The sequence below is a fragment of the Pseudomonas sp. PARCl1 genome, assembly GCF_947311875.1.
GTDB lineage: Bacteria > Pseudomonadota > Gammaproteobacteria > Pseudomonadales > Pseudomonadaceae > Aquipseudomonas > Aquipseudomonas juntendi.
Genome location: NZ_CAMZMX010000027.1, coordinates 1 through 55,949 on the forward strand (window position 1 = coordinate 1; position 55,949 = coordinate 55,949).

The 55,949-nt window shown below is 62.5% G+C and carries 54 protein-coding genes and 1 pseudogene (1 of these 55 running past the window's edge); 33 read left to right on the top strand and 22 right to left on the bottom strand.

Features of this window, described 5'->3' with window-relative positions:
* Positions 1-172: 172 nt before the first annotated feature.
* On the bottom strand, positions 173-628 hold the full coding sequence (locus tag QME24_RS15270) for a MaoC family dehydratase (protein WP_009685814.1): 456 nt from the start codon (positions 626-628) through the stop codon (positions 173-175).
* A 142-nt stretch (positions 629-770) separates the two neighbouring features.
* Between QME24_RS15270 and QME24_RS15275 the strand changes: the two genes are divergently transcribed.
* From QME24_RS15275 to QME24_RS15285, 3 genes are read left to right on the top strand one after another with little or no spacing between them, the layout of a single operon-like run.
* Positions 771-1,133 carry a CidA/LrgA family protein gene (locus QME24_RS15275; protein ID WP_280091802.1) on the top strand — a complete coding sequence of 121 codons (363 nt, stop codon included), beginning with the start codon at positions 771-773 and terminating at the stop codon, positions 1,131-1,133.
* The gene (locus QME24_RS15280) at positions 1,130-1,846 is read left to right on the top strand and encodes an LrgB family protein (protein WP_280091801.1); all 717 of its coding nucleotides are present in this window, start codon (positions 1,130-1,132) and stop codon (positions 1,844-1,846) included. The genes QME24_RS15275 and QME24_RS15280 overlap by 4 nt, the downstream gene beginning before the upstream one ends.
* A gap of 9 nt (positions 1,847-1,855) precedes the next feature.
* Complete coding sequence (locus QME24_RS15285; protein WP_009685818.1) at positions 1,856-2,446, top strand: LON peptidase substrate-binding domain-containing protein; 591 nt, start codon at positions 1,856-1,858, stop codon at positions 2,444-2,446.
* A 78-nt stretch (positions 2,447-2,524) separates the two neighbouring features.
* Here QME24_RS15285 and QME24_RS15290 read toward each other — a convergent pair whose 3' ends face one another.
* Together QME24_RS15290 and QME24_RS15295 are read right to left on the bottom strand one after the other, a co-directional pair.
* Positions 2,525-3,841: a bifunctional DedA family/phosphatase PAP2 family protein gene (locus QME24_RS15290; RefSeq protein WP_280091800.1), complete on the bottom strand. Its 1,317-nt coding sequence runs from the start codon at positions 3,839-3,841 to the stop codon at positions 2,525-2,527.
* 2 nt (positions 3,842-3,843) lie between these two features.
* Positions 3,844-4,512 carry a DNA-3-methyladenine glycosylase gene (locus QME24_RS15295; RefSeq protein ID WP_029885808.1) on the bottom strand — a complete coding sequence of 223 codons (669 nt, stop codon included), beginning with the start codon at positions 4,510-4,512 and terminating at the stop codon, positions 3,844-3,846.
* A 326-nt stretch (positions 4,513-4,838) separates the two neighbouring features.
* On the opposite strand from QME24_RS15295, the gene QME24_RS15300 reads away from it, so the two are divergent.
* From QME24_RS15300 to QME24_RS15360, 13 genes are all read left to right on the top strand, one after another.
* Positions 4,839-6,110, top strand: a complete 1,272-nt coding sequence (locus QME24_RS15300) for a glutamate-5-semialdehyde dehydrogenase (protein ID WP_192441089.1) — start codon at positions 4,839-4,841, stop codon at positions 6,108-6,110.
* A complete protein-coding gene (nadD, locus tag QME24_RS15305; protein ID WP_280091799.1) occupies positions 6,079-6,771 on the top strand; it encodes a nicotinate-nucleotide adenylyltransferase in 693 nt (230 codons plus the stop codon). Before QME24_RS15300 ends, nadD begins: the two co-directional genes overlap by 32 nt.
* A gap of 43 nt (positions 6,772-6,814) precedes the next feature.
* Complete coding sequence (rsfS, locus tag QME24_RS15310) at positions 6,815-7,234, top strand: ribosome silencing factor (RefSeq protein ID WP_009685825.1); 420 nt, start codon at positions 6,815-6,817, stop codon at positions 7,232-7,234.
* Between the two features lie 10 nt (positions 7,235-7,244).
* A complete protein-coding gene (gene rlmH / locus QME24_RS15315; RefSeq protein ID WP_054906038.1) occupies positions 7,245-7,712 on the top strand; it encodes a 23S rRNA (pseudouridine(1915)-N(3))-methyltransferase RlmH in 468 nt (155 codons plus the stop codon).
* Positions 7,713-7,728: 16 nt separating this feature from the next.
* Positions 7,729-9,618 carry a penicillin-binding protein 2 gene (gene mrdA / locus QME24_RS15320; RefSeq protein ID WP_009685827.1) on the top strand — a complete coding sequence of 630 codons (1,890 nt, stop codon included), beginning with the start codon at positions 7,729-7,731 and terminating at the stop codon, positions 9,616-9,618.
* A gap of 38 nt (positions 9,619-9,656) precedes the next feature.
* Positions 9,657-10,760 (top strand): rod shape-determining protein RodA, encoded by a 1,104-nt coding sequence (gene rodA / locus QME24_RS15325; RefSeq protein WP_009685828.1) that lies wholly within the window; start codon positions 9,657-9,659, stop codon positions 10,758-10,760.
* A 17-nt stretch (positions 10,761-10,777) separates the two neighbouring features.
* Positions 10,778-11,788: a lytic murein transglycosylase B gene (gene mltB, locus QME24_RS15330; RefSeq protein WP_009685829.1), complete on the top strand. Its 1,011-nt coding sequence runs from the start codon at positions 10,778-10,780 to the stop codon at positions 11,786-11,788.
* Positions 11,788-12,789, top strand: coding sequence for a septal ring lytic transglycosylase RlpA family protein (locus QME24_RS15335; RefSeq protein ID WP_009685830.1), 1,002 nt, complete (start codon positions 11,788-11,790; stop codon positions 12,787-12,789). Before mltB ends, QME24_RS15335 begins: the two co-directional genes overlap by 1 nt.
* 271 nt (positions 12,790-13,060) lie before the next feature.
* Positions 13,061-14,221 (top strand): D-alanyl-D-alanine carboxypeptidase family protein, encoded by a 1,161-nt coding sequence (locus QME24_RS15340; protein WP_009685831.1) that lies wholly within the window; start codon positions 13,061-13,063, stop codon positions 14,219-14,221.
* A gap of 70 nt (positions 14,222-14,291) precedes the next feature.
* Entirely contained in the window at positions 14,292-14,567 is a 276-nt protein-coding gene (locus QME24_RS15345) for a DUF493 domain-containing protein (RefSeq protein ID WP_009685832.1), read from the top strand.
* Positions 14,567-15,214, top strand: a complete 648-nt coding sequence (gene lipB / locus QME24_RS15350; RefSeq protein ID WP_009685833.1) for a lipoyl(octanoyl) transferase LipB — start codon at positions 14,567-14,569, stop codon at positions 15,212-15,214. The genes QME24_RS15345 and lipB overlap by 1 nt, the downstream gene beginning before the upstream one ends.
* A 2-nt stretch (positions 15,215-15,216) precedes the next feature.
* Positions 15,217-16,233, top strand: coding sequence for a lipoyl synthase (gene lipA / locus QME24_RS15355; RefSeq protein WP_280091798.1), 1,017 nt, complete (start codon positions 15,217-15,219; stop codon positions 16,231-16,233).
* Positions 16,234-16,341: 108 nt separating this feature from the next.
* Positions 16,342-17,280 (top strand): LD-carboxypeptidase, encoded by a 939-nt coding sequence (locus QME24_RS15360; protein WP_232892750.1) that lies wholly within the window; start codon positions 16,342-16,344, stop codon positions 17,278-17,280.
* A gap of 92 nt (positions 17,281-17,372) precedes the next feature.
* Here the strand turns inward: QME24_RS15360 and QME24_RS15365 are convergent, their stop codons facing one another.
* The 5 genes from QME24_RS15365 to leuS all read right to left on the bottom strand — a co-directional run bounded on the left by QME24_RS15365 (position 17,373) and on the right by leuS (position 23,743).
* A complete protein-coding gene (locus QME24_RS15365) occupies positions 17,373-18,689 on the bottom strand; it encodes a lytic murein transglycosylase (RefSeq protein ID WP_009685837.1) in 1,317 nt (438 codons plus the stop codon).
* A gap of 60 nt (positions 18,690-18,749) precedes the next feature.
* The gene (gene arfA, locus QME24_RS15370) at positions 18,750-18,914 is read right to left on the bottom strand and encodes an alternative ribosome rescue factor ArfA (protein WP_009685838.1); all 165 of its coding nucleotides are present in this window, start codon (positions 18,912-18,914) and stop codon (positions 18,750-18,752) included.
* A gap of 478 nt (positions 18,915-19,392) precedes the next feature.
* The gene (holA, locus tag QME24_RS15375) at positions 19,393-20,430 is read right to left on the bottom strand and encodes a DNA polymerase III subunit delta (protein ID WP_054905912.1); all 1,038 of its coding nucleotides are present in this window, start codon (positions 20,428-20,430) and stop codon (positions 19,393-19,395) included.
* A 39-nt stretch (positions 20,431-20,469) separates the two neighbouring features.
* Positions 20,470-21,075 carry an LPS assembly lipoprotein LptE gene (lptE, locus tag QME24_RS15380; RefSeq protein WP_009685391.1) on the bottom strand — a complete coding sequence of 202 codons (606 nt, stop codon included), beginning with the start codon at positions 21,073-21,075 and terminating at the stop codon, positions 20,470-20,472.
* Between the two features lie 61 nt (positions 21,076-21,136).
* Complete coding sequence (gene leuS / locus QME24_RS15385; RefSeq protein WP_280091906.1) at positions 21,137-23,743, bottom strand: leucine--tRNA ligase; 2,607 nt, start codon at positions 23,741-23,743, stop codon at positions 21,137-21,139.
* A gap of 227 nt (positions 23,744-23,970) precedes the next feature.
* Between leuS and QME24_RS15390 the strand changes: the two genes are divergently transcribed.
* Positions 23,971-24,285 (top strand): hypothetical protein, encoded by a 315-nt coding sequence (locus QME24_RS15390; protein WP_009685393.1) that lies wholly within the window; start codon positions 23,971-23,973, stop codon positions 24,283-24,285.
* Positions 24,286-24,420: 135 nt separating this feature from the next.
* Positions 24,421-25,182 (top strand): YdcF family protein, encoded by a 762-nt coding sequence (locus QME24_RS15395; protein WP_280091907.1) that lies wholly within the window; start codon positions 24,421-24,423, stop codon positions 25,180-25,182.
* A gap of 152 nt (positions 25,183-25,334) precedes the next feature.
* Here QME24_RS15395 and lnt read toward each other — a convergent pair whose 3' ends face one another.
* The 8 genes from lnt to QME24_RS15435 all read right to left on the bottom strand — a co-directional run bounded on the left by lnt (position 25,335) and on the right by QME24_RS15435 (position 32,801).
* Positions 25,335-26,852, bottom strand: coding sequence for an apolipoprotein N-acyltransferase (gene lnt / locus QME24_RS15400; protein WP_009685395.1), 1,518 nt, complete (start codon positions 26,850-26,852; stop codon positions 25,335-25,337).
* An 8-nt stretch (positions 26,853-26,860) separates the two neighbouring features.
* Positions 26,861-27,700 carry an HlyC/CorC family transporter gene (locus tag QME24_RS15405; protein ID WP_009685396.1) on the bottom strand — a complete coding sequence of 280 codons (840 nt, stop codon included), beginning with the start codon at positions 27,698-27,700 and terminating at the stop codon, positions 26,861-26,863.
* A gap of 25 nt (positions 27,701-27,725) precedes the next feature.
* The gene (gene ybeY / locus QME24_RS15410) at positions 27,726-28,199 is read right to left on the bottom strand and encodes an rRNA maturation RNase YbeY (RefSeq protein WP_054911688.1); all 474 of its coding nucleotides are present in this window, start codon (positions 28,197-28,199) and stop codon (positions 27,726-27,728) included.
* On the bottom strand, positions 28,192-29,190 hold the full coding sequence (locus QME24_RS15415; RefSeq protein WP_009685398.1) for a PhoH family protein: 999 nt from the start codon (positions 29,188-29,190) through the stop codon (positions 28,192-28,194). Before QME24_RS15415 ends, ybeY begins: the two co-directional genes overlap by 8 nt.
* 137 nt (positions 29,191-29,327) lie before the next feature.
* The gene (locus QME24_RS15420) at positions 29,328-29,873 is read right to left on the bottom strand and encodes a tetratricopeptide repeat protein (RefSeq protein WP_029884758.1); all 546 of its coding nucleotides are present in this window, start codon (positions 29,871-29,873) and stop codon (positions 29,328-29,330) included.
* A gap of 195 nt (positions 29,874-30,068) precedes the next feature.
* Positions 30,069-31,352, bottom strand: coding sequence for a glutamate-1-semialdehyde 2,1-aminomutase (gene hemL, locus QME24_RS15425; RefSeq protein WP_009685400.1), 1,284 nt, complete (start codon positions 31,350-31,352; stop codon positions 30,069-30,071).
* A 14-nt stretch (positions 31,353-31,366) separates the two neighbouring features.
* On the bottom strand, positions 31,367-31,990 hold the full coding sequence (gene thiE, locus QME24_RS15430; protein WP_047150150.1) for a thiamine phosphate synthase: 624 nt from the start codon (positions 31,988-31,990) through the stop codon (positions 31,367-31,369).
* Between the two features lie 13 nt (positions 31,991-32,003).
* Entirely contained in the window at positions 32,004-32,801 is a 798-nt protein-coding gene (locus tag QME24_RS15435) for a hydroxymethylpyrimidine/phosphomethylpyrimidine kinase (RefSeq protein ID WP_029884760.1), read from the bottom strand.
* 265 nt (positions 32,802-33,066) lie between these two features.
* On the opposite strand from QME24_RS15435, the gene QME24_RS15440 reads away from it, so the two are divergent.
* From QME24_RS15440 to QME24_RS15455, 4 genes are all read left to right on the top strand, one after another.
* Complete coding sequence (locus QME24_RS15440) at positions 33,067-35,055, top strand: hybrid sensor histidine kinase/response regulator (RefSeq protein ID WP_192441077.1); 1,989 nt, start codon at positions 33,067-33,069, stop codon at positions 35,053-35,055.
* A gap of 145 nt (positions 35,056-35,200) precedes the next feature.
* Positions 35,201-36,853 (top strand): acyl-CoA dehydrogenase family protein, encoded by a 1,653-nt coding sequence (locus tag QME24_RS15445; RefSeq protein WP_281690879.1) that lies wholly within the window; start codon positions 35,201-35,203, stop codon positions 36,851-36,853.
* Between the two features lie 174 nt (positions 36,854-37,027).
* Positions 37,028-38,491 carry an AMP nucleosidase gene (gene amn / locus QME24_RS15450; RefSeq protein ID WP_009685408.1) on the top strand — a complete coding sequence of 488 codons (1,464 nt, stop codon included), beginning with the start codon at positions 37,028-37,030 and terminating at the stop codon, positions 38,489-38,491.
* Positions 38,492-38,497: 6 nt separating this feature from the next.
* Positions 38,498-39,136 carry a pseudouridine synthase gene (locus QME24_RS15455; RefSeq protein WP_054905922.1) on the top strand — a complete coding sequence of 213 codons (639 nt, stop codon included), beginning with the start codon at positions 38,498-38,500 and terminating at the stop codon, positions 39,134-39,136.
* A gap of 153 nt (positions 39,137-39,289) precedes the next feature.
* Here the strand turns inward: QME24_RS15455 and QME24_RS15460 are convergent, their stop codons facing one another.
* On the bottom strand, positions 39,290-39,493 hold the full coding sequence (locus QME24_RS15460; RefSeq protein WP_003249787.1) for a DUF2788 domain-containing protein: 204 nt from the start codon (positions 39,491-39,493) through the stop codon (positions 39,290-39,292).
* Between the two features lie 54 nt (positions 39,494-39,547).
* Entirely contained in the window at positions 39,548-40,024 is a 477-nt protein-coding gene (locus tag QME24_RS15465; protein ID WP_280091748.1) for an Lrp/AsnC family transcriptional regulator, read from the bottom strand.
* 395 nt (positions 40,025-40,419) lie between these two features.
* Between QME24_RS15465 and QME24_RS15470 the strand changes: the two genes are divergently transcribed.
* A complete protein-coding gene (locus QME24_RS15470; protein WP_280091747.1) occupies positions 40,420-41,220 on the top strand; it encodes a DUF6515 family protein in 801 nt (266 codons plus the stop codon).
* 13 nt (positions 41,221-41,233) lie between these two features.
* Here QME24_RS15470 and QME24_RS15475 read toward each other — a convergent pair whose 3' ends face one another.
* Positions 41,234-42,106 carry a cation diffusion facilitator family transporter gene (locus tag QME24_RS15475; protein WP_054905925.1) on the bottom strand — a complete coding sequence of 291 codons (873 nt, stop codon included), beginning with the start codon at positions 42,104-42,106 and terminating at the stop codon, positions 41,234-41,236.
* 21 nt (positions 42,107-42,127) lie between these two features.
* Entirely contained in the window at positions 42,128-42,547 is a 420-nt protein-coding gene (locus tag QME24_RS15480) for a hypothetical protein (RefSeq protein WP_009685412.1), read from the bottom strand.
* A gap of 116 nt (positions 42,548-42,663) precedes the next feature.
* Here QME24_RS15480 and QME24_RS15485 point away from each other — a divergent pair.
* Positions 42,664-43,044, top strand: a pseudogene (locus QME24_RS15485) (DEAD/DEAH box helicase); the annotation flags it as partial.
* A 263-nt stretch (positions 43,045-43,307) separates the two neighbouring features.
* On the opposite strand, the gene QME24_RS15490 reads toward QME24_RS15485, so the two are convergent.
* Positions 43,308-43,919, bottom strand: a complete 612-nt coding sequence (locus tag QME24_RS15490; RefSeq protein ID WP_235768116.1) for a TetR/AcrR family transcriptional regulator — start codon at positions 43,917-43,919, stop codon at positions 43,308-43,310.
* A 145-nt stretch (positions 43,920-44,064) separates the two neighbouring features.
* Here QME24_RS15490 and QME24_RS15495 point away from each other — a divergent pair, with 145 nt between their 5' ends.
* From QME24_RS15495 to hrpB, 6 genes are all read left to right on the top strand, one after another.
* Positions 44,065-45,327, top strand: a complete 1,263-nt coding sequence (locus tag QME24_RS15495; RefSeq protein ID WP_054906083.1) for a serine hydrolase — start codon at positions 44,065-44,067, stop codon at positions 45,325-45,327.
* A 107-nt stretch (positions 45,328-45,434) separates the two neighbouring features.
* Positions 45,435-46,769, top strand: coding sequence for a hypothetical protein (locus QME24_RS15500; protein ID WP_280091746.1), 1,335 nt, complete (start codon positions 45,435-45,437; stop codon positions 46,767-46,769).
* A gap of 36 nt (positions 46,770-46,805) precedes the next feature.
* Positions 46,806-47,903 (top strand): polyamine ABC transporter substrate-binding protein, encoded by a 1,098-nt coding sequence (locus tag QME24_RS15505; RefSeq protein ID WP_280091745.1) that lies wholly within the window; start codon positions 46,806-46,808, stop codon positions 47,901-47,903.
* A 23-nt stretch (positions 47,904-47,926) separates the two neighbouring features.
* Entirely contained in the window at positions 47,927-48,415 is a 489-nt protein-coding gene (locus QME24_RS15510) for a DUF3237 domain-containing protein (RefSeq protein WP_238783908.1), read from the top strand.
* An 87-nt stretch (positions 48,416-48,502) separates the two neighbouring features.
* On the top strand, positions 48,503-49,669 hold the full coding sequence (locus tag QME24_RS15515) for an MFS transporter (RefSeq protein ID WP_009685420.1): 1,167 nt from the start codon (positions 48,503-48,505) through the stop codon (positions 49,667-49,669).
* 527 nt (positions 49,670-50,196) lie between these two features.
* Positions 50,197-52,731: an ATP-dependent helicase HrpB gene (hrpB, locus tag QME24_RS15520; RefSeq protein WP_054906079.1), complete on the top strand. Its 2,535-nt coding sequence runs from the start codon at positions 50,197-50,199 to the stop codon at positions 52,729-52,731.
* Positions 52,732-53,286: 555 nt separating this feature from the next.
* On the opposite strand, the gene QME24_RS15525 is transcribed toward hrpB, so the two are convergent.
* Complete coding sequence (locus tag QME24_RS15525) at positions 53,287-53,943, bottom strand: YciC family protein (protein WP_280091744.1); 657 nt, start codon at positions 53,941-53,943, stop codon at positions 53,287-53,289.
* 166 nt (positions 53,944-54,109) lie between these two features.
* On the opposite strand from QME24_RS15525, the gene QME24_RS15530 reads away from it, so the two are divergent.
* The 3 genes from QME24_RS15530 to QME24_RS15540 all read left to right on the top strand — a co-directional run.
* The gene (locus QME24_RS15530) at positions 54,110-54,859 is read left to right on the top strand and encodes a DUF2076 domain-containing protein (RefSeq protein WP_280091743.1); all 750 of its coding nucleotides are present in this window, start codon (positions 54,110-54,112) and stop codon (positions 54,857-54,859) included.
* Positions 54,860-54,935: 76 nt separating this feature from the next.
* Entirely contained in the window at positions 54,936-55,415 is a 480-nt protein-coding gene (locus tag QME24_RS15535; RefSeq protein ID WP_009681780.1) for an NYN domain-containing protein, read from the top strand.
* Positions 55,416-55,423: 8 nt separating this feature from the next.
* On the top strand, positions 55,424-55,949 hold the 5' portion of the coding sequence (locus QME24_RS15540; RefSeq protein ID WP_178126166.1) for a 3'-5' exonuclease. Its footprint extends 80 nt past the window's final position; only the first 526 of its 606 coding nucleotides appear in the window; its start codon is at positions 55,424-55,426; its stop codon lies off the right edge, out of view.

A 55,949-nucleotide genomic window follows, 5' to 3' on the forward strand; every position in this document is an offset into this window, starting at 1 on the left:
CAAACAAGGCGGCCGCGCGCGCCTGTCACAGGCGTTACTGGCCCGAAACAAACGTAGGAGCGAGCGCAGCTCGCGATTGCGTCGCGCGGGCGGCGCTCGATCTCACAGGCGCTGAAGATGCTCCGGCTACCCTTGCCAGGAACCATAGAATCTCCCACAGGGGCGTGGTGCATCAGACAAAGCAGAGCGAAAGCGACTCAGCAATATAAGCAGGCTTCTCTTCACCCTCGATTTCCAGCGTGGCAATCGCCTTGAGCAGCCACTGCCCCGGTCTTTTTTCGGTCACCTCGGCCAGGTCCACTTTCAGCCGCACCTGGCTGTTCACCTTGACCGGCTGGATGAAACGCACGCTGTCCAGCCCGTAGTTCACTACCATCTTCATGCCTTGCGGCAGCACCAGGATGTCTTCGATCAGCTTGGGGATCAGTGAAAGGGTCAGAAAGCCATGGGCAATCGTGCTGCCAAACGGGGTTTGCGCGGCCTTTTCCGGGTCGACATGGATGAACTGGAAATCGCCGGTGGCTTCGGCGAACAGGTTGATGCGCTGCTGGTCGATCTTCAGCCAGGCCGAGCGGCCCAGTTCCTTACCAACGTATTGCGAAAGCTCTGTAACCGGTACATAGGGCATCGCGGACTCTCCAGGTTGTCAGTTGGTACGAAAGTGCAAGATCAGCACGCTCGGCCATTGCAGTCAAGTTGTCCGCTTTTCGGCGAATATCGATCTATAGCACGGCGTGCTTATAATGGCGCCATGCCCAAGGGAGATGCTTATGCTGTTGCGTGGTCTGACCTGGCTGGTGCTGTTCCAGCTGTTGGGAACGGCGATCAACCATCTGTTGCTGCCGGTTTTGCCGGGCCCGATCATTGGCCTGTTGCTGCTGCTGGGCTTCCTCATGGCCCGCGGCGAGGTTGGCATGCCGCTGAATGAAGCGGCCAGCAGCCTGCTGCGCTACCTGCCGCTGTTGCTGGTGCCGCCGGCGGTGGGGGTGATGGTCTATGCCCGGGATATCGCTGCCGACTTCTGGGCGATTGTCGGCGCCCTGCTGATTTCCTGCCTGCTGACCCTGGTTTTCGTCGGGGTGCTGATGCAGAGGCTGATCCAGCGCCAGAGCAAGCGCGAGGAGCAGCCATGATGCTTGACTGGCAAGGCACCCTGGATGCGGTCGTGCACCACCCTTTGTTTGGCATCGGTCTCACCCTGGCGGCCTACCAACTGGTGCTCGCCGCCTACGACAAGACGCGCTGGATCTTCCTGCAGCCGGTGTTGGTGTCGATGCTGCTGGTGATCGGCGTGCTGCTGGCGTGCGGCATCGACTACAGCGAATACCGCAACAGCACGCAAATCATGAATACCCTGCTGGGCCCGGCCACCGTGGCCCTGGCGGTGCCTTTGTACCTCAACCTGCGGCGCATCCGGCAGTTGTTCTGGCCCATCTTTACTACGCTGGTAGTCGGGGGGCTGTTTGCCACCCTGTGTTGCCTGCTGCTGGGCTGGTGGTTCGGTGCCGAGCACATGATCCTGATGACCATGGCGCCCAAGTCGGTCACCTCGCCGATTGCCATGCTGGTGGCCGAACAGATTGGCGGGGTCGCTGCCCTGGCAGCGGTGTTCGTGCTGATTACCGGGGTAATCGGCGCCATCTTCGGCCCGGCGCTGCTCAGCCGTGTTGGCGTGCACAGCCCGGAAGCCCGCGGCATGTCGCTGGGGGTGACGGCGCACGCGGTGGGCACTTCGGTGGCCCTGCAGGAAAGTGACGAATGCGGCGCCTTTGCCGCGCTTGCAATGAGCCTGATGGGCGTAGCCACGGCGGTGTTCCTGCCGTTGGCGGTGAGCCTGGTGGCCTGAGGACTGGTGATGACGCTACCGCTGTTTCCGCTCAATACCGTGCTGTTTCCTGGCTGCTTTCTCGACTTGCAGATTTTTGAGGCGCGCTACCTCGACATGATCGGGCGCTGCATGAAGCAGGGCGAAGGGTTTGGCGTGGTGTGCATCCTGGAGGGCGAGCAGGTGGGCAAGGCGCCGCCGACGGTCGCCTCGATCGGCTGCGAGGCGCTGATCCGCGATTTCGTACAGCAGGACAACGGCTTGCTGGGCATTCGCGTCGAAGGCGTGCGGCGCTTCAACCTGGACAGCACCGAGGTGCAAAAGGACCAGTTGCTGGTAGGGCAGGTGCAGTGGCTGGCCGAGCAGGCCGACAGCCCGTTGCTGGAAGCGGACGATGACCTGGTGGCGCTGCTGGTGGCCTTGGGTGAGCACCCGATGGTCGAGGCGCTGGACATGCCGCGCCCGCTGGACGGGCGCCAGGCGCTGGCCAACCAGCTGGCTTACCTGCTGCCGTTCATGGAAGAAGACAAGCTGGACCTGCTGAGCCTCGACTCGCCGCAGCAGCGGCTGGGCGAGATCCAGAAATTGCTGGAGCGGATTCAGGGCGAGCTGTTTGCCTGAGGTGAGAGTTGCCTGCGCCGGCCTGTTGGTAGCGGAGCCTGTGTAGTAGCGGCTTGCCCCATCGACAGGCCGGCAACATCAATAGTGATACCTGGCCAACGCCTGCGGCAGTGCGTGCATGGCAAAAAAGGCCAGCAGCGCCACGCAAGCCGGCAACACCAGCCACCATACCCGCTGCGGCAAGGCCGGCAGCGGCTGGCGGTACTGCACCAGGGTCAGGCTCAAGGCGCACACGCAGCAGGCCAGCAGGGCCCCGGCGAGGATATCTGTGGGCCAGTGAGCACCCAGGTAGACCCGCGACAGGGCAATCGCCAGCGCCGGAATGCAGCCCAGCATCACCCAGGTCAGGCGCATCCGCGGCGGCTGACCGCGCCCGGCCAGCACCGCCATCACCAGGAAGAAGGCAAACGATGCCGAGCTGTGCCCGCTGGGCATGCTGTAGCTGGTCAGCGGGTCGCTCAGTACCTCGGGCCGGGCACGGGCAAACAGCCATTTGAGGGTGCCATTGGCGATTGCCGTGCCCATCAGCGCGCCACCGGCGAACACAGCGTGACGCCATTGCCGGGCCAGCAGCAACAGGCCGGTCAGCAAGGCGCCCAGGAACAGCTGGGTTCTGAAGTCGCCCAGGCGGGTGACCAGGACCACGGTGCCATCGATGGCCTGGCTGCGGTGCTCCTGCACCAGGGTCATCACGCCTTGGTCGAATTCATGCAGGTACGGCCAGCCCAGAAAAATGCCGGCCAGGGCGAGCAGATTCAAGCCGGCAACCAGCCGGGTGCCGTGGCGTTGATCGCGAATGCTGCTGTTCAGGCTCAGGCCGATCAGCACGGCCAGGCCGCCGGCGAGGATGCCGGCGTCCAGCCAGAAGCCCTCTGGCAAGGGCAGGCGCATGGCAGCCCCCGTGGCCCAGCCAGGCAGCAGGTAGGCCACTGACCAACCCGCGCCGGCCACCAGGCTGACGGCGATGAAGCGTGGCAGCGGCATGTCGAACATGCCGGCGACCATCGGCAGCATGGGGCGCAGCGGGCCGATGAAGCGGCCGACCAGCAGACTGGCGATGCCGTAGCGCTGGAAGTAGGTTTCGGCGCTGCCGATCCATTCCGGGTGATGGCGCAGCAATGGCAGCCGGCGGATGTTCTGGTGAAAGTACTTGCCCACCGTGTATGACAGGGCGTCGCCCAGCAGCCCGCCGAGAAAACCCAGCAGCAAGGTCTCGCCCAGGCTGAAGGTGCCGCTACCGGCCAGTACCGCCACGGCGAACAGCAGCACCGTACCCGGCACGATGATGCCGGCGATGGCCAGGCATTCGACGCAGGCCACCAGGAAAATCGCCACGCCAAGCCACTGGGGGTTGGCGCTGAGCCAGCCGGTCAGGCTGTCGAGCCATTGGCCCATGGTCAGCTTCCTTGTTCGAGAATGAAGAAATCGCGACCTTCGACTTGGCCGCGGCGCAAGGGGTTCCGCGTGCAGAAACGCGCGTACTCGGCATCGACGAAGCGGTACGGCAGGTGCTCGTCGCGCCCGTGCGGGATACCCAGGCGGGTGGCCTGGATCACCTTCGGCACGGGGCTGCCACAATCCTCCACATACAGGCGCTCGGCGTCGAAGCGCCGGGCGTCCCACTGTGGCACTTTCAAGCCCAGGGCGCGGCACAGCAGCGTTTGCCCGGCGCACAGGCGCTCCGGCGGGCGCAGCTTGCCACTGGCATCGGGGTTGTTCAGTTGCATCTGGGCCAGGCTGTTGGGGCCCGAGCGGGCGTCCTGCCAAGGATAGGCGGACTTGATGAGCACTGCGTTGCCAGGGCCGTGGGCGCTGAAGTTCAGCGAGTCGCCGCCGCGCGCGTAGTACATGTAGATATGCCCGCCATCGAGGAACAGCGCCTTGCGCTTCTCGGTGTAGCCGAGTGAGGCATGGCTGCCTTTGTCGGTGAGGTAGTAGGCCTCGGTTTCGATGATGCGCGCCGCCAGCCACAGGTCGCCCTGGCGATGGCGGATGACCTTGCCAAGCAGGGCTTTGGCCAGGGTTTGGGCGTCGCGGTCGAAAAAGCTGTCGGGCAGGGCTGGCATGCGGGCTGTTCGCGATCTGGGGACGCCGGATAATAGCAATGAATGGCTTAATCGAGGCTGAATCGAGTGTGGTGTTGGCGGGGCCGGCCCTTTCGCGGGCATGCCCGCTCCCACAGGTACTGCATGGCCCAAGGCCTTGTGAAATCCCTGTGGGAGCGGGCGCGCCCGCTAATGGGCCACAGCAGGAGAGTGATTTCGATAAGAGCGGTTACATCTTTCCTGCATATTGCCCAGGCCATTTTCGACCATCCGCCACCCACCGCTGGGCGTATACCTGCGCGGCAGTTATAATCAGCCGATTTCCCCTTCGCCAAGACACCGAACCCATGACCGAGTCCGTTCTTGACTATATGACCCGCCTGGGTCGCGCTGCCCGCGAGGCGTCCCGGGTCATCGGCCGTGCCAGCACTGCGCAGAAGAACCGCGCCCTGTTGGCCGCCGCCGATGCGCTGGATGCTGCCCGCGCCGAGCTCACCGCTGCCAACGAACTGGACCTGGCCGCCGGCCGTGCCAATGGCCTGGAGCCTGCGCTGCTGGATCGCCTGGCGCTGACCCCGGCGCGTATCGACGGCATGATCACCGGCCTGCGCCAGGTGGCCAGCCTGCCGGACCCGGTGGGCGCCATCCGGGACATGAGCTACCGCCCATCGGGCATCCAGGTCGGCAAGATGCGTACGCCACTGGGGGTGATCGGGATCATCTACGAGTCGCGCCCCAACGTGACCATCGATGCCGCCAGCCTGTGCCTGAAGTCGGGTAACGCCACCATCCTGCGTGGGGGCTCCGAAGCCATTCATTCCAACCGCGCCATCGCCACCTGCATCCAGCGTGGCCTGGCTGCCGCCGACTTGCCGGCCGCGGTGGTCCAGGTGGTCGAAACCACCGACCGCGAGGCCGTGGGCGCGCTGATCAGCATGCCTGCGTTCGTCGATGTCATCGTCCCACGGGGTGGCCGTGGCCTCATCGAGCGCATCAGCCGCGATGCCCGCGTGCCGGTGATCAAGCACCTGGACGGTATCTGCCACATCTATGTCAGCCAGCATGCCGACCTGGACAAGGCCTGGAATGTGGCATTCAACGCCAAGACATACCGCTACGGCATTTGCGGGGCCATGGAAACGCTGCTGGTCGACCAGCAGGTGGCCGAGCGCTTCCTGCCGGAAATGGCCCGCCGCTTCCGGGACAAAGGCGTGGAACTGCGGGGTTGCGAGCGCACCCAGGCACTCATCGACGCCAAACCGGCTACCGAAGACGACTGGCACACCGAGTACCTGGACGCGATCCTGGCGATCCGCGTGGTCGACGGCCTGGACCAGGCTATCGAACACATCAATCACTATGGCTCGCACCACACCGACTCGATCATCACCGAACACCAGGGCGAAGCCCGCCAGTTCATGGCGGAGGTCGATTCGGCATCGGTCATGCTCAACACCCCAACCTGTTTCGCCGATGGTTTCGAGTACGGGCTCGGCGCGGAAATCGGCATTTCCACCGACAAGCTGCATGCCCGCGGCCCCGTCGGCCTGGAGGGGCTGACCTGCGAAAAATACGTCGTCATCGGTGATGGCCAGTTGCGCGGTCAGGGGTCCTGCTGAGTTGAGCAAGGCCCAGGCAGTCCGGCGCATCGGCATTCTCGGCGGAACCTTCGATCCGGTGCACATCGGCCACCTGCGCAGCGCGCTGGAAGTGGCCGAGTTCATGGGGCTGGACGAACTGCGCCTGCTGCCCAATGCCCGGCCGCCGCACCGCGATACCCCGCAGGTGGCCGCGCAAGACCGCCTGGCCATGGTGCGCGAAGCGGTACAGGGGGTGGCCTGCCTGAGCGTCGACGCCCGTGAGCTCGAGCGTGACAAGCCGTCGTACACCATCGACACACTGGAGTCGGTCCGTGCCGAACTGGCCGGTAGCGACCAGTTGTTCCTGGTGCTGGGCTGGGATGCCTTCTGTGGCTTGCCCAACTGGCACCGCTGGGAAGAATTGCTGCAACACTGTCACATTCTGGTGCTGCAACGCCCGGATGCCGACGTAGAACCCCCTGACGAGCTGCGCAACCTGCTGGCTGCGCGCTCGGAGAGCGATCCCACCGCCATGTCCGGCCCGGCGGGAAATATTTCGTTCGTCTGGCAGACACCGCTTGCGGTGTCGGCTACACAGATCCGACAGCTGCTGGCCAGCGGCAAATCGGTGAGGTTCCTGGTGCCGGACGCCGTACTGGCCTATATCGAGGCGCACGAACTGTATCGTGCGCCCAACTGACGGCGCCCCTGGCGCCTCATCCAACGAGTTGAACGAGTTTTATATGACCAAGCAGAAAATATACGGCGAAGAACTGGTCGCAGTGACCAAGGCCGCGCTGGAAGACGTGAAGGCCCAGGACATCCAGGTCATCGACGTGCGCGAGAAACACAGCCTGACCGATTACATGATCATTGCCACCGGTACCTCCAACCGCCAGATCAACGCCATGGCCGAAAAGGTCCGTGAAGCCGTCAAGGCCAAGGGCGCACAGCCTCTGGGCGAAGAAGGCAAGGGCGACAGCGATTGGGTGCTGCTGGACCTGAACGACGTCATCGTGCACATGATGACCGCCGCTGCGCGCCAGTTCTACGACCTGGAGCGCCTGTGGCAAGGCGCCGAGCAAAGCCGTGCTGCCGATGGCAAGCACCACAGCCCGGACCATGCCCACGAGTATTCCGACAAGCTCAAAGACCGCGAATAAGGGCAGCGCCGTGCGTTTGCGCCTGATTGCGGTCGGCTCGCGCATGCCGAAGTGGGTCGAGGAAGGCTGGCATGAATATGCCAAGCGCCTGCCCACCGAGCTGTCGCTGGAGCTGGTGGAAATTCCGCTGAACACCCGTGGCAAGAATGCCGACGTCGCCCGCCTGATCCGTCAGGAGGGCGAGGCCATGCTGAGCAAGGTGCAGCCCGGGGAACGCATCGTTACCCTGGAGGTCCATGGCAAGCCCTGGAGTACCGAGCAACTGGCGGGCGAGCTGGATCGCTGGCGGCTGGACGCGCGCACGGTCAATTTGATGGTGGGCGGCCCGGAGGGCCTGGCGCCTGAGGTTTGCGCGCGCGCCGAGCAACGCTGGTCGCTGTCGCCGCTGACCCTGCCACACCCGTTGGTAAGGATACTCATCGGCGAGCAGATCTACCGCGCCTGGACCGTGTTGTCCGGGCACCCTTACCACAAATGAGCCTGTAAGCCGTCCGATGTCGCAGCCGATCCGTCTCAAGGACCACGAGAAAGACGCCCGCCTGGTGCGTAACCGCGTCGTGGTCGGCGCAATCGCGGTGGTGCTGCTGGTGTGCGTGCTGATCGCGCGGCTGTACTACCTGCAGATCATCCAGTACGACTACCACTCCACGCTGTCGGAGAACAACCGGGTGCATGTGCAGCCGATCCCGCCGACCCGCGGGTTGATCTTCGACCGTAACGGCGTGATCGTGGCCGACAACCGGCCCAGTTTCAGCCTGTCGATGACCCGCGAACGCGCGGGTAACTGGCAGGAAGTACTGGACACCATCGTCGAAGTGCTGGAATTGACCGAAGACGACCGCGCCCTGTTCGAGAAGCGCATGCGCCAGGGCCGCCGGCCGTTCGAGCCGGTGCCGATCCTGTTCGAGCTCAACGAAGAACAGATTGCCCGGGTGGCGGTCAACCAGTTCCGCCTGCCGGGTGTGGAGGTGGTCGCGCAGCTGGTGCGGCATTACCCACAGGGGGCGCACTTCGCCCATTCGGTGGGTTACGTGGGGCGGATCAACGAGAAAGAGCTGAAAACCCTCGACCCGGTGAACTACAGCGGTACCCACCATATCGGCAAGACCGGCATCGAGCGCTTCTATGAGGATGCACTGCACGGCCAGGTCGGTTACGAGGAAGTCGAGACCAACGCCCGCGGCCGCGTGCTGCGGGTGCTCAAGCGCACCGACCCCAAGCCGGGCAAGGACATCGTGCTGAGCCTGGACATCAAGCTGCAGGAAGCCGCCGAGGCCGCCCTGGGTGGCCGCCGGGGCGCCGTGGTGGCGCTGGACCCGCGCACTGGCGAGGTTCTGGCCATGGTCAGCCAGCCAAGCTTCGATCCCAACCTGTTCGTCACCGGCATCAGCTTCAAGGCGTATGCCGAGTTGCGTGATTCGATCGACCGGCCGCTGTTCAACCGCGTGTTGCGCGGCTTGTACCCGCCGGGCTCCACCATCAAGCCGGCGGTGGCGATTGCCGGCCTGGACAGCGGTGTGGTCAACGCCAGTAGCCGGGTATTCGACCCTGGCTACTACCAACTGCCCAACTACGACCACAAATACCGTAACTGGAACCGCTCGGGTGATGGCTGGGTCGACCTGGACACCGCGATCATGCGCTCAAACGACACCTACTTCTACGACCTTGCCCACAAGATGGGCATCGACCGGCTGTCCAGTTACATGAACAAGTTTGGCATCGGCCAGCGGGTATCCCTGGACATGTTCGAGGAATCTGCCGGGCTGATGCCATCGCGGGAATGGAAGCGCGCCACCCGCCGCCAGGCCTGGTTCCCGGGTGAAACCCTGATTCTTGGCATTGGCCAGGGCTACATGCAGGCGACGCCGTTGCAACTGGCCCAGGCCACTGCGCTGATCGCCAACAAAGGCGTATGGAACCGCCCGCACCTGGCCAAGACCATCGAAGGCCAGCCGCCGGTGGACGAAAACCCCATGGCGAACATCGTGCTGCGGGACAAGTCGGACTGGGCCAAGGTCACCCATGGCATGGAGCAGGTGATGCACAACGCCCGCGGTACCGCACGCAAGGCCGCCCTCGGTGCCCAATACCGCATCGCCGGCAAGAGCGGTACCGCCCAGGTGGTGGCGATCAAGCAGGGTGAAAAGTACGACCGTAACAAACTCCAGGAGCGCCACCGTGACCACGCCCTGTTCGTTGCCTTCGCTCCGGCCGAAGCCCCGCAGATCGTGGTGTCGGTGATGGTCGAGAACGGCGAGTCCGGTTCGGGTGTTGCGGCACCGGTGGTCCGCCAGATCATGGACGCCTGGCTGCTCGACGAAAATGGCCGTCTCAAGCCCGAGTTCGCGCCTGCTACCGCTACCCAGGAATCAGCCCTGTGATGAACAATTTCGATCGCATGCTCTCCAGTGAGGATGTGATGCGTCGGCGCGCCAGCTTCCTGCAGCGCATTCATGTCGACGGCCCTTTGCTGATCATTCTACTGACCCTCGCCGCCGGCAGCCTGTTCGTGCTGTATTCGGCCAGCGGCAAGAACTGGGACCTGCTGCTCAAGCAGGCGACCTCGTTCGGCATCGGTCTGGTGTCGATGTTCGTCATCGCCCAGCTGGAGCCGCGCTTCATGGCCCGCTGGGTGCCGCTGGCCTACCTCACCGGGGTGCTGCTGCTGGTGGTGGTGGACGTGATGGGCCATAACGCCATGGGCGCCACGCGCTGGATCAACATCCCGGGGGTGATCCGCTTCCAGCCCTCGGAATTCATGAAGATCATCATGCCGGCGACCATTGCCTGGTACCTGTCCAAGCGCACCTTGCCGCCGCACCTGAAGCACGTGGCCATCAGCCTGGTGCTGATCGGCGTGCCATTCATTCTGATCGTGCGCCAGCCCGACCTGGGCACCGCACTGCTGATCCTGGCATCGGGCGCCTTCGTGCTGTTCATGGGTGGCCTGCGCTGGCGCTGGATCCTCAGCGTACTGGCAGCGGCGGTGCCGGTGGCGGTGGCGATGTGGTTCTTTGTCATGCACGACTACCAGAAGCAGCGGGTACTGACCTTCCTCGACCCGGAAAGCGACCCGCTGGGCACCGGCTGGAACATCATCCAGTCCAAGGCGGCAATCGGTTCGGGCGGGGTGTTCGGCAAAGGCTGGCTGCTCGGCACCCAGTCGCACCTGGACTTCCTTCCGGAAAGCCATACCGACTTCATCATCGCCGTGCTCGGCGAGGAGTTCGGCCTGGTCGGTATCTGCCTGCTGCTGATCGTCTACCTGCTGCTGATCGGCCGTGGCCTGATGATTACCGCCCAGGCCCAGACCCTGTTCGGCAAGCTGCTGGCGGGTAGCCTGACCATGACCTTCTTTGTCTACGTATTCGTCAATATCGGCATGGTCAGCGGTCTGCTGCCCGTAGTGGGCGTGCCGCTGCCCTTTATCAGCTATGGCGGAACATCCTTGGTAACGCTGCTGTCAGCGTTTGGCGTTCTCATGTCGATCCATACGCACCGAAAATGGATCGCACAGGTTTGAAAAAGGTGAACAATTTGATGCAAGCAGTGCGTAACTGGGCTGCCCGTTGTGCGCCGTGGGTCGGCGCGGTGGGCCTGTTCGGCGCTGTACAGCTGGCCCATGCCGGCGACTATGAGGGTTCGCCACAGGTGGCCGAGCTGGTGGGCGAAATGAGCCGAGACTACGGTTTTGCCCCGGAGCAGCTGATGGGGGTGTTCCGTGAGGTGCAGCGCAAGCAGTCGATTCTGGATGCCATCTCGCGCCCTGCCGAGCGGGTAAAGCCGTGGAAGGACTACCGGCCGATGTTCATCACCGATGCGCGCATTGCCCGTGGGGTGGATTTCTGGCGCCAGCACGAGGCGGTGCTGGCGCGCGCCGAGCAGGAATACGGGGTACCCGCGCAATACATCGTCGCGATCATTGGGGTCGAAACCTTCTTCGGCCGCAACACCGGCAACTACCGGGTGATCGATGCCCTGTCGACGCTGGGCTTCGACTACCCGCCGCGCGCCGAGTTCTTCCGCAAGGAGCTGCGCGAGTTCCTGCTGCTGGCGCGCGACGAGCAGCTGGACCCGTTGACCCTCAAAGGCTCCTACGCCGGTGCCATGGGCCTTCCACAGTTCATGCCGAGCAGTTTTCGCAACTACGCGGTGGACTTCGACGGTGACGGCCACATCAACATCTGGAACAACCCGGACGATGCCATTGGCAGCGTGGCCAACTACTTCAAGCGCCACGGCTGGGTAGCCGGCGAAGGCGTGGTCAGCCGCGCCTGGGTAGAAGGTGCGCGCGCCGACGAAGGCCTGACCACCGGTATCGAGCCGGTCAAGACCGCGGGGGAGTTGCGCGCGCTTGGCTGGTCGGTTCATGATTCGCTGCGCGATGATCTGCCGGTTACGGCCTTCCGGCTCGAAGGCGACAATGGCCCCGAGTACTGGATGGGGCTGAAGAACTTCTACGCGATCACTCGCTACAACCGCAGCGTGATGTATGCCATGGCGGTGCATCAGCTCGCGGAACAGCTGGTTCAAGTACGGGGCGTCAAGTAATGCGCGCAATCATCTCTGCACACTCTTTCAAGCTGCTCACCTGCCTCGCCGTTGGCCTGGTGCTGGCCAGTTGCTCTTCCAACCGCCCGGCCCCGCAAAAAAGCAGCGGCAACGTGGTACGCAGCCAGCCGGGCCTGGATATCAACCGGGCACACAAGGATGGCGCGCCGTGGTGGGACGTGGATGTGAACAAGATCCCCGACGCCACGCCAACCGTGCACACCGGTAACTACAAGGCCAACCCCTACACGGTGCTGGGCAAGACCTACTACCCCATGCAGGACTCGCGCAACTACCGCGCCGAGGGTACCGCGTCCTGGTACGGCACCAAGTTTCACGGGCAGAACACCGCCAATGGTGAGCTGTACGACCTGTACGGCATGAGTGCCGCGCACAAGACCTTGCCGCTGCCGGCCTATGTGCGCGTGACCAACCTGGCCAACGGCCGTAGCGTGATTCTGCGGGTCAATGACCGTGGGCCGTTCTATTCCGACCGCATCATCGACCTGTCCTATGCCGCAGCGAAGAAGCTCGGTTATGCCGAAATCGGCACCGCACACGTGCGCGTCGAGGGCATCGACCCGCAGCAATGGTGGGCCCAGCGTGGCCAGACGCCACCGATGGTGCTGAAGGAGCCCCAGGTGGCCCAGACCCAGGCGGTGCCGGCCACGACCGGGCGGGTCGAGCAATGGACGCCGCCGCCGCAGCAGCACGCGGCGCCGGTGGTGCCGGTACAGGTAGGGGGCAACAACGTACCGGGTGGCAAAGGCGGCAGCTTCCTGCAGGTGGGTGCCTTCGCCAACCCGGATGCCGCCGAACTGCTGCGCTCCAAGCTCAGCACCATGGTCAGCGCGCCGGTGTTCATCAGCTCGATCGTGCGTAACCAGCAGACCCTGCACCGCGTGCGGCTGGGGCCGATCGGCAGCCAGGGCGAGATCCAGCAAGCCCAGGACAGCATCCGCCTGGCGAACTTGGGGCAGGCCAAGCTGGTCACAGACTGAGCTCAGCTACAAGCAACCGGCTGCAAGCTGCAAGCTGCAAGAAGACCCTGCGCCCACCCGCTTTGTCTTTCGGCTTGCCGCTTGAAACTCTTGCTGTCGGTTTTGTCATGAACTGCCGGGCTCGGCCATGTACAATGTCGGCTTTTGCCCGCAGCGGCATAAAGCCGCACTGTAGCGGGCCAGGCCTCTGGCCATAAAACTAGACTGACTGGCGCTGGGCGCATGATGTTGCCCAGGGAACATCAGACCATTAGCGATTTTCGAGAGACGGATGAACATCACCAACCTTGCCAAACGACTTTGCCTGCCTGTACTGCTGCTGATCACGCCTGCTGCCTTCGCGGCCGAGCAGATGACACCGGCACCACCACAACTGGCAGCCAAGTCCTACGTACTCATGGACGCGTCCAGCGGCAACGTGCTGGTCGAAAACAACGGTGACGAGCGCCTGCCGCCAGCCAGCCTGACCAAGCTGATGACCGCCTACATCGCCACCCTGGACATCCGCCGTGGCCAGATCGGCGAGAACGACCCGGTTACCGTCAGTGAAAACGCCTGGCGTACCGGCGGTTCGCGCATGTTCATCAAGGTTGGCAGCCAGGTCACCGTCAGCGACCTGCTGCACGGCATCATCATCCAGTCCGGCAACGATGCCTCGGTCGCCCTGTCCGAGCACATCGCCGGCAGCGAAGATGCCTTCGCCGACATGATGAACAAGACCGCGGCCGACCTGGGCATGACCAACAGCCACTTCATGAACCCGACTGGCCTGCCGAACCCGGACCACTACTCATCGGCCCATGACATGGCGGTACTGGCCCGGGCGATCATCAACGTCGACCCGGCGCACTACGCCATCTATTCGCAGAAAGAGTTCTTCTGGAACAACATCAAGCAGCCTAACCGCAACCTGCTGCTGTGGCGTGACAAGACCGTCGACGGCCTGAAAACCGGCCACACCGAAGAAGCAGGCTACTGCATGGTGGCTTCGGCGGTACGCGATGGCCAGCGCCTGATCGCGGTGGTGTTCGGCACCAACAGCGAACAAGCGCGTGCTGCCGAAACCCAGAAGCTGCTGACCTACGGCTTCCGCTTCTTCGAAACCCAGACCTTCTACCAGAAGGGCACCGAGCTGACCCAGGCGCCGGTGTGGAAGGGCGCCACTGGCCAAGTCAAGGCCGGCCTGGCCGACGACCTGACCATGACCATGCCTAAAGGCCAGCTCAAGCGCCTGGTCGCCACGATGACCATGAACCCGCAGCTCACCGCGCCAATCGCCAAAGGTGACGTGATCGGCAAAGTGGAAGTCAAACTGGACGAGAAAGTGGTTCACAGCGCCGACCTGATCGCCCTCGATGGCGTCGAGGAAGGTGGTTTCTTCCGCCGTATGTGGGATAGCATCCGTCTATTCTTCTACGGGTTGTTCAACTGATACGTGACCTGCACACCCCCGCGCATCACGCGGGGGTGTTGTTGCCACGGCTTACGAGGCCGTTTCCGCCATGAGCGAACCAGACGTCAAGTCGCACAAGATCGAATTCCCTTGCGCCGATTACCCGATCAAAGTCATCGGTGACACCGTTGTCGGCTTCAAGGACACGGTTATTGAGATTCTCAGCAAGCACGCCAAAGTCGACCTTTCCACCCTGGCCGAACGCCAGAGCAAGGAAGGCAAGTACACCACCGTGCAACTGCACATCGTTGCCGAAAGCGAGAACCAGCTGCACGATATCAACAGCGCCCTGCGCGCTACCGGTATCGTGAAAATGGTGCTCTGATGCCCGCCTGCCTCGGTTTTCGCGAGCTTGGCCTGCAGCCCTACCAACCGGTGCTGGAGGCCATGCGGCGCTTCACCGAGCAGCGCAGCCCGGCCAGCCAGGATGAAATCTGGCTGGTCGAGCACCCTGCGGTCTTTACCCAGGGCCAGGCCGGCAAGGCCGAGCACCTGCTGGTGCCGGGTGACATCCCGGTGGTGCAGACCGACCGCGGCGGCCAGGTGACCTACCATGGCCCCGGGCAGTTGGTGGCCTACCTGCTGCTGGATGTACGCCGGCTGGGTTTTGGTGTACGTGAGCTGGTCAGCCGTATCGAGCAGACCCTCATCGACCTGCTGGCCAGCTATGGCGTGCAGGCTTCAGCCAAGCCCGATGCGCCGGGCGTCTATGTCGATGGAGCGAAAATCGCCTCCCTCGGCCTGCGAATTCGCAACGGCCGTTCGTTTCACGGCCTTGCCCTGAACGTGGACATGGACCTTGCGCCATTCCGCCGAATCAACCCCTGCGGTTATGCGGGGCTGGCGATGACCCAGCTACGTGACCTGGCAGGCCCGATCGAACTCGACGAGGTCAGGACAAGGCTGCGCGGACAGCTGGTCAAGCACCTCGACTACGCTGAGCAGACGACCCTCACGGGCGGAATCGACTGAATATGACAACTGTGCAAGAAGCCGTGCCCAACCTGATACCTACCCAGGATGCCACCCCGCGCCCAGCGCCGAAGAAGGTGGAAGCCGGGGTCAAGCTGCGTGGCGCTGAGAAGGTGGCGCGCATCCCGGTGAAAATCATCCCGACCGACGAGTTGCCGAAAAAGCCCGACTGGATTCGCGTGCGTATCCCAGTCTCGCCGGAGGTCGACCGCATCAAGCAACTGCTGCGCAAGCACAAGCTGCACAGCGTGTGCGAGGAAGCTTCCTGCCCGAACCTGGGTGAGTGCTTCTCGGGCGGCACCGCCACCTTCATGATCATGGGTGACATCTGCACCCGTCGTTGCCCGTTCTGCGACGTAGGCCACGGCCGGCCGAAGCCGCTGGACCTGGACGAGCCGAAAAACCTGGCGGTCGCCATCGCTGACCTGCGCCTGAAGTACGTGGTGATCACTTCGGTAGACCGCGACGACCTGCGTGACGGTGGTGCCCAGCACTTTGCCGACTGCATCCGCGAAATCCGCGCGCTGTCGCCAGGCGTGCAACTGGAAACCCTGGTGCCGGACTACCGCGGGCGTATGGACGTGGCACTGGAAATCACTGCGCAAGAGCCGCCGGATGTGTTCAACCACAACCTCGAAACCGTGCCGCGCCTGTACAAGGCCGCGCGCCCGGGCTCTGACTACGACTGGTCGCTGGACCTGTTGCAGAAGTTCAAGCAGTTGGTGCCGCATGTACCCACCAAGTCGGGCCTGATGCTGGGCCTGGGTGAAACCGACGAAGAAGTGATCGAAGTGATGCACCGCATGCGCGAGCATGACATCGACATGCTTACCCTCGGTCAGTACCTGCAACCGTCGCGCAGCCACTTGCCGGTGCAGCGTTTCGTGCACCCCGACACCTTTGCCTGGTTCGCCGAGGAAGGCTACAAGTTGGGCTTCAAGAACGTGGCTTCCGGCCCGCTGGTGCGCTCTTCGTACCATGCCGACCAGCAGGCGCACGAAGCCAAGATCAAGCTCTGAGCCTGGCTGAAACACAAATGCCGATGCTTGCCGAAAGGGCAGCATCGGCATTTTTTTTGCCGGCGACAAGCCATAAGCTACAAGCGACAAGATGCCTGGAGCTGCATGATGAATTGTGTCGATACCCTTCCCGTACATTTGCCCAAGGCGATCTTGCAGGACACCTGCTTCGCTATCATCGCGCCGGCGGGCTCGGCGCGGCTGGATACGCACAAGGTCAACCAGTGGTTCGCTGATCGTGGCTACCGTTGCCGCATTTACCCAGGTGCCCTGCAGGCTCAGGGTTACCTGGCAGGCCCGGACCAGCAGCGGCTGCAGGACCTGCACGATGCCTTTGCCGACCCGGGCATCGACGCCATCCTGTGCATGCGCGGCGGTTACGGCAGCATGCGCCTGCTCGACCAGCTGGATTTCCAGCTGATACGACGCAACCCCAAGCCGCTGATTGGCTACAGCGATATCACGGCGCTGCATACGGCCCTTTATCGGCATGCCGGGCTGATCACGTTCCATGGGGGGATGCTCAATGCCGACTTGCTCGGCGGCAAGCTGGCGCCGACCGAGTCGTCTTTGCTGGCCCAGCTGGGTGGGCATGTGCGCGCAGGGGAGCAGATTGCCCACCCAGCGGGCTATGCCATGAGCACGGTGATGCCGGGGGTTGCCAGCGGGCGTTTGCTGGGTGGCAACCTGTCGATGCTGGGCGCGACGCTTGGCACCGTGGCCGAGCTGGATACAGAGGGCTGCATCCTGTTTATCGAAGACGTCAATGAGCCGCTGTACCGGGTAGACCGGCTACTGACGCAGTTGCGCCTGGCGGGCAAGCTGGCGGGCGTGAAAGGCGTGCTGGTAGGGGATTTTGCCGGGATTACCACGGCGGCGTTGGCGCCACTGCTGGAGGAAACTTTCGGGCCCTTGGGTGTGCCGGTGCTGGCGGGGTGGCGCAGTGGGCACTGTGACCCGAATGTGTGCTTGCCGCTGGGGGCTCGGGTACGGCTGGACAGTGTTCAGCAGAGCTTGGTGTTGGAGCAGGATGTGTTCAAGGCTTGAGATAGCCGGGGCTGCTTTGCAGCCCCTTTCGCGACACAAGGCCGCTCCTACAGGGATCGCGTTACACCATCGTACCGCAACCCCCAGCTATCTCACTGGCTACGCAGGCTCTCAAGCAGCTTATGGGTCGGGTAACCATCCGCCGGCCACCCCAGCCCTTGCTGGGCATTGCGTATGGCCTTGCGGGTGTTGGCGCCGATAATGCCATCGGCATTGCCCGCATCATACCCACGGCCGTTAAGCAGGTTCTGCAACTCCACGCGTTCGCTGCGGCTCAGCGGCAAGTCTTCCTTCGGCCAGCTGCCGGCAATGAAGCCCCAGCCGCTGAAGCGGTCGGCCAGCAGGCTCACCGCCAGTGCATAGGACGATGAGTTGTTGTACTTGAGGATGGCGCGGAAGTTATCCAGTACCAGGAACGCCGGGCCACGCGCGCCTGCTGGCAACAGCAACGCGGCAGACAGCTGGTTGCTGCCCGCTGGCAATTGGGTGCCGGTTGGCAGCTTCACACCCATTGCCAGCCACTCGCTCACCGGCCTGCGCAACGCGCCATCGGCCTGCCAGAAATCGAAGCCTGGCGGTACCTGCACCTCGAAGCCCCACGGTTGGCCACGCTTCCAGCCCGAGCTTTGCAGGTAGTGCGCGGTCGAGGCCAGGGCATCGGGGGTGCTGTTCCAGATGTCGCGGCGGCCGTCGCCGTCAAAGTCCACGGCATGGGTGTTGTAGGTGGTCGGGATGAACTGGGTCTGGCCCATGGCGCCAGCCCACGAGCCACGCATGGCCTCAGGCTGGATGTCGCCATGCTGGATGATCTGCAGGGCGGCGATCAGCTGGTCCTGGGCGAACTGCGGGCGACGGCCTTCATAGGCCAGGGTCGCCAGCGAGCGGATTACCGACTTGTTGCCCTGGAACTGGCCGAAATTGCTCTCCATGCCCCACACCGCCACCAGCACCTGGCGGTCAACGCCATAGCGTTGCTCGATGCGGGTCAGCAGTTCGGCGTTCTGATCCAGCAACCGCTTGCCATTGCGCACGCGCAAAGGGGACAGCGCGCCTTCGAGGTATTCCCACACCGGGCGGCTGAACTCAGGCTGGCTGCGGTCGGCCTTGATCACGTCCATGTCGGGGGTAACCCCGAGGAAGGCGCGGTCGAAGATGCTGGGCGAAATACCCGCTTGCAGGGCTTGTTCGCGGAAACCCGCTTGCCACTGGGCGAAGGTTTGCAAAGGCTGGATTTCAGTGCTGGCGTCTGGCGTTGCACCGGGCACGGTTACCACGGGCGCAGGTTGCGCAGGGGCCAGCGGCAGCGCGTCGGCGGCGGTAGGTTTTTCCGCGCAGGCAACCAGCAGGATGAAGCTGGAGGCCGCGATCAGCTGGCGGGTTTCCCAACGGGGAGAAAGACGGAAGAGCATGCACAGATCCAGAATTGCAGGTCAGGTGCTGACCATATCATGCCTGCGCCCGCGATGCTTTCATGCCGCCAAAAAGTAGGAAGCCTCCCAATCTCTCGATTGGAAGGCTTCGCGGCGGTAGCTGCCTTTGCCTTTTTCCGGTTGTTCCTGGCGGCAGCGGAACAGCGGTTGGGCAATGATCGACTTGGCCTTGTTGGGGCCGTGCTTTTTCGGCTTTTTGCTCATGGCGGGGGGCCCGTGGTCGGTGGGTTTCGGGGCGCACTTTAGGGCCCAGGGGCGATGTGGGCCAATTGATTGTGTATATGGTTCACAGGCCCTATCGCTGGCAAGCCACACAGGGATCGCCTTAGGGCTGACAGGTGTTTGCCACAAGGTATGGCAGCGCCTGTTAGAGCGAGCGCCGCCCGCGCGGCGCAATCGCGAGCTGCGCTCGCTCCTACGTTTGTTTCGGGCCAATTATTCCTGTGGGATTCGCGCGCGAACGCCTTGGTGCATGCCTCAATATCGCGCCGTACAAACAAGGCGGCCGCGCGCGCCTGTCACAGGCGTTACTGGCCCGAAACAAACGTAGGAGCGAGCGCAGCTCGCGATTGCGCCGCGCGGGCGGCGCTCGGTTTCACAGGCGCTGCATAACTTGTGGCAGACACCGACAGCCCTGACGCGTACCCTGTGGCTGGCTTGCCAGCGATAGGGCCTGTGACCGTTATAGAGGGGGTAGCGCCAGGCGCTGACCCGCCATCAACAATGACAACCGCGCCAGGCCCGTCCACGGCGAGCCCTCGGCCTGGCCCTTGATTTGCGCATCGATACGCTGGGCATCCTGGAGCAGTTGCGCCCAGCGCTGCGCCGAGAGGCGCTGCAGGGCCTTGCTGACCAACGGCCGGCGCTTATCCCAGACCGGTGGGCGCGCCTGGCTGAACGCCTTGTCCAGCGGCACGCCCTGGCTGAATTGCTGGGCCAGCCCGGCGAGCTGGCGCAGCTCACGCGCCAGCGCCCAGAGAACCACCGGGGGCTCGACCCCCTCACCGCGCAAGCCTTCGAGCATGCGCAGGGCATGTGCAGCTTCACCGTTGAGAATGGCGTCTACCAGCCCGAAAACGTCGAACCGGGCGCTGTCAGCGACAGCCGACTGCACGGTTTCGACGGTGATCTGGTTGCCTTCGGCCAACAGCTTGAGCTTTTCGATTTCCTGCGCGGCAGCCAGCAGGTTGCCTTCTACGCGCGCGGCAATCAGGTCGACAGCGTCACGCTGCGCCGACAGGCCGGCCTGCTGCAGGCGCTGGTTGATCCATTGCGGCAGCTGGTGCGCATCCACCGGCCAGATCTGGATGAACTGGCAGTGGGCACCTTCGATCAAGGCCTTGCCCCACTTGGTCTTCTGCGCGCTGCCGTCGAGCTTGGGCAGGCTGACCAGCAGCAGGGTGTCTTCGGCGGGGTTGGCGCAGTATTCCATCAGCGCTGCAGCGCCCTTGTCACCCGGCTTGCCCGAGGGCAGGCGAAGTTCCAGCAGGCGCCGCTGGGCGAACAGGGACAGGCTGGCACCGGCTTGGAGCAGGGTGCCCCAGTCGAAGTTGGCGTCGGCACTGAAGACCTGGCGCTCGTCGAAACCTTGCTGGCGCGCAGCTTGGCGGATGGCGTCGGCGGCTTCCTGGCACAGCAGCGGGTCGTCACCGCTGACCACGTAGACCGGGGCCAAGGCGCCTTGCAGGTGCTTGTTGAGTTGGGCGGGGGCGAGCTTCATGGGCAGTAGGCGGGGTACCCGAAGGCACCCCGCACGGGCTTAGTTGCCCGGTACTTCCAGGGGCGACTGCTGCGGCGTTTCCGCCTGCTGGCGGCGTGCGGCCTCAAGGGCGGCCGCTTCAGCCTGGGCACGCTGATCGGCTTTTTGCTGCAGCTCGTCCAGCTGGGCCGGGGTCAGTTGCTGCAGGCGCACGACCATGGCGTTGACCAGGTCACGGCGCATTTCCAGGCGGGAACGGGCAGCTTCCTGCTCGGAACCGGTGATGTTCGAGGCATCGCGCACATACACCTTGCGCACTTCCAGCTTGTCACTCAGCAGTTCAAGGTTGTTCAAGCCCTGGATGCTGTAGTTGAGCTGGGTGGTCAGCTCGTACTCGGCAGTGCGGTTACCGCTGTTGTAGCTGGCCGAGCGCTCGCGCTGCTGTTCGTTGGTCAATACCAGGCGGTACGGCGCACCGGTGTGCACATTGACGCCGCTGTTCTTGAGCACCTGGCGCAGTTCGGTCACGGTAGGCCCGTACGCGTCACGCGCACTGACGTCCATTTCCTTGATGCTCAGCTCGTTGGTGCCAGTACCGCGCAGCTGGAAACCGCAGGCGCTGAGCATGACCGCCAGGCCAATTACCAGCAAATTGCGTTTGATCATGTTGTTGCTCCCTTGTGGGCCTGTTCCGCCCGCCCGCAGTGGCTGCGGGCGGGCGTTGCCATCAGTTGGCGACGATGTTGACCAGCTTGCCCGGTACCACGATGACCTTGCGAATGGCCAGGCCGTCGATGAAGCGCAGGACGTTCTCGTTGCTGCGCGCGGCGGCTTCGATTTCTTCGCGGCTGGCGGCGGCCGGCATTTCGACCTGCCCACGCAGTTTGCCATTGACCTGCACCACCAGGGTGACGGTGTCCTGCACCAGTGCGGCTTCGTCGACCGCTGGCCAGCCAGCGTCGATCACGGCCTGATCATGGCCCAACTGCTTCCACAGCTCGTGGGAGATGTGCGGGGTGATCGGCGCCAGCAGCAGGGTCACGGCTTCCAGGCCTTCGTGCAGCAAGGCACGGTCTTGCGCCGTGGCTTGCGGGGCTTTTTCCAGCACGTTCATCACGGTCATCACCTGGGCGATGGCGGTGTTGAATTTGTGGAACTGGCCGACGTCGGTGCTGGCCTGCTTGATGGCGGCGTGAATGGCGCGGCGAATGACCTTCTGTGCGTCGTCCAGGGCGGCGACATCCAGCTTGCCCGGCAGGCCTTGGGCGACGTGTGCCTGGGCCAGGCGCCAGACGCGGCGCAGGAAGCGGCTGGCGCCTTCGACGCCGGAGTCGGACCATTCCAGGCTCGCGTCAGGTGGCGAGGCGAACATCATGAACAGGCGGCAGGTATCGGCGCCGTACTGGTCGATCATCGACTGGGGATCGACGCCGTTGTTCTTCGACTTGGACATCTTCTCGGTGCCGCCGATTTCCACCGGCAGGCCGTCGGTCTTCAGGCGTGCGCCAATGATCTTGGCCTTGGCATCGCGTTCGATTTCGACATCGGCCGGGTTGTACCAGTCCTTGCCGCCGTTGCTGGCAACGCGGTAGTAGGTTTCGGCCACGACCATACCCTGGGTCAGCAGGTTCTTGAACGGCTCGTTCGAGGTGACCAGGCCTTCGTCACGCATCAGCTTGTGGAAGAAGCGCGCGTACAGCAGGTGCAGGATGGCGTGTTCGATACCGCCGATGTACTGGTCGACCGGCAGCCAGTGGTTGGCCGCTTTCGGGTCGACCATGCCACCTTCGTAGTTCGGCGAGGCGTAGCGGGCGAAGTACCAGGACGACTCGACGAAGGTGTCCATGGTGTCGGTTTCGCGCTTGGCCGCAGCGCCGCATTTCGGGCAGCTGCACTCGTAGAATTCTGGCATGCGCGCCAGTGGCGAGCCGGCACCATCGGGCACCACGTTCTCCGGCAGGGTCACCGGCAACTGGTCTTCTGGCACGGGCACGTCGCCGCAGGACGGGCAGTGGATGATCGGGATCGGGCAGCCCCAGTAGCGCTGGCGGCTGATACCCCAGTCGCGCAGGCGGAACTGGGTGCGCGATTTGCCCAGGTCCTTGCGGATCAGGGCTGCTTCGATGGCGTCGAAGGCGCCGGCAAAATCCAGGCCGTCGAACTCGGCGGAGTTGATCAGTTGGCCGTGCTCGCCATAGGCGTCCTGCCACTCGTTGCCGACTTCATCGCCCGCACTGGTGCGTACTACGGCCTTGACCGGCAGGTTGTACTTGCGGGCGAACTCGAAGTCGCGCTCGTCGTGAGCCGGCACCGCCATTACCGCGCCATCGCCGTAGTGCATGAGCACGTAGTTGGCGACCCAGACCGGCAGCTTCTCGCCCGTCAGCGGGTGCTCCACCAGCAGGGAAGTGGCCATGCCCTTCTTCTCCTGGGTGGCCATGTCGGCTTCGGCAACGCTGCCGGCCTTGCATTCTTCGATGAACGCCTGCAGCGCCGGGTTGCCCTGGGCAGCCTGGGTGGCCAGCGGGTGCTCGGCGGCGACGGCGACGTAGGTGGCACCCATCAGCGTGTCGGGACGGGTGGTGAAGACCTTGAGCGTGCCGGCGTGGCCGATGCTGGCCTGGTCGTAGGGGAACTGGACTTCCATGCCGCGTGACTTGCCGATCCAGTTGCGCTGCATGGTCTTGACCTGCTCAGGCCAGCCCGGCAGTTCGTCGAGGCTTTCCAGCAGCTCGTCGGCGTAGTCGGTGATGCGGAAGTAGTACATCGGGATTTCGCGCTTTTCGATCAGCGCGCCGGAACGCCAGCCGCGGCCGTCGATGACCTGCTCGTTGGCCAGTACGGTCTGGTCTGCCGGGTCCCAGTTCACGGTCCCGTTCTTGCGGTAGATGATGCCTTTCTCGAACAGGCGGGTGAACAGCCACTGCTCCCAACGGTAGTAGTCAGGCTTGCAGGTGGTCACTTCACGTGCCCAGTCGATGGCCAGGCCCAGGCTCTTGAGCTGGGTCTTCATGTACTCGATGTTTTCGTACGTCCACTTGGCCGGGGCGACGTTGTTCTTCATCGCCGCGTTTTCCGCGGGCATGCCGAAAGCGTCCCAGCCCATCGGCTGCAGCACGTTCTTGCCCAGCATGCGCTGGTAGCGGGCAATCACGTCACCGATGGTGTAGTTGCGCACGTGGCCCATGTGTAGCTTGCCGCTCGGGTACGGGAACATCGACAGGCAGTAGTAGGTGTCCTTGCCTGGCTGTTCGGTAACAGCGAACGATTGTTGCTCGTCCCAGAAGTTCTGGGCGGCGGCTTCGATATCACGGGGCGTGTATTGTTCGTGCATGGCTACTTTTTGCTGAGAGGGAAGAGACCTTGTTCCAGGCAGCGGAACCTCGCTGCGTCCGGCACTCCGGTGTCATTTAGAGTGAACGCCGTAGCATACAGCAGCGCTGCGTATCGTGGGAAACCTTCGTTGCGAATGGCCGCTGGTCGCTGCGCCCGGCTGCTTTTTGCAACGACGCTAAGCTCTGGTGTGGGGGGAGATATTCTTATCTTCAATGAGGTGAACGGATGGGAGAGACGCAGCTACCCGCAATCAGACCGGAGCTTTACGAGCGCCTGATCGACCGGCTTGGCCTGGCACTCGAAAGCGCCAGGACCTCTGTGCGATTGCGCGACGAGATGCCAGCCGAGCTGGAGTTGCGTGGCCTCAGCCACGCAGAGTTCGAAGTGATCAAGGCCTACCTGGAAGCCCTTCCGGGGCGCCGTAATGCTGCTGTCGGCAGTTACCCACAAGCGGAGCCGGCATCAGCCAAGATTATCTGGCTCAAGGACCAGAAGCGCGCTGCCACCGCGGCCAGTTCCAGAACGCTGCGCCAGCGCTAGTCGTTCAGGGCGCCCGGCGCAGGCCATCGCGCCACGGTCATTCATCATTCATACAGCTTTCGATCGGCACCGGCCCTACCTTGTTGACCGGTGCCGATCCTTTTAGGCTGCACGCCTGCCAAGGAGGTGTGGCCGATGCCCATACGATTTTTCATCAAGCAATGGCTGATGCCGCCGGGCATCTTGTTCCTGTTGCTGCTTGCCGCATGGTGGTGGCGTGCGCGCCGGCCACGGCTGGCGGCGCTGTGTTTTGGGGTGGGGCTGGGTGGCTTGTGGCTGATGAGCTTGCCGCTGGTGGTGCAGGAAACGGCCCGCGTGCTGGAGACCGAGCCGCCACTGGCCGTGGGCGACTGGGCGGGCCTGGCAGGGCGGGCAGACGCCATCGTGGTGCTGGGCGCGGGCCGTGAACGTGGTGACCCGGCCTGGGGCGGCAGTGACCAGCCCACGGCCACGGCGCTAGAGCGCATGCGGTTTGCTGCGCGGCTGGCCAAGGCCTCCGGTTTGCCGGTGCTGACCAGTGGCGGGCTGCACTATGGCACGCCGCCGAGTGAGGCGCGGTTGATGGCCGATCGCCTGCGTGAGGATTTCGCGGTCGAGGTGAGGTGGCGCGAAGAGGCCAGCCGCACGACCTGGGAGAACGCCCAGCTGTCGGCCAAGGTGCTGCAGCCGCTGGGGATTCGCCGTGTGGTGGTGGTCACCCAGGCCTGGCACATGCAGCGCTCGCGCTGGAGCTTTGAACAGGCGGGGTTCGAGGTGGTGCCGGCGCCGGTGGGGTTCCTTGGGCGCGAGCATGCGCGGCCGTTCGGCGGGTTGCTGCCGGAAGGCCGGGCGATGTGGCAGAGCGGGCAGTTGCTTAATGAGGTGGTGGGGCTGGTGGGGTACCGGGTGTTCTATTGAATTCAGGTTTGCGCGGTTCCTTGTAGGAGCGGCCATGTGTCGCGATGGGCTGCGCAGCAGCCCCGGATCTCAGCTCTATCTCAAGATTGCCGGGGCTGCTTTGCAGCCCATCGCGACGCAAGGCCGCTCCTACAGGGACCGTGTAATGCCGGTTAGACAGTTTTGGCTATGCGCCCGGCCAGCAATGCCCAGCCCAGCAGCAGCACGCAGACAATCGCCAGCGGCCACGAACGCCATTGCAGGTAGGGCGTGAGCTGCTGCATCGGCACCACTTCGCCATACATCACCGCCTGCTGGAATTGTGGTACCTGCGTGGTGATACGGCCGAACGGGTCGATCAGCGCGGTTACACCATTGTTGGTGGCGCGGATCATCCAGCGGCCGGCTTCCAACGCACGCATCTGCGCCATCTGCAGGTGCTGCAGCGGGCCGATCGAGGTGCCGAACCAGGTGTCGTTGCTGATGGTCAGCAGCAGGTCGCTACGCGCTGCCAGCCCTGCAGCGAATTCCGGGTAGACCACTTCGTAGCAGATGTACGGGGCAATCTGGTAACCCTTGGCCTGCAGCAGTGGCTGGTCTTCCGGGCCGCGGGCAAAGTCCGACATGGGCAGGTTGAAGAACTCGATGGCGCCACGCAGCATGTCCTGCAGCGGCACATACTCGCCAAACGGCACCAGTTTCTGCTTGAGGTAGGTGCCATCGCCTTCGCCGGCCACCGTGATACCGTTGTAGTAGCGGCGCTGGTGGTGCACCTCTTCGCGTACCGGTACGCCGGTGATCAGCGCCGAATGCCGTTCGGCGGCAAAGCGGCCCATCACATCGATGTAGCCCTGGGCCTGGTCCTTGAGCACCGGTACCGCGGTTTCGGGCCACACCAGCAGGTCCACTGGCTTGGAACTGAAGCTCAGGTCACGGTACAGCGCCAGTTGTGCATCGATGTGCGCCGGGTCCCATTTCAGGTCCTGTTCGACGTTGCCCTGAATGGCCGCCACTTTCAGCGGGTCGCCAGCCGGCTTGGTCCAGGCATGGCCTTTGAGTGCCAGGCCCAGGGCCCAGGGCGCCAGCAACAGCACCGCGGCAATGGCCAGGAACGAAGGGCGCGCGCGCAGGCGGTGCAGGTTGCACAGCAGGGCGGCAGTGAGGGCCAGGGCGAAGGAAACCAGCCATACGCCACCCAGCGGGGCAAGGCCTGCCAACGGCCCGTCGAGCTGGCTGTAACCGGCGTAGAGCCAGGGAAAACCGGTCAGGAACCAGCCGCGGAAAGCTTCCTGCAGCAGCCACAGGGCGGCGAAACACAAGGCGTCGGCCAGCGGCGCTTCGTTGCGCCGCAACCAGCGCGCCCACAACCAGGTGGGCAGGGCGAAGAACCATGCCAGGGCGGCAAAAAATGCCAACAACAGCACGATCGCCAGCAACGGCGAGGCGCCGCCGTAGGTGGTCATGCTGACGTAGATCCACCAGGTGCCCGCGCCGTACAGGCCAAACCCGAACCACCAGCCACGCCACATGGCCTGGCGCGGGCTGAGCTCGCGCAGGCCCAGGTAGAGCAGGGCGATCGATAGCAAGGCCAGCGGCCAGATATCGAACGGTGCCAGGGCCAGGAGGGTGGATGCGCCGGCCGCCAGGGCCAGCAGGTTACCGGGCCAGCCGGGGCGGGTGATCCAACGCATGTTTGTCCTTAACGGTTGATCGGGGTCAGGCGCAGCAAGTGTATCCGCCGGCTGTCGGCGTTGAGAATACGGAACTTGTAGGCGCCGATCTCGGTGGTTTCGTTACGCTTGGGCAGGTGGCCAAAGGCACTCATCACCAGGCCGCCGACGGTGTCGAACTCGTCATCGGAGAACTCGCTGTCGAAGAACTCGTTGAAGTTTTCGATCGGGGTCAGCGCCTTGACCAGGAAATCACCGCTGGGCAGCGGCTTGATGTAGCTGTCTTCCTCGACATCGTGCTCGTCCTCGATATCGCCAACGATCTGCTCCAGCACATCCTCGATGGTGACCAGGCCGGCCACGCCGCCATATTCGTCGATGACCACGGCCATGTGGTTGTGGTTGGCACGGAACTCGCGCAACAGCACGTTCAGGCGCTTGGACTCGGGCACGAAGGTGGCCGGGCGCAGCAGGTCCTTGATATTGAAGCTGTCGCCGTTCTCTTTGAGGATGAGCGGCAGCAGGTCCTTGGCGAGCAGGATCCCGAGCACATCGTCGTGGCTTTCGCCGATCACCGGGTAGCGCGAGTGCGCGGCGTCGATCACCGCCGGCAGGAATTCGCGCGGCGACTGGCTGGCCTTGATGCTGATCATCTGCGAGCGCGGGACCATGATGTCGCGCACCTGCAGGTCGGCGACCTGGATGGCGCCTTCGACAATGGTCAGCGCCTCGCTGTCCAGCAGTTTGTTCTGATGGGCTTCGCGCAGCAGCTCCAGCAGCTCCTGGCGGTTTTTCGGCTCATGGGCAAAAGCCTGGGTCAGTTTACCCAGCCAGGACTTCTGCCCGTTGCTCGATCGATCTTCGCTCATGGCGGTTCTCGTGATCCTTCGTGTATCAGTGTGTGAGGGTGTCGGTTTCATCATCGGCATAGGGGTCGGGGTGACCCAGTTCTGCCAGCAATTCTCGTTCCAGGCCTTCCATCTCCTCGGCTTCCTCATCGTCGATGTGGTCGTAGCCAAGCAGGTGCAGGCAGCCGTGGATGACCAGGTGGGCCCAATGCGCGTTCAGCGCCTTGCCTTGTTCGGCCGCTTCGCGCTCCACCACCGCCACGCAGATGACCAGGTCGCCCAGTAGCGGGATATCGAGCAGGTCATCGGGTACATCGGCAGGGAACGACAGCACGTTGGTCGCGTAGTCCTTGTGCCGGTAGGTGTGGTTCAGCTCACGGCCTTCGGCTTCGTCGACCAGGCGAATGGTCATTTCCGAGTCGGCGCTGCGCTGGCGCAAGGCCAGCTCACACCAACGGCGGAAGTCCTCGTCGCCCGGGGCAGCGGCATCGGTGGCCCGTTGAATGTCGAGTTCAAGCATCTTTGCCGGGTGCCTCAGGCTTGGCCTGGCGGGCATCGAAGCGGTCATAGGCCTCGACGATACGCTGCACCAGTGGATGACGAACCACGTCTTTGGGCTGGAAGTGGGTGAAACTGATACCCGGCACGTCCCGCAATACTTCGATGACGTGTGCCAGGCCTGACTTGGTGCCACGGGGCAGGTCGACCTGGGTGATGTCGCCGGTGATCACCGCGGTAGAGCCGAAGCCGATGCGGGTCAGGAACATTTTCATCTGCTCGAGCGTGGTGTTCTGGCTTTCGTCGAGGATGATGAAGCTGTTGTTCAGGGTGCGGCCGCGCATGTACGCCAGCGGGGCGATCTCGATGACCTGGCGCTCGATCAGCTTGGCCACGTGCTCGAAGCCGAGCATTTCGTACAAGGCGTCATACAGCGGGCGCAGGTACGGGTCGATCTTCTGCGCCAGGTCGCCAGGCAGGAAGCCAAGCTTTTCGCCTGCCTCGACCGCCGGGCGTACCAGCAGGATACGGCGCACCTGCTCGCGCTCCAGTGCATCCACGGCGCAGGCCACTGCCAGGTACGTCTTGCCGGTACCGGCCGGGCCGATGCCGAAGTTGATGTCGTTGGCGAGGATTTCCTTGACGTAGCGCTGCTGGTTCAGACCGCGCGGGCGAATATTGCCCTTGCGGGTGCGCAGCGACACGCTGACTTCGTTGACGGCCGGGTTGTCGATGTGCTCGACGGCCGACTCCTGCAGGTACAGGTGCACAGTTTCCGGCGACAGGTCAGTGGCCTTGGTCTCACGGTAGAGACGGCGCAGCAGCTGTTCGGCCGCAGAGGTTGTCTTGGGTTCGCCGATCAGTTCGAACTGATTGCCACGGTTGCGTATTTCGATGGCCAGGCGCTGTTCGATCAGGCGCAGGTGCTCGTCGAACTGGCCGCACAAGTTGGCGAAACGGTTGGCCTCGAATGGTTCGAGGATGAAACGATGGGGTTCTATGGGTGCGTTCAAGGTCGTTTTTAGCCGCTCGACGGCAATGGAGTTGAACTCAAGAATAACCCTTGAATGGCAGTGGCGAAAGCACTGAAACGATCAAGGGTATGTTCGCCCTGCACCGGGCGCGTGTACCCATGCTGGCGTACTGGCGGTCAGGGCAACGGCGAGAACGGCGTGCGCCCTTCGGCGTTCTGCAGTTCCAGCAGGTATTTGCGGAAAATCTGGCCGAGCACCTGGGTGGCATGCTCCAGGTCGTCGCGAGGCATTTGCTCGGTGACTTCGTCGGCCATGTCCAGCGCGTCTTCGGCACCGTTGACCGCGGCCATTTTCAGCAGGATGTACGCCTGCACATTGTTGGCCTTGACCCCTTCGCCATGGAAGAACATGGCCCCCAGGCGATACTGGGCATCGGCCTGGCCTTGCAGCGAGGCTTTCTGGAACCAGTCCAGGGCTTTGTTCAGGTTCTTGGGGGTTTGCGTGTAGTAGTACTCGCCCAGTTCGAACTGCGCCTGGGCGTCCCCCGCGCTGGCGGTCTGCTCGCAGGCCTTGAGGGCGTTTGCCAGGTCTTCAGGCTGAACGTTCAAGGTGCAGCGCCCCGTTGCCGGAATGAGCAACGAGTTACCGCCCTCCGCCAGGGCCAGCAGGGGCTGAAGAAGCAACAGGCAGCCCAGGGTCAGGGCGCGGCCGGTGCGGTTCATGGGGATCGACTTACCTCTGCAAAGCTGCGGCCAATGTCTCTGGTGGCACATTATGGGATAAGCAGCGCCAACCTTACAAAGTTTTACTCGAATTTCTGCTTGGTTGGGGAAGTCAGCTGATTGTGCATGAATAATTGTTGCCTGTACCGGCCTCTTTGCGGGTGAGCCCGCGAAGATCCCGGTACAGGCAAAGCATCACTTCAGGGCAGCAAACGCCTTTTCAGCCGCATCCAGGGTGATCTGCAACTCCTTGTCGCCATGGGCGATGGAGGTGAAGCCTGCCTCGAACGCGCTCGGTGCCAGGTACACGCCACCGTCGAGCATCAGGTGGAAGAAGCGCTTGAAGCGCTCGGCATCGCTGGCCATCACGTCATCGAAGGTGACGATATCGTCGGCACCGCTGAAGTACAGGCCGAACATGGCACCGGCCTGGGTGGTGACGAACGGCACCCCGGCGGCATCGGCGCGCTGTTGCAGGCCGTCGAGCATGCGGCTGGTGTAGTCGGTCAGCTCGGCGTGGAAGCCGGGGCGGCTGATCAGCTTCAGGGTGGTCAGGCCGGCGGCCATGGCCAGCGGGTTACCCGACAGGGTGCCGGCCTGGTAGACCGGGCCCAGCGGGGCGATGCAGCCCATGATTTCACGCTTGCCGCCGAAGCAGCCGACCGGCATGCCGCCGCCGACGATCTTGCCGAAGGTGGACAGGTCCGGGGTGATGCCGTAATGGCCCTGGGCGCCACCCAGGGAAACGCGGAAGCCAGTCATCACTTCGTCGAAGATCAGCACCACGCCATGCTTGTCGCACTGCTCGCGCAGCCCTTCGAGGAAGCCCGGGGCCGGTGGCACGCAGTTCATGTTGCCGGCCACTGGCTCGACAATGATGCAGGCCACGGTCTGGCCAACTTCGGCCAGGGTCTTCTCGACGGCAGCGATGTCGTTGAACGGCAGGGTCAGGGTGTGCTTGGCGAAGTCGGCTGGCACGCCCGCCGAGCTGGGGACGCCCTGGGTCAGCAGGCCGGAGCCGGCTTTTACCAACAGGCTGTCCGAGTGGCCGTGGTAGCAGCCTTCGAACTTGATGATGGCATCGCGGCCGGTGTAGCCACGGGCCAGGCGGATGGCGCTCATGGTGGCTTCGGTGCCCGAGCTGACCATGCGCACCATTTCCATCGACGGCACGATCGAGCAGACCAGGTCGGCCATTTCGGTTTCCATGGCCGTTGGCGCACCGTAGGACAGCCCGTGCTGCAGCTGCCTGCGCACCGACTCCAGCACCTCGGGGTGGCCGTGGCCGAGGATCATCGGGCCCCAGGAGCCGACGTAATCGACATAGCGCTTGTCGTCCTCGTCAACGACGTAGGCGCCCTCGGCATGCTTGAAGAACAGCGGCGTACCGCCAACGCTCTTGAAAGCGCGGACCGGCGAGTTGACGCCGCCGGGGATGTGCTTCTGGGCTTGGGCGAACAGGGCTTCGGAACGGGACATGGGAATCTCTCGAATCAGGATGCGAACAAGGCGTTGAAGGCGCGGGCGCGGCGGGTAACTTCCTGCGCGCTGTCGGCACCGAACAGGCCGTGGATCACCGCCAGCAGGTCGGCGCCATGGGCGACCAGCGGGGCGGCGTTGTCGAGGGTAATGCCGCCGATCACCGCGATCGGCAGCTTTACCTGGGCGCGAGCCTGCTCCAGCAGGTCGGTACTGGCGGCAGGCGCGCCGGGCTTGGTCACGGAGTTGAAGAAGCGGCCGAAGGCCACGTAGCTGGCACCTTCCTCGGCGGCCTGGGCGGCCAGCGCGAGGCTGGCGTGGCAGGTGGAACCGATGATCGCCTGGCGGCCGAGCAGGGCCCGGGCCGGGGTCAGCGGGCCGTCGGTCTGGCCCAGGTGCACGCCGACGCCCAGGCGCGCGGCCAGTTCGGCGTCGTCGTTGATCAGCAGCCGCGTGCCATAGCGCTCGCACAGCTTCATCAGCGCTTCGGCTTCACGCAGCCGGCGCGCTGCGTCGTCGCTTTTGTCGCGGTATTGCAGCAGGCACACGCCGCCTTCCAGCGCCGCTTCGACATAAGACAGGAAACGGCTGGCAAGCAGCTGACTGTCGGTAATGGCATACAGGCCACGTAGCTTCATGGAAAGCCTCGTTTCAAGCGCAGAAGTCCAGGGGCAGGCGGCGCGGCACGTACTGGCCTTTGCCCAGCTGCTCGGCGTCACGCAGGGTGCGCCAGGTGTAGTCGAGGGCGCTGCGTACGGCACTTTCCAGCTGCTCGCCCAGGGCCAGGCGGCCGGCCAGGGCGCTGGCCAGGGTGCAGCCCGAGCCATGGTAGCTGCCTGGCAGGCGCTGGCAGGTCCAGGTGTATTGCTGGCCGTTCTGGGTGTACAGGCGGTTGTGGATTTCGTCTTCGTCGCCGTGCCCGCCGGTAATCAGCAGGTGCTTGCAGAACGGCAAGAGCTTCTCGGCACACGCGTCGGCGCTGCCCTCGGGCAGTTCGGCGAGAATGCGTGCTTCAGGCAGGTTCGGCGTGGCGATGGTCGCCAGCGGTAGCAGGCGTTCGCGCAGGGCATAGCCTACTTCATCCTTGCCCAGGCGGCCGCCGCCGCCGGCGCGCAGCACCGGGTCGCAGACCAGCGGCAGGTGCGGGTGGGCGGCCAGCAGCTCGGCCACGGTGTCGACCATGTCGATCGAGCCAAGCATGCCCAGCTTGACCGCGGCAACCGTGGAGTCGGCCAGTACGGCGTTAGCCTGGGCCAGCACCCACTCGCGGTCGAGTACCCGGAAGTCGGAAACATTGACGGTATCCTGCACGGTCAGGGCAGTCACGGCGGGTGCAGCGTGACAGCCTTGGGCGAGCAGGGCTTCGATATCTGCCTGCAGGCCGGCGCCGCCACTTGGGTCGTGGCCGGAGAGACAGAGGACAACGGGGCGGGAGCTGTAGGTATTCATGGTCGGCGAGCTTACCACCAAACCTGTTTGGGAGAATCGTCCGACAAGCCGGATTTACTGATCGAATGGTCAGCTTATGGTTGGAGTCCTCCCTCAAACTATTGATTTAGAAGCCTTTTTTCGCGTTTTGGCATGGCCGATTGCCAGCGGTTACAGCTATGCTAGAGTGCTTGGATAACTCGACAAACGGACTCTGCTGGATCACGTCGTCTCAAACGGATGGGAGGCAACCGCGACGCGACTGCACAGACCAGGCTGGGGCTGTATGCGCTATTTGCTGATTGTGCTTCTGGGGATGCTGCCCGTGCTGGCCGGCGCAGTCGATTTCGACGAGGCTACCCGGCACCTGCCGCTGGGCAAGGTCATGCAGGTTTATGAGGACCCGCATGGCAGTAGCAGCATCGCCCAAGTCAGCGCCCCGGACTTCGCCAGATACTTCCGCCCCCACCCAGATGAGGTGCTGAACGCCGGTTATTCCACTTCGGTGTTCTGGCTCAAGGTCGAGTTGCGCCCGGTTGCGGCGCCCGGTGCTGCGCCCCGGCAGTGGCTGCTGGAACTGGCCTACCCGCCCCTGGATCATCTGGAGCTGTACCTGGCCGATGGCAATGGCGGCTACCGCCTGGCCCAGCGCACCGGCGATGCCTTGCCCTACGACAGCCGGCAAGTGCGCCAGAGCAATTATCTGTTCGAACTGCAGCTGCCGCCCGGCCAGGTGACTACCGCTTACCTGCGGCTGCACAGCCAGGGCTCGGTGCAGGCGCCGCTGGCGCTATGGGCCCCCGAGGCCTACATCGAGGCGCAACCGACCCGCCTGTATGTGCTGGGCATGATTTATGGCGTGCTGCTGGTGATGCTGGTGTACAACCTGTTCATCTACCTCAGCGTGCGCGACGTCAGCTACCTCTACTACATCCTCTATATCGCCTCGTTCGGCCTTTACCAGGTGTCGGTGAATGGCGCCGGTGTTGCCTACTTCTGGCCAGACAGTCCCTGGTGGGCGAATGCCGCGACACCGCTGAGCATCGGTGCTGCCGCGCTGTTCGCCTGCCAGTTCGCCCGCCACTTCCTTCAGCTTGGCAGTATCAGCCGGGGCTTCGATCGGCTATTGCAGCTGTTGATGCTGGGGGGCGTGGCGGTCATGGTGCTGGCCGTGAGCATGACCTATGGGGTGGCGCTGCGCATGGCCACCCTGCTGGCGCTGCTGTTCACCGTCAGCGTGTTCAGCGCCGGGCTGTATGCCTGGTGGCGCGGGTTGCGCCTGGCGCGTTGGTTCATCATTGCCTGGACGGCGTTCCTGCTTGGTGGCCTGGTCAACACCCTGATGGTGCTGGGCTACCTGCCGAACGTGTTCATCACCATGTATGCCAGCCAGCTGGGTTCGGCACTGGAGGTGGCGCTGCTGTCGCTGGCGCTGGCCGACCGCATCAACATCCTGCGCGAGCAGCAGGCGCAGGTCTTGCGTGAAACCGGCCGTACGCTGGAACAACTGAATCTGCAGTTGGCCAGGAGCAACCGGTTGAAGGACGAATTTCTGGCCAGTGTGACCCATGAACTGCGCACGCCGATGAACGGGGTGATTGGCTCGCTGGAGTTGATGCATACCTTGCCGATGGAAGGCGAGATGGCCCAGTACCACCGTACAGCGGTCGGTTCGGCGCAAGGCATGATGGACATGGTCGATGCCATCCTTACGCTGTCCGAGCTGCAAGCGGGGCGCCTGCGGGCGCAGCCGGCGCCGTTCAGCCTGCGTACTTTGTTGCAGAGCCTGCGCGCCGGTTATGCCGGCCAGGCATTGGCCAAGGGCCTGTACCTGAGCCTGGATATCCCGGCCGATTTGCCGGATGGGTTACTGGGTGACGGGCCCAAGCTGGCGCGTTGCCTGGGATGCCTGGTGGATAACGGGTTGAAGTTCACCCATCAGGGCGGCGTGGTGATCCAGGTGCGCGGGCGCCGGGTGGGGCCGGATGACATGGCGCTGACCTTCACTGTCAGCGACAGCGGTATCGGCTTCGATGACCTGGACCAGGCGACGTTGTATCAGCGGTTCTTCCAGGTAGATGGCTCGATGACCCGCCGCTATGGCGGGTTGGGGATCGGGCTGTCGATCTGCCGGCAGATGGGCGAGTTGCTGGGTGCGCGGTTGGCGCATGAGTCGACGCGCGGGTTGGGGAGCCGGTTTGAGTTGAGTTTGAATATGGCGGTTTCGCAGGGGCAGGTGCCGGTGGGTATCTTGCAGAAGCGTCGTTCGGTTTGAGGGGGGGCGGCGCTCGATCTCGCAGGCGCTGCATCTACACCCCATGCCCCCACCACCACACCTTTAGTCACGAATGCCACTTTGCCAACCCCGCAGGCAGTGCTTCACTGGGTTTTTCAAGCCTACCCGGATCCAGGAGCCCCCGATGAACCTGCACCAGTACGCTGAAACCCACGAAGTTACCAACCAGCCACCGTCGCTAGACGGTGCCAACCTTTACCGCCTCGACCTGCCACTCCAGGAGTGGTCGCGGCGTTTCGGCGCGGGCTGGGCGCAGTCGCGGATCGATGCCTACGGCGCCCTGGCCGGGGGGCCGCTGATGCAGGCTGGCTTTCTGGCCAACGCCCACAAACCCGAATTCAGCAGCCACGACCGCTACGGCCATCGCATCGACCTGGTCGAGTTCCATCCGGCCTACCACGAACTGATGCGCACCGCGATCGAGCACGGCCTGCCGTCGCTGCCATGGGCCGAGCCGCGCCCCGGGGCGCATGTGGCACGGGCATCCATGACCTACCTGCACAGCCAGGCCGAAGCCGGCAGCGGCTGCCCGTTGACCATGACCTTCGCCGCCGTGCCAGCCCTGCGCTTGCAACCCGAGCTGGCCGAGTACTGGCTACCGAAAATCCTCGCCTGCGAGTATGACCCGCGCAATGTCGGCGACCGGCACAAGGCCGGTGTCACCCTGGGTATGGCCATGACCGAAAAACAGGGCGGCACCGATGTGCGGGCCAACACCACCCGGGCCTACCCGGTCGGGGCGCCGGGCCCGGGTCAGGCCTACGAGCTGGTCGGCCACAAGTGGTTCTGTTCGGCGCCGATGTGCGATGCCTTCCTTACCCTGGCACAAACCGAAAAGGGGCTGAGTTGTTTCCTGCTGCCGCGCCACCGCCCGGATGACAGCCGCAACCAGTTCTATATCCAGCGCCTGAAGAACAAGCTGGGCAACAGCTCGAACGCCTCCAGCGAGGTGGAGTTTCGCGGGGCGTTGGCGTGGATGATCGGCGAAGAAGGCCGTGGTGTGCCGACCATCATCGAAATGGTCGCCATGACCCGCTTCGATTGCATGGTCGGCTCCAGTGCGCTGATGCGCCAGGCGCTGACCCAGGCTACCCACCACTGCGCGTACCGCAAGGTCGGTGGGCGCGTGTTGAATGAGCAGCCGCTGATGCAGAACGTGCTTGCCGACCTTGCCCTGGAGAGCGAGGCTGCGCTCGCCCTCAGCCTGCGCATGGGGCAGGCGCTGGAGCAGCTCGAAGACCCGCAGCAGGCGCACTTCGCCCGCCTGGTGACGGCAGTGGGCAAGTACTGGATCTGCAAGCGTGCGCCGGCCATGATCAACGAAGCCGCCGAATGCCTGGGCGGTGCCGGTTATGTGGAAGACAGCATCCTGCCCCGGCTGTACCGCGAAGCACCGGTGAACTCGGCGTGGGAAGGCTCGGGCAATGTGCAGTGCCTGGATGTGCTGCGGGCCCTTTCCAAGGAACCGGGGGTGCTTGATGCCTTGTTCGCCGAGCTGGGCGATGGGCATGGCGACCCACGTTTGGCGGCGCATATCGGCAACCTCAAGGGGGCGTTTGCCGATACTGGCGACATGCAGTACCGCGCGCGGCAGTTGACCGAGGACATTGCCCTGGCGTTGCAGGCCAAGCTGTTGCTGGAGGCGGGCAATGCGTTGGTGAGTGATGCGTTCATTGGCAGCCGGTTGGCGGGCGGCGGCCGGGTGTATGGGGCGTTGCCGCGCGGTGTGGATGTGCAGGCATTGGTGGCGCGGGCGACGCCAGCCTGGGCGAATTGATTCGGCTTGTTCGCGGGCATGCCCGCTCCCAAGATCTTCATGGATGTCCCGGGCGGTGCCGTACCTGTGGGAGCGGGCGCGCCCGCGAAGAATCCAGCACCGATCAATGGGGATGTATTTAGCCAAGAAGGCAGGCAAGATGGTTCACATGCATGTCCAGACAGGAAGCACAGTGTGAGCCACGCTTTTGTAGTCGTTGATACCCCCGAACAGGCCGTCGATCGTCTGGCGGCCCTGCATGAACAAGCCACCGGTGCCCTAAGCCTTGCGCTCAAGCGTTATCTGAAAGACCGCACCGAACCCGACGCCGAGCAGCGCGACCTGTTCCGCTACCCGGCCCTGCGCCTGACCTACTACAGCCATGGCGAAGTCGCCGCCACCACGCGCGCCTATGCCAAGGTGCAGGTGGCCGGCACCTACAGCGTCACTGTCACCCAGCCCGCGGCGTTCCGTGGTTATCTGCTGGAGCAGCTGCGCCCGCTGATGCACGACTACACCGTTACCGTAGAAGTGGGCGTCAGCGAACAGAATATCCCTTACCCCTATGTGGTCGACCAGGGTGACGAACTGGCCGGCAGCGGCATCACCGCCGCGCAGTTGGCGCGGGTGTTCCCCAGCACCGACCTGTCGGCCGCCACCGACAATATCGCCGACGGCCTGTACGACTGGGATCATGCCGACGTGTTGCCGCTGGCACTGTTCGATGCCGCACGCGTCGACTTCTCGCTGCGCCGCCTGGTGCATTACACCGGCAGCGACTGGCGCCACATGCAGCCGTGGATCCTGCTGACCAACTACCACCGCTATGTCGACCAGTTCATCAGCCATGGCCTGGAGCAGTTGCGTGACGACCCGCGTTTCGTGCGCATGGTGCTGCCGGGCAACGTGGCCATCGAAAAGGGCATGGACCATGGCGAAGCCCAGGCGCTGGTTGCCAGCGTGGTCTGGCACCGTTACCAGATGCCGGCCTACCACCTGATCGCCGCCGACGGTGACGGCATCACCTTGGTCAACATCGGCGTCGGCCCGTCGAATGCGAAGAACATCACCGACCATCTGGCGGTGTTGCGCCCGCATTGCTGGTTGATGATTGGCCACTGCGGCGGCCTGCGCCAGTCGCAGACCATTGGCGACTATGTTCTGGCACACGCCTACATGCGCCGCGACGGCATTCTCGACCGCGTGGTGCCGCCGAACATTCCGATCCCGGCCCTGGCCGAAGTGCAGTTGGCGCTGCAGGAAGCGGCTGCGCAAGTGACCGGAGAGCGTGGCGAACAGTTGAAGAAGCGCCTGCGCACCGGCACCGTGCTGACCTACGATGACCGTAACTGGGAGCTGCGCTGGGCCCAGGAGCGGCCGCTGATCAACCTTTCACGTGCCGTGGCGGTAGATATGGAAAGCGGCACCATTGCCGCCCAGGGCTACCGCTTGCGGGTACCGTACGGCACCTTGCTGTGCGTGTCCGACAAACCGCTGCACAGCGAGATCAAGCTGCCAGGTTCGGCCAACGCCTTCTATAACCGGGCGGTCAGCCAGCACCTGAAGATCGGCATTGCCGCCCTCGACCTGCTGCGCACCGAGCTCAACTCGTTGCACTCGCGTAAACTGCGCAGCTTCGATGAGCCGCCGTTCCGCTGAGGATCCATGTCACTGCCACCCCGTAACAAGCCGCGCCGCCCCCAGGCGCGGCCTGCCGCCGGCCCGCGTCGCCAGGCCAAGGCGCCGCCGGCCGAGCCCCGCCTGATCCTGTTCAACAAACCGTTCGACGTGCTGACCCAGTTCAGTGACGGCGAAGGGCGGGCGACGCTCAAGGACTTCATCGACATCCCGGGCGTATACCCGGCCGGGCGGCTGGACCGTGACAGTGAAGGCTTGCTGTTGCTGACCAACGATGGCGGGCTACAAGCGCGGATTGCCGACCCTAAGCACAAGCTGGCCAAGACCTACTGGGTGCAGGTGGAAGGTGAGCCGAGCGACGAGCAGTTGCAGCGTTTGCGTGACGGCGTGGAACTGAACGATGGGCCGACCTTGCCGGCCGAGGCGCGGCGCCTGGCCGAGCCCGCGTTGTGGCCGCGCAACCCGCCGGTGCGTTTTCGCAAGAGCGTGCCGACCAGCTGGCTGGAGCTGGTGATTCGTGAAGGGCGTAACCGCCAGGTGCGGCGCATGACGGCAGCGGTGGGGTTGCCGACCTTGCGCCTGGTGCGGGTACGCATTGGTGACTGGGCGCTGGAGGGGTTGGAGCAGGGGTGCTGGCGGGAGGTTCCGGCAAAATTGCAGCGCTAGTGGGGGCCGCTTTGCGGCCCATCGCGACACAAGGCCGCTCCTACAGAACCGCGCAAAACCATGCCTTGGGTCGCGATCCCCGCTTTGTGCGACCCCTGTAGGAGCGGCCTTGTGTCGCGATGGAGCGCAAAGCGCTCCCCGCATTCCCAAGCCCTAAACCCCTTCAAGAAACCCCACCACCACGCTCTTGATGATAAAGGCCAGCACCCCCAGCCCCAGCACGAAGAACAGGATCAGCGTACCGAACTTGCCCGCCTTGGACTTTTTCGCCAGGTCCCAGACGATGAAACCCATGAAACCGATCAGCACGGTAACCAGGATGATCATCATCCACTCTTCGAATACGGCGGGATCCATCGGTGTTCTCCAGGCAGTTTGAGCGCTCGAGTATACGCCCGCAGGCGCGGGCAATTACCGAAGGTGGGTCAATGGCAGCGCGGTGCTGGCCAGCACCTGGTTCAGCACGAAACTCGAACGCACGCTGGTGACGCCTTCGATGCGGGTCAGGCTGCCGAGCAGCAGTTTCTGATAGTGGTCCATGTCGGCCACCACCACCTTCAACTGGTAGTCGGCATCCATGCCGGTGACCAGGCTGCATTCCAATACCTGTGGCAGGTTGCGGATAGCGGCCTCGAAGGTCTCGAAGCGCTCCGGCGTGTGCCGGTCCATGCCGATCAGCACGTAGGCGGTCAGGCTCAGACCCAGCTTCTTGCGGTCGAGCAGGGCGACCTGGCGGGAGATGTAGCCGTCGTCCTCCAGCTGCTTGACCCGACGCGAGCATGGCGAAGGCGACAAGCCGATGCGCTCGGCCAATTCCTGGTTGGAAATGCGCGCATCGCGCTGCAATTCGGCGAGGATGCTCAGGTCATAGCGGTCGAGTTTGCTCATGGCATTTGCCTTTTCTGTTCGGATTGCGGCGAATTATCATTCCAGGGTGAAAAATTGCGCAAGTACTATTTATATGAGCAATCTTCGCAATCCGCTGCTGCCAGCTGTCCGGTATCTTTATCAACAGAATCACTGCCCGGACATCAGTCCACGGCGACGCGCCCTAGGCGGGCGGTCGCGGCCAGCCATCCAACCGGATCCGCAGGCCCCCGGGCTACACAGCTTCCAGAAGACGCTGTGAGGTGAGCCGGCGCCACAAGTGCCGAGCACGGACGACAATTCCTGAAGGGAGGCCCTGCGGCCTCCCTTTTTTCATGTCGGTAATTTTAATAGGCCGGTCTGAAGAGCACGGTAGACTGGCTGCCTGCTGCAGTTTACCTACCGAGAGGAATACCATGACGTCGCGCATCTGGCAGTTGGCAGGTGTTGGTTTGCTGGGGTTGGGCATCAGCCTTGGAGCGCTGGCCGAAGGGCCCGGCGACCCTGGGCCCGGTCGGCCGCTGAACGCCCGCGACGAAGTGCGCCAGACCCAGCCGCCCCGGCAGGGCTACTACCAGGATATTCCCCGTCGCCATGGCGATGAGCATCGCTGGCAAGCCGGGGGGCCGGGGCCAAGGCCCGGTGGCGACTGGCAGGGGCGCCCGGACGGCCATGGCAATGGCTGGGGGCCGGGGCCGCAGTACCGCCCTGGGCACACGGTCGATCGTTTCCCTGACCGCTACTGGAAAGTGCCCTATCGCGGCCGTGACTACTTCTACTCCGGCGGTTACTGGTACCGCCCGCATGGCGGCAATTACATCGTGGTAACCCCGCCTTACGGGGTGCGGGTCAATTACCTGCCGCCGTATGCACGGGAAGTGTGGGTGGGTGGGGCGTTGTTCTTCCTGGTTGCCGATACCTACTACCAGTACCTGGCAGACAGCCAGGAATATGTGGTGGTCAACCCGCCGGCAGTGGCGCCGCCACCCGCGCCGCCACCGCCGGTTGCGGGCGGCTATGACGTGATGGCGTACCCGATGTATGGCCAAGGCCCGGAGCAACAGGAGCAGGACCGTTACCAGTGCCACCGCTGGGCGGTCAGCCAGTCAGGCTTCGACCCCGCCACCGCGACTTACGCGCCGCCGCCGAATGTGCTCAGCAATTACCAACGCGCACTGGGGGCCTGCTTCAGCGGCCGAGGGTACAGCGTCAACTGACCCTCGCGCAGGTTCAGACCGGGTCGGCATGCACCATCACATCCGCTTGCGGATAACGCTGGCGGATCACCCGCGAGGCCTCCACGCACAGCTCATGGGCATCATGCAGCGGCAACTGCCCGGGCAAATCCAGGTGCAGTTGTACGAACCACTGGTTGCCCGACAGCCGCGTACGCAGGTCGTGCACGCCTTTGACCCCGGGAATGGCCAACACCAGCGCGGCCATTTCCTCGCCCACATCGCCGGGCAGCTCCTTGTCCATCAGGATGGCGATACTCTCGCGCGCGATCTGCAGCGCGCTCCACAGGATGTAGAGGGCAATGCCCAGGCCGAACAGCGCATCCAGCTGCGGCCAGCCGAAACGGGCCAGTAACAGCGCCAGCAGGATGCTGCTATTGAGCAGCAGGTCCGAACGGTAGTGCAGCGAGTCGGCGCGGATCGCCGTGGAGCCGGTCAGGCGGATGACCTTGTACTGGAAGGCCAGCAGGGCGACCGTCAGCACCAGTGACAGCAGCATCACTGCGATACCAATGCTGGTATCACCCAAGGGTTGTGGCGTATGCAGGCGCTCGACCGCCTGCACGCCGATCAATACGGCACTGACGCCGATGAACAGCGCCTGCGCCATGCCGGCCAGGGCTTCGGCTTTGCCATGCCCGAAGCGGTGGTCGTCATCAGCCGGGCGCAGGGCGTAGTGCACGGCCAGCAGGTTGAGGAACGAGGCGACGGCGTCCAGTGCCGAGTCGGTGAGCCCGGCCAGCAGGCTGACCGAGCCGCTCAGCCACCAGGCCAGCGCCTTGCTCACTACCAGGATGCCGGCCACCGCCACCGAGGCGCGGGTGGCCAGGCGCAACAGGCGCTGGTGTTCAGCCGGGGTGGTTATCATCCGTGGTCAGGTCCTTGTGGTTCAGGCTGCTGGCACCAGGCCAAGGCTGGCCAATTGCTCGACACTGCCGCGGTGCTGGATAAGCCGCGGGTCGTCAAGCGGCAGGCGCTGGCCCAGTTCGGTTTCAAGAATGGCCTGCAGTTTCAGGTTGTCGACCTTGCCATCCGGGCTGACGGCCTGTTGCAGTTTTGCCGGGTCGACCTGGGCGGTGTGGCCGCCTGGGTAGTAGATGGCGCCGGTGGCGAAGTCGATGCCGAAGGCGATCAGCCCGGGGATCACGTAGAAGAGGATGCCGATAGCGTCCATGGCGGCAACCACCGGGTCGATCTTGCCACCGATCTGGCCGCGACGGTCCGGGTAGAAAATGGTGCCGCAGGCGGTCAGTTGGGTCAGCAGGGTAACCACGAGTGCGCCACCGATGGCGCGGGTTGGGATGCGCATGACAATCTCCGAAAGGGTATTCAGCAGGGCAAGCGAAGCGCCTGCGCCAGATGCTAAGACCATGATAGGGCAGGCTGGGTTCGCCGTTATACTCGCCAGACTGTTCGAGGACCACCATGATTTCATTACCCATTGATGCGGCCTTGCCCGCTTTGCGCCAAGCCTTGCAAACCCGCGACGAAGCGGTGCTCGAGGCGCCCCCGGGGGCGGGCAAGACCACCCGTGTGCCGCTGGCGTTGTTGCACGAGCCATGGCTGGCCGGGCAGACCATTCTCATGCTGGAACCCCGGCGCCTGGCCGCCCGCGCCGCGGCCGAGCGGCTGGCCAGTGAGCTGGGTGAGCAGGTTGGGCAAACCGTGGGCTACCGCATCCGCCTGGACAGCAAGGTGGGACCCGGCACCCGTATCGAAGTGGTCACCGAAGGTATTCTTACCCGTCGCCTGCAAGCCGACCCGGCACTGGAAGGGGTGGGCTTGCTGGTTTTCGACGAATACCACGTTTTGCCACAATCCCCGGAAACGCATATTTCTTGTCAAACCAAGATTTGAGCCTTGCTGCCCTTTCTTTGCTCTGCTCCTCATCGAGCACCTAAGTGGTGTATCAGGTGATGCAGTCAAGCTAAGCCCGACCCTGCAGCTTTTCCATTCCGGACCAACCCTCGGCGAGGGTCTTTAATCCCACCTCCGGTAGGTGCCACGGGAGGTTCTTCATTGCCGCACGAGCGCTGCTCCGCTCCAGCAACCTCTCACGAAGCCAATGCCTAGCCAGCCTTCATCCCATGGAATAGCAATGAGGTGATTCGCCGGACATTGCTGTTGTGTTCCTCGCGATCTGGATCCGTCGCTTTGACTAGCCTCATCAGCTGGACATGGGAATAGTCGTTCAAGAGGAACGCGGCCAACTCGACGTCCAGATCCGCCCTGAGCTTGCCTGCCTCCTGAAGCGCCCTGAGCACATTTGCAATCTCTCCCTGCAGCTTACGGTTCATTTGATGGTACGAGTCAGGCAGCCCGACTCCACCGCTCAGCACCAGTGGCAGCAGCTCAGCCCAAATGGGGGCAGGTAAGACTTTGAGGCTGTAGCTGATCAGAAGCGATTCCAGGTGGCACAGCAGATCCACCGGGTCTTCGAACTGGTGCATGACCTCCCGCAGGTCGAGCACTGCGCGCTGATCAGCCTCCTGAAGCAACCCCAGCAGGATCTCCTGCTTGCTCGGGTAGTACTTGAAAACGGTAGGTGACGACACCCCGGCGAGCTTCGCTATCTGGTCAATAGACGTCTGCGCATACCCCTGATCTCTGAACAATTCGATGGCCGCCTCGGAGATGGCCTGGCGGCGCAGCTCCATCTGTCGTTCACGTAATCCACTCACTTGCGCTATCCGGTTGTCCACAGTCGAATGCAGCCTACCAGAAAAGGTGATCCCAATAAAATGTTTTAGTTGACTAAAGTTTTTGTTCGTAATAAATCTTTAGGGCATCTGCACGAACCGCAGAGTCATTTTTCGGGACAGCGTCATGAACGATAACAAGATTGATCATCTGGCCGAGCAGTACCGTAAGGCCAAGCAAGCGGTCATCAGCGGTGGACTTTCGGTCTCTCTGATGCAAGGGTTCCCAGCCACTCCAGATGCCCGGGTGACCTGGGATAACTGGATGCGTCCACCCTACAACCGCTGGGCTTTCAGAAATCTTGCACGCCTGCGCCCAACCATCGATGTCAAAGCTGGGAACGGTGCTCCCAGTGAGTGGAAATGTGCTCCCGGATCACTGGGTGGCTTGGCGTTCGAAAGCGTGATCGGCGAGTCGGTGACGGTTGCTGAGCACCTGCAGGCGAGCAAAACTGACGCCTTCATCGTGGTGCGTAACGGCGAGGTTATGCACGAGGAGTACTTCAATGGTCAGCAGCGCAGCGACCGGCACATCATGTTCTCCGTTACCAAATCGTTGATCGGCATGATCGGTGAAGACTTAGTGTCGTCGGGCATTTTGAACCCGGAGGCTCTGGCCAAGACCTATGTTCCTGAGTTTGGCGACGGTGCCTTCGCAGACGCAACCGTGCAGCAACTGTTCGACATGGCGGTAGGCATCGACTACAGCGAGGTCTATGACGATCCTGCTTCGGAAAGCTCTCAATATGGCTACGCCTGCGGATTTCAGCCGGCGCCGACTGAGTTTTCGCGCTATGAGTCGCTGTACCAGTACATCCCCTCGTTGCGAAAATTGGGTGAGCACGGTGGGTTTTTCCACTACGTGACTGCAACGACTGAGGCGTTAGCGTGGGTGATGGAGCGAGCAAGCGGTCTGTCTTGTTCGGAGCATCTTGAGCGCGTGTGGGGCAAGCTCAGCTGCGAGCGCGATGGCTATTTTATGGCTGACCCTTGGGGGCGCAGTGTGGCTGGTGCCGGCTTCAACGCGACCCTGCGTGACATGGCCCGCTTTGGTCAGTTGATTCTCGATGGCGGCAACCGCAATGGTGAACAGCTCATTTCTCAGAGCGCGATCGAGCGAGTGCTTCGTGGCGCTGACCCTGCTATCTACGCTGCGAACGAAGAGTTCTCCGAGTGGACGCCGGGGGCGTCGTATCGCAGCCAGTGGTATGTCTTCAACGACCACAGTCAAGCCATCATGGCAGGTGGTATCCATGGGCAGTACCTGTTTGTGGATATTCCCTCTAGGACAGTAATCGTCAAGCAATCCTCCCTACCTGAAGCTGTTACCGACCTAGATGCGGATAGCGTGCGGATGCTGCGCGCTATTGCAATGCATTTGAGTGTTTAAAAAATAATTAAAGGATGCGGTCGCATCCTCCTGCTTTAGCAGGTTTAGGCGGCATGATTTGCCGCCCAACTGCCCTGTAATACAAAAACAATGCACAGGAGCATCACATGTACCGCACCCCGCGTAATGCCGGAGTATTGCTAGCGCTCGGCCTCGTTTCAGTGAGTCAGTTCACATGGGCCGGTTACAAGTTTGAAGATGGTGATTTAAGTGGAGAGTTTTCATTCTCTGCGGGTGGCTCTACTGTCACTGCTCGGAACATTAACTTCGGGGCCGGGGTCAAGGATCTTCGTAGCGGTAAGGATCGTGGTACAAAAACGACTTGGCAAGAAATTTATGTCAAGCCCAAGGTTGCATTTGATTATAAGTTGAATCCTGATCTGAGCTTATTGGCGGGTGGCTCAGTGGTTGCCGCAAGCACCTTTGGGGATGGTGATGCTGGCGGCAACACGCGCAGCTCCGATGGCAGCGCTTCTGTCGAAGAGGCTTACGCAGGCTTCCGGGCTGGGAATTGGAAATTCACGGCTGGCCGTCAGGACTACATGATTGGTACCGGCTTCATCGTCATGGATGGCAACCTTGATACCTTCGGGGACGGCGCGTACTGGCTTGGCCCGCGCACGGCGTTTCGCGATTCTGCTTTGTTGGCCTGGGATGGTGGAGCTGCTCAGGTACAAGCTTTCAGTTTGACCACCGATGATCATCTGGGCGATTTCCGGATGAATGGGGTCAACCTGGATTATGATGTGGGCGGTGCAGTCGTTCTTGGGGCAACTGCTATGAAGGTCGATGCGCTTGAGGGCCATACCCCTGCACGAGCTGCCCGTGACGGTATGCAGGTCTATAACGTGCGGGCTCTCAAGGCCGTTCACCCGGCTCTGCCCGCTCTGGAACTCAATGGCGAATACGCAGTCCAGCGAGGGAATGGTGACGGCGTTGACTACGACGCCAACGCTTGGTATGCCGAGGCGGATTACACGTTTGATATGCTTCCCTTCGCGCCTGTGCTTGGATACCGTTACACGCACTTTTCGGGTGACTCCGATCTAACTGATAATCGCCAAAAAGCCTGGGATCCTTTAAGTAAAGGGTTTATCGACTGGGGTACCTGGTTGCTCGGTGACGTCGTCGGAAACTATCTCCTGTTCAACACCAACCAGAATGTTCATCAGTTTTCAATCAAGAACCACCTCACTGAAAACCTGACGTTTGGTGTCATCCACTACCAATTCTCGCTTGACGAAAAGAACTATCAAGGCACCCCGGTTGACAAGCGTAGATTTGCGGATGAGACGGCAGTGTACTTAGATTGGACGCCAACTGCTCGCCTTTATACGTCCCTTTCGTATAACTGGGTAAATGCAAAATCCGCTGCAAAACAAGTTTTCGGGGATGACGAGCGTTTCAGTGCGCTTGAACTCTATTTTACGTATCGCTACTGAGTTCAATCAGGCATTATCAATTGCGAGGTGTCGTTCATGAAGCAGGCTTTTTTGCGCAGCGTGTTTGGCGTCGCTGCACTGGCCGTCAGTTCTCTGGCTTGGGCTCAGCCTACCGTCAGGATCTACAACTGGATTGAGTATCTACCACCGCAGGTTCTGAAGGACTTTGAGCAGGAGACAGGCATACGTCCAATTTACGATGTGTTCGATAGCGTTGAAATCCTTGAGTCAAAGTTGTTGACCGGTAACTCGGGCTATGACGTAGTCTTTCCTGGAAGCTCGAACATTGGAAAGCTCATCCAGGCTAAAGCGCTAGAGCCACTTGATCGTGCGCAGCTACCGAACTGGAGTCATTTGGATGAGTCCGCGATGAAAAACCTCGAAGCAGTGGGGGATACGGGGAACCAATATGCCGTTCCGTACCTGCTTGGAACTACGATCATCGGCTACAACGTGGACATGGTTCAGAAGGCGCTCGGCAAAGACGCAGACATGGGTTCGTGGGACGCCATATTCAAACCTGAAAATATTTCCAAGCTCGCCACGTGCGGTGTTGGTTTCCTGGATGCTGCGACAGAGATCATTCCGATTGCCTTGCATTACCAAGGCCTCGATCCAAACAGTCAAAAGGCCAGTGATTACAAGCAGGCCGAGCAGGCAGTTCTGAAAATTCGCCCATATGTGAGCTATTTCAACTCGTCCAGGTATGGCATGGATCTGGCCAACGGGGATATCTGCGCAGCCGTTGGGTGGTCGGGCGGCTTTACTTTGGCCAAGCAACTTGCCAACGTTGCCGGAAAAGGGGTCAAGATCAAGATGGTTGTCCCCAAGGAGGGCGCACCTACCTGGTCAGATGTCATCGCCATTCCTCTGAACGCACCGAATGCTAAGGAGGCTCATGTTTTCATAAACTACATCCTCCGCCCTGATGTGATTGCCAAAATCAGCAATAAGATCGGTTACCAAAATCCAAACAAGGACGCGACTGCTCTGGTAGATGAATCCTTGCGAAACGATCCTACGATCTACATTCCTGAAGCGGAGCGTTCTAACTTGTACGTTCTTGAACCGATACCGTCATCCATCGAGCGCGTACGGACTCGAACCTGGACGTCGATCAAGAGCAATCGATGATTCGGATTGCACGAGAGGAAGTAATGGAAAAGTCCGAGCACGAATCTGTGAGCGTACCTGATTTAGAGTGGGTCATGACCTTGAAGGTTGATATCTCTGTGCATGAGAACTTGGGAGAGTGTTGCGAAGGTTGGCGCAGCAACTACCCGATCACGGGGGGTACCTTTGAAAGCCTGGGTTTTCGTGGGCGTGTTTTGCCTGGGGGAAGTGACCAGTATCTTGAGCGAAGGGACGGCGTAGGGGAGCTGGATGCCCGGTACAGCCTGTTAACGGATGCCGGAGAACTCATCAATATCCACAACACAGGCCGCCTGCTTCTCGACGAGGAAGGACGACGCTTGAGCGCGGAAGGCGTGTGGCCATTGAAGCAAGAGCGCTATCGCTGTACCTGCACACCGGTCTTCCAGGTGGCTAATGGGCCTTTGAGCTGGTTGCGAGATCACGTGTTTATTGGCCATGTCAGCTATCCCGCTGAAGGGCAAGTTCACATTGCCTGTTACCGTTTAGCGTAACAGGCGTCGTCGACATAGGCTGGTCTTATGTATTGAGGCCCACCCTGGTCGTCCGCCAAGCGGCGACCAGCAGGATCTAACAAAAATATGAATACACAATCAGACAACGTCTTGCGCGCAGCCTGCATTCTCATTGCGGCAGGATCCATTCTTGCCGTAGGCATTCAACCGATTTTCATCGGCCTCTTAGTCGAGCGCCTGGGGTTAACGCTCGCTCAGCAAAGCAGCGTCATGTCAGCCGAAATGTGTGGTTCGATTTTTGGCACGTTGGCATGCGTTCCGATCATGCGCCGGTTTAGTGTTCGCACTACGGCACTCTTGGCTGCATCCGCGTTACTCGTAAGCAATCTATTCACTGCTCAGGTTTCTGATGTTTCGATGTTGATGGCGGCTCGTGTCGTTGCCGGAATAGGATCGGGGATCCTGTACGCCTATTCCATTTTCGGCCTCGGAGGGTTGCGCGACCCTGATCGCTCCTATGGGGTGCTGCTGTTCATGCAAACAGCGCTTTTTGCTTTCTCGGCTGCGACAGTACCGCTGATTGCAGGGCGTCTGGGTTTCGGGTGGGCAATCAATTACCTGTCGATCTGGTTCGCCTTGATCTGCTTCGCGTGCATGTTTTTGCCTCGGACAACCGCTCCCAAGCCCAAAAATACAACCGACGCGAATGCGAAGAGTCTTTCGGTCGTTGGGGTGTTCTCCCTTATCGGGATGGTCTTGCTCCAAGTGTCCATCTATTCGCTTTGGGGGTTCGTAGAGGGCATAGGCACTGACGCGGGAATCGGGGCCGTGGAGATCGGTTGGGCCTTGAGCGTCGGTTTGCTGGGTGGTTTGCCCGGAGCCGCATTGCCAAGCCTTCTGGGCAAGAAGCTCGGGCGAGTGCCGATGATTCTTACGGGCTCGACGATCGTATTGGCGGCCATCGTCATGTTTGCAACCGCCATCAGAAGTGCCGTTGATCTGGGGATCGCCGTGTTTCTTATGAACGTTGGCTGGAACCTTGCGCTGTCGTACTACATGTCGTCTGTCGTCGCCCATGATCCAACGGGTCGGCTCACTCGCATGGTGGGGAGCCTGCAAGTCATCTCTGCCGCTGCAGCGCCAACGATTTTGATGGTGCTCATCGGTAACCAAGGTCGGCAGGAGATTTTTACCCTATCGGCGGGCTCGGTGTTGCTGGGCGGTCTATCGATGGCGGTGATGCTGGTACTCAACCGCAGGCGCAAGACCGAAGCTGATTTTGCTATTCAGTAAGGCTGTAGGAATGTCATCCCCCTTTGGGCGGTGGGCGCAGATCCACTCATGATTAGGGCTAATTGACCTTTAGATCAACTACCTCTATCGGCGCACCCGCCTGAACATGATTCCGGGAGGCAAGGCAGGGCCTCGTTACCTCAGGGAATACTCGATCCTTCGAAAGGGGCAGGTGGTCACTCCGGATGAGCGTGAGGGCATCCTGAAGGCCTGGCTGGATGAGGAGATCAAGACCGCAAGCTACCTCCGCTCAGCCTCGCCGAGCGTTGGCAGGACGATGCATGGGCGTCTGCACAGATCTGCAGCCGTTCTGACCGGCTATCAATCACGCAGATCACGGCCATTCGCGAGCTATCCGTCAGTCATCCGGTTGATGAAATAGCACATCGCACTGGCGCCACAATTTCTCAAGTCCAGCGTGTGATTGCCCGCAAATCCTACTCCCGCGTCATTTGAGTATTGGCTCAGCTCCGGCCTCCTTGAGGCGATCAACCTTTGTATACTGCCTGTATGTCGTAGGAGTACACATGAGTTCGTTGCCGATCAATGCCGCGTTGCCGGCTCTTCTAAAAGCCCTTCAAGAGCGAGATGAAGTGGTGCTCCAAGCACCGCCTGGCGCCGGTAAAACGACGCGCGTTCCCCTCGCGCTGCTCGATGAGTCCTGGCTTCAAGGGCAGACAATCATCATGCTCGAACCTCGCCGCCTTGCGGCGCGCGCTGCTGCGGAGCGCATGGCGAGTGAGCTGGGTGAGAAGGTCGGCGAAACCGTGGGCTATCGCATTCGTCTCGACAGCAAGGTAGGCCCGCGTACGCGCATCGAGGTAGTTACTGAAGGTATCCTGACGCGCCGCCTGCAAAGCGATCCTGCGCTTGAGGGCGTGGGTCTTGTGATCTTCGACGAGTTCCATCTGCGAAACCTGGATGCCGATCTCGCGTTGGCATTGACGCTAAATGGACGTGAGCTGTTCCGGGACGATGCTCCGCTGAAAGTACTGCTGATGTCGGCAACCCTTGAGGGCGAGCGGCTGTCACGCTTGCTGGATTACGCACCGATCGTGTCCAGCGAAGGGCGGATGTACCCGGTGTCGACGATCTGGAGCAGGCCGCAGCAGCCCGGTGAGTACCTCGAACCCCGGGCCATCAGTGCGTGCCTTGATGCTCTCGACGAGCAGACAGGCAGCTTGCTTGTATTCCTGCCAGGGCAGGCTGAGATCCGTCGTGTTCAAGCAGGGCTGGAAGACGCTTTAAGAGCCTCGCCATCTTTGCAGCAGAACACACTCCTATGCCCGCTGCATGGTGAACTCGATCTGAATGAGCAGCGTGCGGCGATCGATCCCGCCCCACCTGGGAAGCGCAAAGTGGTGCTGGCAACCAACATCGCCGAGACCAGTATCACCATTGATGGTGTGCGCGTAGTCATCGATACAGGCCTTGAGCGGGTTCCGCGCTTCGACCCACGAAGTGGGATGACGAGGCTGGATACTCAGCGGATATCCAAAGCCAGCGCAACCCAGCGTGCAGGTCGTGCAGGCCGGGTTGAGCCAGGGGTGTGTTATCGCCTGTGGTCTGAGGCCCAGCATGAGCAGATGGCTGGATTCAGTGCCCCCGAAATTCAGCAAGCCGACCTCACAGGCTTGGCGCTGCAACTCGCTAAATGGGGTGCAGAATCGGGTGACCTACGATGGCTTGATGCGCCGCCTTCAGCGGCATTTTCACAAGCGAATGACCTGCTCCGCCGCCTTGGCGCGCTGCAACAAGATGGGCAGTTGACCAAGCATGGCCAAGCGATGGCAGAGCTGCCCAGTCATCCACGCATTGCACATCTGTTGTTGCGTGGCCATGAGCTGGGCCTCACTGAGACAGCGTGCAACATTGCAGCCCTGCTCGGCGAGCGAGATATACAGCGTGGCAGCGGCGCAGATTTGCACAGTCGGCTGGCCATTCTTTCAGGGGAGCAAAGGGCTCAGCGATCAGAGCAAGCCGGCGCCCAACGAGCGAAGCAATTGGCGAAGCAGTACCGTTCATACATGCGCGGCTCAGCATCGCAACCCGTCGCTGATCCTGATCACCCTCAATGGGTGGGCTGCCTCTTGGCTCTCGCCTATCCCGATCGTGTTGCGCAACAGCGCCGAGCTGGAGGGGCTGAGTATCGGTTGGCGAATGGTCGAGCAGCGATGTTTACAGAAGCTGATGCGCTGATGAAACATCCGTGGTTGGTCATTGCTGATTTGGGCAGTCGGCAGGGCCAGCGCGAAGAACGGATCTACCTGGCTGCCGATTTGGACGAAGCGTTGTTCGACACTGTCCTGAAAGAGCAGGTCACCCAGGTGGATGAGCTCGATTGGGATGAGCGAGAGGGCGTCCTTTGTGCTGAGCGGCAGGTGAAAGTGGGGGAGTTGATCCTGGCTCGCGCACCCCTGGCCAACCTCGACGATGACGCCCGTGTTCAGGCCCTGCTCAACTACGTTCGCCGCAAAGGCCTGGAGCTTTTGCCGTGGACACCAGAGCTACGTCAGTGGCAGGCGCGAGTTGAGTTGCTGCGCATTCTGGATGAAGAGGCAGGGAGCCCAAGTGAGTGGCCTGATCTTCGTACTGAAGCCCTGCTGGTGTCGCTTGAGGTGTGGTTAGGTCCGTATGTGGGAAAGGTCACCCGGCTAAGCCATTTCGGTCAGCTGGACTTATCCTCCATGCTCCGCAATTTGCTGCCTTGGCCTTTGCCGCAGCAGCTCGATGCACAGGCACCTCAGACGATTCCAGTCCCCTCAGGTTCGAATATTCGCATCGATTACAGTGAACGTCCCCCGGTGCTTGCTGTAAGACTGCAGGAGCTGTTCGGGCAGGCTGATACACCACGCATTGCAAATGGACGACAGGTGCTCAAGCTGCATCTGCTATCGCCGGCACGCCGTCCGGTTCAGGTTACCCAAGACCTTGCGAATTTCTGGAAGTCCACTTACGGCGATGTGAAGAAAGACTTGAAGGGGAGGTACCCGAAGCATTTTTGGCCGGATGATCCACTGATCGCTCAAGCGACTGCGCGTGCCAAGCCCAGAGGCACATGATCGACAGGAGGCGCGCAGGGGCGGAAGGCATTTTGCCAAACTGAGGATTCAGAGCGCTTCCAAGGGCAGCATGAAACTGCCCTATTTTATGCGCTAAGTGCAAAGCGCCGCGTACTTTGTACTACTGGTGCGCTTAGCCTCGCTTCGTCGTAATTGGGGATATGTCGCCCATACCGCAAATATCTCCTCGTCAAGAAAGCTACCCAAGGTTCGAGACGCCCGTGAGGTTTTACGAGGTGAGCCCTAGAGTGTCAATGTTGGGTCTGAAGCGAACGTGCGGCTGGCGGATAGGCTGTCAATGTCTGCCGTAATCGACCTGCAGATAATCAATCTTTGGAAGCAACATTGACAGTCAATGCCGTTTTTGTCTGAACTGGCTAACGCCCGTATGTTTCGGGGGCTACACGTTGTCAATCAATCAGGGAGGTAGGTGATAGAAAAGACTACTGGCCAGACGACCCACTGGTGGCGGAGGCCACGGCCCGGGCGAAGCCGCGCGGCACCTGAAGGCGGCGCAGTGCCCCTGCACGTGTGCAGGCGACCGGGAGGGCGCCCTCAGGCGCCGGCTTTTTCTTCCAGCAACATGAACAGCCGGTAGAGCACCACGGTGCTGAACAGCTGCAGGAAGCCGCTGAGGCTGTCCATGGCCAGCTCCATGGCCGGCGATGGCTCGGGGAACGCCATGAGCAGCAACCCGTCGATCAGCCAGATCGGTGCCAGCACCGCGACCACGCAAACCATGATGCGCATGAAATGCCCGGTGGTCATGCCGGCGCTGTCGCGCATCGCCTGTACCACCGGCCGGCCACGCAGTACCAGCAGGTACTCGGCGAACACCAGGTTGATCATGATCCACACGCCCGGGAAGACGAACAGGGCCAGGCCCGCCATGATCAGCAGCGAGCTGATCAGGATCAGCAGGGCCAGTTGCGGCCACAGCTGCAAGGCGCGGGCGAACAGGTCGCGCTTGGCGATGTCCTGGCCCTGGCTACGGGTGTCCAGATACAGGATCAGGGCGGCGCTATACAGCGGATAGCACAGCAGGCTGATCAGCATGCCGTAGGCAGGCGATGCCTGGTCGCCCAGTTGCCGGTACAGCAGTTGGGTGAGCAGGGCCTCCAGCACGACCAGCGGCAGGCACAGCTGGATAATGTTCGGCAGGTGGCGGCGGAAAAAGTACAGGGAGTCGCGCAGGACGCTCAGCGGATTCATCGGGCTATATCGCATGGCAGTAAAAACAGGTGCATCACTTTAGCCCAAAGCAGGCGTGGCGCTGTCACTTGCTGAAAAATGTTTCACCCTTGCAGCGATTGAATCGCGCGGCGCAACGCCCCATCTTTGAGGTTGTCCGTTGTCCCGCTACCCATGAGGTCGCCCCATGAACACTGAAGAACAAACCCTGATCGACGGCCTGTTCGGCCGTCTCAAGCAAGCCGAAGACCCAAGCCAGCCGCGCGACCCGCAGGCCCAGGCCTGCATCGAGCAGCACCTGCGCCAGCAGCCGGCGGCACCTTACTACATGGCCCAGGCGATCCTGGTGCAGGAAGCGGCCCTCAAGCGCCTCGACGAGCAGAACAAGCAGCTGCAGGCCGAGCTGGAACATGCCCGTGCCCAGGCGGCCCAGGGCGGCAACAGTGCGCCCAGCGCTGGCGGTGGCGGTTTCCTGTCCAGCATTTTTGGTTCGGGCGGGCGCACTGCAGCGCCGCCGGTGCAGCCACAGCGGCCAGCGCCTGCGGCGGCATCGGCTGGCGGCTGGCGTGAGCCGGCGGCACCGGCCTACGCGCAACCGCAAGCACAGCAGCCTGGCGTGGGCGCTGCGCCGGCACGCAGTGGTGCTAGCAGCTTCCTCGGTGGGGCCATGCAGACCGCCGCCGGTGTGGCCGGTGGTGTATTGCTGGCGCAAGGTATCAGCAGCCTGTTCAACCACAACTCCCAGCCCGAAGAGGTGGTCGAGGTGATCAAGGAAGAGCCTGCGCCGGCCAGTGACAGTGGTGGCTGGAATGACCAGGGCGGGCAGCAGCAAGTGGCCGACAACGGTGGCTGGGGCAGCGATCAGGGTGGTTACACCGACACCGACTACAGCAGCGATGACGGTGGGTTCTTCTCGGACGACGACTCCTACGTCTGACAGGTCTGGCATACTGCTGGCATTTCCGGGGCAGCGCAGCGGCCCCGGCATTCCAGGCCAGACAAGAGGTTCCCAGGTGAAAAAGATCGCGCTGTTCGCCGATGTGCAGAACCTCTACTACACCGTGCGCCAAGCCCATGGTTGCCATTTCAACTACACCGCCCTTTGGGCCGATGTCTGCCGCGAAGGGCAGATCGTCGAGGCCGTGGCGTATGCCATCGACCGCGGCGACAGCAAGCAACAACAGTTCCAGCAGATCTTGCGCAACCTTGGTTTCGACGTGCGCCTCAAACCCTTCATCCAGCGCAGCGACGGCTCGGCCAAGGGTGACTGGGACGTGGGCATTACCCTGGATGTGATCGATGCCGCCAGCCGGGTCGACCAAGTGGTGCTGGCCTCGGGTGACGGCGATTTCGACCTGCTGCTGGAGCGGGTGATCCAGCGCCACGGCACTGAGGCGGTGGTGTATGGTGTGCCCGGGCTGACGGCGCTGTCACTGATCCGTGCCGCCAGCCGCTATGTACCCATCGAGGGTAAGTTGTTGCTCAAGCACTGAGGTCATTCGTGGAACGTATCGCTGTCATCGACTTTGAAACCACCGGCATTTCCCCCGGTGCCGGCTGCCGCGCCACCGAAGTGGCGGTGGTCATGCTGGAAGGCGGGCGCATTGTCGAGCGCTACCAGAGCCTGATGAACGCCGGTGTGCCGGTACCCGCATTCGTCGCCGGGCTGACCGGCATCACCACGGCGATGCTGCGCAGTGCGCCGCCGGTCGACAAGGTCATGAACGAGGTGGCCGAGTTTGTGGGTGAGACCCCGCTGCTGGCACACAACGCCGCGTTCGACCAGAAGTTCTGGGATTACGAACTGGCGCGCATCGGCCGCAGCCGCCGCCAGTCATTTGCCTGTTCGCTGTTGTTGTCGCGGCGCCTGTTGCCGGCAGCGCCGAACCACAAGCTGGGCACCCTGACCCGCTGGGCGGGGCTGCCGGACACCGGTACTGCGCACCGGGCCATGGCCGATGCCGAAATGGCCGCCAACCTGATGCAGCACCTGGCCGGCGTGTTGCGAGAACAGCATGGTGTGCAGC

Bases quoted from the DNA above. Each gene is read 5' to 3' on its own strand.
- lnt (WP_009685395.1), bottom strand. From the start codon at position 26,852: ATGCGTTGGATCACCCGCCCCGGCTGGCCCGGTAACCTGCTGGCCCTG.
- QME24_RS15510 (WP_238783908.1), top strand. From the start codon at position 47,927: ATGGAAAAGTCCGAGCACGAATCTGTGAGCGTACCTGATTTAGAGTGG.
- QME24_RS15525 (WP_280091744.1), bottom strand. From the start codon at position 53,943: ATGAATCCGCTGAGCGTCCTGCGCGACTCCCTGTACTTTTTCCGCCGC.
- QME24_RS15460 (WP_003249787.1), bottom strand. From the start codon at position 39,493: ATGGATCCCGCCGTATTCGAAGAGTGGATGATGATCATCCTGGTTACC.
- arfA (WP_009685838.1), bottom strand. From the start codon at position 18,914: ATGAGCAAAAAGCCGAAAAAGCACGGCCCCAACAAGGCCAAGTCGATC.
- QME24_RS15455 (WP_054905922.1), top strand. From the start codon at position 38,498: ATGTCACTGCCACCCCGTAACAAGCCGCGCCGCCCCCAGGCGCGGCCT.
- QME24_RS15335 (WP_009685830.1), top strand. From the start codon at position 11,788: ATGCGCGCAATCATCTCTGCACACTCTTTCAAGCTGCTCACCTGCCTC.
- QME24_RS15390 (WP_009685393.1), top strand. From the start codon at position 23,971: ATGGGAGAGACGCAGCTACCCGCAATCAGACCGGAGCTTTACGAGCGC.
- lipB (WP_009685833.1), top strand. From the start codon at position 14,567: ATGCCCGCCTGCCTCGGTTTTCGCGAGCTTGGCCTGCAGCCCTACCAA.
- QME24_RS15360 (WP_232892750.1), top strand. From the start codon at position 16,342: ATGAATTGTGTCGATACCCTTCCCGTACATTTGCCCAAGGCGATCTTG.
- QME24_RS15435 (WP_029884760.1), bottom strand. From the start codon at position 32,801: ATGAATACCTACAGCTCCCGCCCCGTTGTCCTCTGTCTCTCCGGCCAC.
- nadD (WP_280091799.1), top strand. From the start codon at position 6,079: ATGGCCAGTTGCGCGGTCAGGGGTCCTGCTGAGTTGAGCAAGGCCCAG.
- ybeY (WP_054911688.1), bottom strand. From the start codon at position 28,199: ATGCTTGAACTCGACATTCAACGGGCCACCGATGCCGCTGCCCCGGGC.
- holA (WP_054905912.1), bottom strand. From the start codon at position 20,430: ATGAAGCTCGCCCCCGCCCAACTCAACAAGCACCTGCAAGGCGCCTTG.
- QME24_RS15530 (WP_280091743.1), top strand. From the start codon at position 54,110: ATGAACACTGAAGAACAAACCCTGATCGACGGCCTGTTCGGCCGTCTC.
- thiE (WP_047150150.1), bottom strand. From the start codon at position 31,990: ATGAAGCTACGTGGCCTGTATGCCATTACCGACAGTCAGCTGCTTGCC.
- hemL (WP_009685400.1), bottom strand. From the start codon at position 31,352: ATGTCCCGTTCCGAAGCCCTGTTCGCCCAAGCCCAGAAGCACATCCCC.
- QME24_RS15475 (WP_054905925.1), bottom strand. From the start codon at position 42,106: ATGATAACCACCCCGGCTGAACACCAGCGCCTGTTGCGCCTGGCCACC.
- QME24_RS15285 (WP_009685818.1), top strand. From the start codon at position 1,856: ATGACGCTACCGCTGTTTCCGCTCAATACCGTGCTGTTTCCTGGCTGC.
- QME24_RS15440 (WP_192441077.1), top strand. From the start codon at position 33,067: ATGCGCTATTTGCTGATTGTGCTTCTGGGGATGCTGCCCGTGCTGGCC.
- QME24_RS15395 (WP_280091907.1), top strand. From the start codon at position 24,421: ATGCCCATACGATTTTTCATCAAGCAATGGCTGATGCCGCCGGGCATC.
- mltB (WP_009685829.1), top strand. From the start codon at position 10,778: ATGCAAGCAGTGCGTAACTGGGCTGCCCGTTGTGCGCCGTGGGTCGGC.
- QME24_RS15275 (WP_280091802.1), top strand. From the start codon at position 771: ATGCTGTTGCGTGGTCTGACCTGGCTGGTGCTGTTCCAGCTGTTGGGA.
- QME24_RS15480 (WP_009685412.1), bottom strand. From the start codon at position 42,547: ATGCGCATCCCAACCCGCGCCATCGGTGGCGCACTCGTGGTTACCCTG.
- rodA (WP_009685828.1), top strand. From the start codon at position 9,657: ATGCGTCGGCGCGCCAGCTTCCTGCAGCGCATTCATGTCGACGGCCCT.
- lptE (WP_009685391.1), bottom strand. From the start codon at position 21,075: ATGATCAAACGCAATTTGCTGGTAATTGGCCTGGCGGTCATGCTCAGC.
- QME24_RS15405 (WP_009685396.1), bottom strand. From the start codon at position 27,700: ATGAGCGAAGATCGATCGAGCAACGGGCAGAAGTCCTGGCTGGGTAAA.
- QME24_RS15445 (WP_281690879.1), top strand. From the start codon at position 35,201: ATGAACCTGCACCAGTACGCTGAAACCCACGAAGTTACCAACCAGCCA.
- QME24_RS15465 (WP_280091748.1), bottom strand. From the start codon at position 40,024: ATGAGCAAACTCGACCGCTATGACCTGAGCATCCTCGCCGAATTGCAG.
- QME24_RS15420 (WP_029884758.1), bottom strand. From the start codon at position 29,873: ATGAACCGCACCGGCCGCGCCCTGACCCTGGGCTGCCTGTTGCTTCTT.
- QME24_RS15340 (WP_009685831.1), top strand. From the start codon at position 13,061: ATGAACATCACCAACCTTGCCAAACGACTTTGCCTGCCTGTACTGCTG.
- QME24_RS15365 (WP_009685837.1), bottom strand. From the start codon at position 18,689: ATGCTCTTCCGTCTTTCTCCCCGTTGGGAAACCCGCCAGCTGATCGCG.
- QME24_RS15295 (WP_029885808.1), bottom strand. From the start codon at position 4,512: ATGCCAGCCCTGCCCGACAGCTTTTTCGACCGCGACGCCCAAACCCTG.
- QME24_RS15495 (WP_054906083.1), top strand. From the start codon at position 44,065: ATGAACGATAACAAGATTGATCATCTGGCCGAGCAGTACCGTAAGGCC.
- leuS (WP_280091906.1), bottom strand. From the start codon at position 23,743: ATGCACGAACAATACACGCCCCGTGATATCGAAGCCGCCGCCCAGAAC.
- QME24_RS15345 (WP_009685832.1), top strand. From the start codon at position 14,292: ATGAGCGAACCAGACGTCAAGTCGCACAAGATCGAATTCCCTTGCGCC.
- mrdA (WP_009685827.1), top strand. From the start codon at position 7,729: ATGTCGCAGCCGATCCGTCTCAAGGACCACGAGAAAGACGCCCGCCTG.
- QME24_RS15270 (WP_009685814.1), bottom strand. From the start codon at position 628: ATGCCCTATGTACCGGTTACAGAGCTTTCGCAATACGTTGGTAAGGAA.
- rsfS (WP_009685825.1), top strand. From the start codon at position 6,815: ATGACCAAGCAGAAAATATACGGCGAAGAACTGGTCGCAGTGACCAAG.
- QME24_RS15300 (WP_192441089.1), top strand. From the start codon at position 4,839: ATGACCGAGTCCGTTCTTGACTATATGACCCGCCTGGGTCGCGCTGCC.
- QME24_RS15290 (WP_280091800.1), bottom strand. From the start codon at position 3,841: ATGGGCCAATGGCTCGACAGCCTGACCGGCTGGCTCAGCGCCAACCCC.
- QME24_RS15470 (WP_280091747.1), top strand. From the start codon at position 40,420: ATGACGTCGCGCATCTGGCAGTTGGCAGGTGTTGGTTTGCTGGGGTTG.
- QME24_RS15280 (WP_280091801.1), top strand. From the start codon at position 1,130: ATGATGCTTGACTGGCAAGGCACCCTGGATGCGGTCGTGCACCACCCT.
- QME24_RS15500 (WP_280091746.1), top strand. From the start codon at position 45,435: ATGTACCGCACCCCGCGTAATGCCGGAGTATTGCTAGCGCTCGGCCTC.
- hrpB (WP_054906079.1), top strand. From the start codon at position 50,197: ATGAGTTCGTTGCCGATCAATGCCGCGTTGCCGGCTCTTCTAAAAGCC.
- QME24_RS15505 (WP_280091745.1), top strand. From the start codon at position 46,806: ATGAAGCAGGCTTTTTTGCGCAGCGTGTTTGGCGTCGCTGCACTGGCC.
- QME24_RS15515 (WP_009685420.1), top strand. From the start codon at position 48,503: ATGAATACACAATCAGACAACGTCTTGCGCGCAGCCTGCATTCTCATT.
- lipA (WP_280091798.1), top strand. From the start codon at position 15,217: ATGACAACTGTGCAAGAAGCCGTGCCCAACCTGATACCTACCCAGGAT.